Source organism: Asaia siamensis, assembly GCF_014635085.1.
GTDB lineage: Bacteria > Pseudomonadota > Alphaproteobacteria > Acetobacterales > Acetobacteraceae > Asaia > Asaia siamensis.
This window is the reverse complement of sequence record NZ_BMCH01000006.1, coordinates 114,656-171,096: the sequence shown is the minus strand read 5'-3', so window position 1 is coordinate 171,096 and position 56,441 is coordinate 114,656. Positions and strand designations below refer to the sequence as shown.

Below are 56,441 nucleotides of genomic sequence, written 5' to 3'. Positions count from 1 at the left end.
GCCATCAGGAAGACGCGTCGTTTGGTGCGCTTGTACCAGAAGACCTGGATCACGACCGACAGCGTTTCGACGACAAAAAGCCCGCCCACGATGCACAGAACCAGCTCATGCTTGACCGCAACGGCCACGGCACCCAACGCGCCGCCAAGCGAAAGCGAGCCTGTATCGCCCATGAAGACATCGGCAGGCGTTGCGTTGAACCAGAGAAACCCGAGCCCGGCGCCGATCAAGGCGGCGCAGAAAACCGCCAGTTCGCCCGTGCCCGGCACCAGATGCAGTTGCAGGTAATCAGCAAAGACGCGATTGCCCACGAGATAGGCAATCAGGGCAAAAACCAGAGCGGCAATCACCACAGGCACGATGGCAAGGCCATCGAGACCATCAGTGAAATTCACGGCATTGCCAAAGCCGGTCATGGTGAGCATGGCGAAAAGCGGAAAGGCAAAGCCCAGCGGTAGCAGGAAATCCTTCACGAAGGGGAAGGCCACCATGTTGCGCAGTTCCGGCGGCATCAGGCTTTCCATCCAGTATCCGGCGATCAGCGAGGCAGCGAATTCGCTGCCCAGACGGGCGCGTTTGGACACACCCGCCGTGTTGCGTCTGGAGAGCTTGAGATAGTCATCCGCAAAGCCGACCGCGCCGAAAGCAGCGGTTACGAACATGACAGCCCAGACAAAACCGTTGGTCAGATCGGCCCAGAGCAGGGTGGAGACGAAAAGCGCAATCAGGATCAGCATCCCGCCCATGGTGGGCGTCCCGGCTTTTTCGAGAATATGCCGCTCGGGGCCGAGCGTGCGTATGGGCTGACCCTCGCGCTGGATACGCTTGAGCTGGGCGATGAACGGACGACCGAAAACCAGCGAAATGACGAAGGCCGTCAGACAGGCCCCGCCGGAGCGGAAGGTCAGATAATGGAAGAGATTGAAAAAGCCGCCATGAGTCGTGTCGTGAATGGCGATGAGATTATACAGCATCAGGCTTTTGCGCCCCCGGCAAGAAGAGGGGCGACAATGTCGCGCATGCGACTGCCAAGACTGCCTTTTACGAGAACCACGTCACCGGCTTTCAGATGAGATTGGACGATTGGGGCGAGAGATGCCGCGTCTGCCTGCCAGACGCCACGCTTTTCTTCTGCAAGAGCGTCAAAAACATGGCGCATATGCGGGCAGCAGCAAAACACCAGGTCGGCATGGGCCATCAGGTCCGGCACCAGCGAGAGATGCTCGCTATCGGCAAACTCACCGAGTTCGCGGATATCGCCCAGAACCGCGATTCGACGCGTAGCCGGTACGAGAGCAAGCGTTTGCAGTGCTGCGCGTATAGAAAGCACCGACGCATTATAGCTCTCATCCAGCAGTGAGGCGGTGCCATTCAGTATGGGCTGTATCTCGCCCCGACCAGCCCCCGGGCGCCAGGCGGCGAGGGCCGCAATGGCCTTGTCGATCGGCAGGTCGAAAGCGCGCAGGGTGGCGAGTGCCAGAGCGGCGTTACGCGCCAGATGCGCACCAGGCGCGTTCAGGGTGACACGCTGCCCGTCAAAGTCGAAACGTGATCCATCTGCCGAAATGGCAAGATCGGTCAGCCTGTAATCGGCGCGATCGGAGAGCCCGACGCGAGAGAGGCGCGCACTGGAATGCGCCGCAGCGCGCTCGAAAATGCTGTCGACACCGGTATCATCCGGCACCACAGCCACACCGCCTTCGGGCAGGGCGGCAATCAGATCGGATTTTTCTTCGGCAATGGCTTCGATGCTGCCCATATAGCCGAGATGCGCGCTGCCAATGGTCGTGACGACCGCCACATCGGGTCGCACCATGGCGGCGAGCGGTGCAATCTCGCCACGATGATTCATGCCGATTTCTGCCACGCAATAGGCCGTCTCACGCGGCATTCTGGCCAGTGTCAGCGGTACGCCCCAATGGTTGTTGTAGGACGCAATGGCTGCATGGGTGGGGCCGAGCGCCGAAAAGGCGCAATGCAGCATGTTCTTGGTGGTGGTCTTGCCAACCGACCCCGTCACCCCGACCATTTTTCCCGTAAACCGGGCGCGTGCGGCGTGGCCCAGAGCCTGCAACCCGGTCAGGGTGTCGGCCACATGCAGCAGGCGTGGATCGTTGCCGGCTTCGGAATCATGAACCATGACGCAGGCGGCGCCCTTGTCGAGGGCGGTTGCGATATGGGCATGGCCATCGCTGTTTTCGCCGACAAGTGCGATAAAGAGATCGCCTGGCTCGAGGCTGCGCGTGTCGATTGAAATGCCGCTCACCACAAGCTCGCCGTCAAGGATTCCGCCTGTTGCCTCACGCAGCTCGGCGCTGGTCCAGAGCGCGCTCATGCCGATACTCCCGCCAGTTCGCGGATAACGGCGCGATCGTCAAACGGGGTGGTGACACCTGCAATTGTCTGGCCGCTTTCATGGCCCTTGCCCGCCACAACCACGACATCGCCTGCACCTGCCTCGGCAAGAGCGGCGGCGATGGCGGCGCGACGATCGCCGATTTCGAGCGCATCGGGGCAGGCGGCGCGAATGGCGGCACGTATCGTTGCCGGATCTTCACTGCGTGGATTGTCATCGGTCACGATGGCGCTATCGGCCAGTCTGGCGGCGATCTGCCCCATGAGCGGACGCTTGCCGCGATCGCGGTCACCGCCTGCGCCAAAGACGACAATCAGGCGGTTCTGTGCATGAGGGCGCAGGCTATGCAGCAGATGCTCGAGGGCATCGGGAGTATGGGCGTAGTCGACATAGACACCAGCCCCGTTATCGAGTGTCACGGCCAGTTCGGCTCGGCCGCGCACACCACCCAGACGGGGAATGAGGTCGAGAACAGCGCGGGCCTCGGCATCGTCATTCCATGCAAGGGCGGCGGCCAGCAACACGTTATCGACCTGAAAACGCCCGGTCAGGCCAAGCTCGTAATCAGGCAGGGTTTCGCCGAAGAGGGAGAGTGACACGATCTGGCCATGGGGCAGGGGCGTTGCACGCAGAAGCCTGATGGTTTCGCCCTGTTCACCCACGCTGCGCAGGCGCAGTTTGCGGGCCTGCGCCACGTCTCGCAGCGCAGCAACCGTCTCGGCATCCATATCGGCGTTGAGAGCGGCAATGGCACCCTCAGGGAGCAGATCGGCAAACAGCCTTATCTTGGCGGTACGATAGGCCTCAATCGTGCCGTGATAATCGAGATGGTCGCGTGTGAGATTGCTGAACCCGCCTGCGCAGAGTGAAACACCGTCGAGACGGTGCTGATCGAGCCCGTGTGAAGAGGCCTCGAGCGCTACGTGATCGATACCTGCCGCCTTGAGGCGGGCAAGGCTCTGCACCAGAGAGACGGCATCCGGTGTCGTGAGGGGTGGCGGGGCCTCGACCGGGATATCGCTGATAAGACCAAGCGTCCCGATACTGGCCGTGGGCATGCCACCCAGAGACCAGAGCTGACGAAGAAAATCGGCCGTGCTGCTCTTGCCATTCGTCCCGGTTATGGCCGCGATGCATCGTGGCTGCGGACCAGCCAGAACCTGCGCGATGACAGCCAGATCATGACGCGGTGACGCGGTCTGAATACAGGGAATGGAGAGATCAGCCGGGATTCTCGCCGCTGATGGCAGAAGCAGCGTAGCCGCGCCCTGCGCCACAGCCTGCGGAATGAAGCGGGCGCCATCTTGGGCGACACCAGGCAGGGCCGCAAATATCATGCCGGGCCCGACGGCCCGACTATCGGCGGTGATGCCGCTGATGTCAGGGTCAATAGCCGCAGCCGGGGCGGTCAGACCGGCCCGATGCAAAATCTCTGAAAGGCGCATGGCTCAGCCTCTTTCGGGGGAATGGTGCGCGCTGCGCTCGGAAGCCTTGGCCGCAAGCTTTGCTGCTTTTTCTGCAGCTTTGGCGGCGACCTTTTCTTCTTTTTCTTTCTGGGCGGCGATACGCGGATCGCCAGGGTCGTTGCCCGGGCCGAGTGCTCGCTTGCCTGGTGGAATGCCGGGTTCGAGCGGAATTGCCATGTCGGCGTCTATCTTTGCCGCATTTTTCGTGTCGGGGAACATGCCGAGCATCGGTCCGATACGAGCGATCAGCTTGCCGGTGGTCGGCGCAGCGTTCCAGCCCGATGTCACAAAACCATGGGTCTTGGGTGTCGGGTGCGGTGAATCGAGCATGACATAAACGGCATAACGCGGCGCATTCATCGGGAAGATCGAGGTGAAGGCCGAGATATTGACGTGTTTGAGATAGCGGCCATTGGGGCCGACTTTTTCTGCCGTACCCGTTTTGCCACCCACGAAATAGCCCGGCACTTCGGCGCTGCGGGCTGTACCCTGCGTAACGTCAAGGCGCAGCATCTTGCGGATGAGTCGCGAGTTCTCCTCCGACACCACGCGCAACCCTTCGGGGGTCAGGGGCGGAGATGGGGCATCGCCTGTCGCATCCGCAGACGCGTCAGGCTTGAACGCTGCAGGCACAACCGGCGCACCTGCAGGAGCCGCCCCGGCAGGCGCCGCCGGAGGCGACGTCGAGGGGCCGGGCGCTGGCAGAGTGCCATCATTGGGTTTGCTGTCGTCGCCCTGATCGCGGGCGACGAGCGTCGGCTTGATCAGGATACCGCCATTCACGGTCGCTGCTGTGCCGCGTACGATCGCCAGCGGCGGCTCTGCCACACCGTGACCGAAGCCGACGGTCATGACGGTTGAAACACCCCAGTTCTTCGATGACGGCACGATGGGGCGACCCGCTTCGGGCAGCTCGATCGGCACGCGGTTGAAGAACCCCATGGTGCGGAGCCATTCCTGCTGCTTCTTGGCGCCGACATCGAGCGCGATATGCGCGGCTGCCGGGTTGGATGATTTGGCCAGCACGTCTGGCAAGGCCAGCCAGGGGGCAAAATGGTCGGTTTTGATGTCTGAAATCGTGAAGCGCCCGATATGGATCGGGATGGTCGAGAAACGGTCCCAAATATGGGCCACGCCATATTCGATCGCCATCGCGGCCGTTTGCAGCTTGAAGGTCGACCCTGGCTCATACATGCCGGTCACGGCCCTGTTGAAGCGGGAATCAGCAGGCGCATGGCCGAAATCATTGGCATCATAATCCGGCAGGCTGACCATCGAGATGATCTCGCCCGTATTCACATCCATCACGATGGCCGCAGCGCCGATCGCCTGGAACTCGTCCATGGCGGCCTGGGTCACTTCACGGGCGACGGCCTGGATGCGCACGTCGAGCGACAGGCGCAGCGGGGTGCGATCCTTGTTCAGACGCTCATTGAAAAACCGTTCGACACCAGCCACGCCGTGATCGTCGATATCCACGCCGCCGAGAATCTGTGCGGCCGTACGGCCGAGCGGATAGTGGCGGCGCTCACTTGCCTCGAAATAGATACCGGGGATGCCAAGGTTATTGATGGCAATTTCCTGCACCGGCGAAATATCGCGCGCGATATAGACGAACTGCTTTTTGAGCGAGAGGCGCCGCGTCGTCTCGGCCTCGTCGAGCTGAGGCAGAACGCTCTTGAGCTTCTTCGCCGCATCGGGCGCGTCGATAAGCTCCATCGGATTGGCGTAGACCTGCGCCACAGGGAGCGACAAGGCCAGCGTCTGGCCGTTGCGATCGACAATACTGGCGCGATGCACGTCAGGCAGGGCAAAATCGCCCGCAATCTGCCCTTTGGGGTCGCTCTTGGGAATTTCAGGAACCTGAGAGGCAATCTGACGCTTCTCAGGAGCCATGGGCATGAAAACGGTTGCGAGGCTCAGCTTGCCTGCGACCAGACCGAACAGAAACAGAAAACCGAGGCCGACACCGATTAGCCTCGTATGCATCTGGTCAAGCGACGCCTTGAACCGCTTGGGACTCCTGCCTTCAGGGCGCGAAGGCGCGCCGTCGGGATAGCCCGACCGTTTGGGGGGAGGTGTCCTGCCAGCCATGCTCAGGCGCTTTCATATCCGCTCAGTTGGCGAGAGGCGTTGGCGGTGGCAGCGCATCACCATAGCCTGCGAGAGACGAAGACGATCCGGAATCGCTCTGCACATGATGAGGCTTGGCGGGCTGAATGGCAACGTCCACATTCTGGCGTGCAGCGTGGGCCGGCGCGGCCACGCGCGGATTGCGCCATGTCGTGGCGGCAGTGGCCTGCGGCCGGTTGCCACGGAATGTGGCCAGACGGACGGCCAGATCATCGCTGCTGCTCTGGGCCGTTGTGCTGCGTGTGGTGGCATGAACGACAGCGTCGTAACGATGGCTGTGATGTGCGGCCTGACCGAGTTCGTCAGACACGACATGGGGGTGACTGCTCTGTTGGGCCAGCTCGATGGTCGGGCGCGGCGCCGGGGGCATCAGGCGTGTCGAATGGGGCGTTGCGGCCGTGCGTGCGACAGGTGCCACGTGGGGCGTGGCCGAAGCGAGCGCTAGGCGCGGCGCTGCGGGAGCATCCGCAGCCGGGATGACCGCGCCCGGATTGCCCGCAGGGGCAGGGCGATGATGCGGCATCTCGGCACTGGCAATGAGCGCAGACGTGTTGTCATGCGACGCAGGCGCGACCGAAGCCTTGGGTTCGGGCGCTCTCTGCTCAGGCGCCCTGGGTGCCGCAACGGTAGCGGGTGCCGCTGCCGGGGCGTTGGACACGGCAACACTCAGGCTCTCGCGCGGATCGCGGAAGGCAGGCTTGGTACTGGGCGCGGGCAGGGAGTCGATCATGCTGGCCAGACGCACATACTGCGTCGGGGCCATGGGATGCAGCTGGCCAAGGAAACGTGTCGAGAGGGCGCTCAGTCGATCCGGCTGGTTCAGCAAGGCCCATTGCGTGCGCAGCATTGCCGTCTGCTGACGCACACGCTCCGTTTTCTGCACGACCGTCGTGATATGCTGATCCAGAACGGTCGTCTCATGCTTCTTGGTATAGAGAAACATGCCCGAACCGCCGGCAAGGAGTGCGCAGAAAATCGTAAATGGCCGGATCATGAATGAGACCCCCTAACAGAGGCTGAAGGTACGGTGCGGAGCAGGCTGCGCAGCTTGGCGCTGCGGGAACGGGGATTACGGCGGATCTCGTCTTCCGAGGCGAGAACCGGGCGCGTATGGGGCAGAATGAAGTCGGGTTTCACGAAACGCTCTGCCATGGGTTCATGGCGAGAGGGACGGCTGACACGACCAGCCGCCTGGGCGAGGGCACGCTTGACCAGACGATCTTCGAGAGAATGGAACGTCACCACGACCAGCTTGCCGCCATCGGCCAGAAGGCCTGGGGCCGTGTCCAGCGCACGCTGCAATTCGCCGAGCTCGTCATTCACGGCGATGCGAAGCGCCTGAAACGTGCGTGTCGCGGGATGAATGCCCGATTTGTCAGGGCGTACAACGCTGCGCACGATATCCGCAAGGCGCGCCGTCGTATGGATGGGCTCTTCGGCACGTGCGCGGATGATGGCAGCGGCAATACGGCGTGACATCCGGTCTTCGCCGTAATGATAGATGATATCGGCCAGTTCGTCGGCATCCGCCTTGTTGACCAGATCGGCTGCCGAGCGCCCCGACTGCGACATACGCATATCGAGCGGCCCGTCATGGCGGAACGAGAAACCACGCTCTGCTTCGTCGATCTGATAGGACGACACGCCGATATCGAGCACGATACCATCGAAGGGGGCTTCGTCAGCCAGCAGATCGGCCATGGCACCGAACGTGCCTGGCACGGCGACGAGCTTGTGCGATGGCGCGCTGGTGGCCAGCTCGGCCGCAAGAGCTTCGGCACGGGCAATCGCCGTCGGGTCGCGGTCAATGCCCCAGACAGTGCAGGCTGCGCGCGACAGAATGCCGCGGGTATAACCACCGCCGCCGAATGTGCCATCGACATAGCGGCCTCCGTCATGCGGGGCCATGGCGTCGAGCACTTCGGGCAGCATCACAGGCACATGGCCGGGGTCGTGCTGGGTCAGCAGGGCGAGGGGGGCGATCGCGTTCATGATGCCAGCTCGCTGGTGTTTGTCGTGGGGCGGCTGGTCATGCGTCTTGCGCGGGTGCGGGCTTCCTCACGACGCCTTGCGCCTGCCTCAGGCTCCCAGATCTGGAAGACACGGCCGAGCCCCATGAAGGAAATCTCATCGACGAGATTGGCATGACGCTTGAGCACATCCGGCAGGATGATGCGCCCTTCCTTGTCTGCATCGATCGGATAGGCATCGGCATAGAGGCTGGCAGCGAGATCGTCGTGATCGTCCGAGAAAATATCCAGCGACTCAACCGGCCCGGCAAGGGTGGCAAAAGCGGCGCTGGGCCAGGCTTCGATGCAGGGGTGAAGATGCGAGGGGCGCAGAATGACGAGGCTTTCCTCAGGCTGGGCCTGAGCACGAAGAGCGGCGCGAAAGGATGCCGGAATGGACACGCGGCCCTTGGCGTCAAAACGGTTCTGATGCGTGCCAAGAAACACACTCACGCCGTTCGATGCCTCCTCGCCGTTCAAGAGTGACTGCCAATGACTTTTCTCGTTCGGAGCAGGACATGGCCGCTTGCTGCATGTCTCTGGGGCCGTCCGGGATAGTTTTGGGATATCATGGGATTTTATGGGACGTCAAACAATTCGCACCGAAAAATGGCGGAATTCCTAGATTTTTTCGAGGTCTCCAAATATTATGTTCTTATAATGTTCTCATTTTTGATGCGTGGTCGCAATCATGACTGCGCCGTGACGAATTTTATCTTGATCTTATTCACAAAGAACAAAAGGTGATTAAGGCGCGATTATGTCGGGGAAGGGCATTTTTTGCTGTTATTTCCGTAAAAAGCGCGAAATCTTGGGTCTGGATTGCACGATGTTATGGCGGCGAGATGGAAATGATCAGCCCCTCGGGTGCGCTCGAAAACCGACGCATCAGGCTATCAGATTTTTGCGAAGAATAATGTCAGACGGTCTGTAAGCCGGGTTCTGTCCGCCAATGGCGGGGCGATCATTCCTCTGGGACCGGTCTTGCAACCGGCCTCACGCAACCAACCCGAATGACAAGGCGGGAGAGCCTCTGATCCCATCTCGTGAGAGACGGATCCGCCATTCCTATTCGGTCTTGCTCCCGATGGGGTTTGCCCTGCCTCCCGCGTTACCGAAGGAGCGGTGCGCTCTTACCGCACCGTTTCACCCTTGCCTGCAGCTCGAGAGCCGGGCAGGCGGTTTGTTTTCTGTGGCACTTTCCCTAGGGTCGCCCCCGCCGGCCGTTAGCCGGCATCGTTCTCCCGTGGAGCCCGGACTTTCCTCCATCACGCCGGTTCGCACCGACGCAGCAGCGATCGCCCGACCGTCTGACGGGCGCAACCTGACCGATGCCTGATGCGGGGTCAAGCGGCTGGCACGGAATTTATGTCATGCTGGTGGCTCTCGGGCTTTCAATGGTCTGCGAAGAAGGCTGTCTGGCGGGGCGTATTGCGGCCGGCCACTTTCCGTGGGCCTGTCGCCTGTCGTAAGCCGGAAAAGAAGTGGAGCGCGGTTAGGTGGCTTTCTTCAACCGGTTGTTGCTCTTGTCTGCGCCTGCATTTGATTTGGAATAATAATTCCAAATATTTCCTGATTATCTCCAGATATTCGCCAGTTCGCTATGATGAAAGTCGGTGCCCAGAGATATTGAGGGGAATATTCCCATTAGTGCTCTGTGGAAGGTTCTCCGCAGGGGTCGTTCCGACAGGGAGGCGAGCGGTACGACGAAGATTCTGAGACCGGCGCGCCTAGGCAAGGTCCTAAAATGCACCAGGTGGAGCTGCACCAGAGAGAAAGGCAGAGTGAGGCCTGCGATCTCAGAGAATTACTTCCTCGATCGGGAAGGGCGTCTTGCTTTCACCCGGACGTATATTTCTCTGGCCAAATTCCTGCAGGCGGCCCTAGCTTCGGCACATGACAGATTTGCCCGTTTCGCGTCCCGGATGGCTCTATCGCCTTTTTCTGCACTGGCTAAAAAAAGCGGCCAAAGGTCGTGACGGATTGCCGCTTCCTGCCAGCCTGACGCCTGAATCTCTGGCGGCCCTGCGTCGCATGACGGGCATGCCGAGTTTTCCGCAGGCGCTGTCATCGTTGCAGATCAGGGAATGGCGCGAAATCAGCGTACCCTGTGGCAGCGAGACGCGCCTTGCCCGGCTCTATCGCCCGAGAGGCGAGGTTATCGGGCTTGTGCTTTTCATGCATGGCGGCGGGTTTGTGCATTGCGATCTTGTCTCGCACCACGGGATCTGTTGCCGTCTGGCGCGTCATTCCGGCGCGATGGTGCTGTCGCTCGATTATCGTCTTGCCCCAGAGGCGCCGTTTCCGGCGGCGGTCGATGACGGGTGGGGGGCGCTGCTCTGGCTGCATGAGCAGGCCGAGGCCCTGGGCCTGCCTGTTGCGGTTTGCGGCGACAGCGCGGGGGGTAATCTTGCGGCCGTGCTGGCGTATCGGGCCAGAGAGCACAAGCTGGGGCGCATGGCGGCGCAGCTGCTCTACTACCCGACCGTCAGCGGGCTGCTCTCGCCGCCAAGTCGCGAGATTTACGGGCAGGGCTATATGCTGACGGCACGCCTGCTGGAATGGTACGGTCGGCAATATAGTCGATCCGATCAGGATATGCTCAACCCGGATCTGGCGCCGGTCTTCGCTGATGATTTCGCCGGTCTTGCCCCGGCGATGATTGTCACGGCGGGCTTTGACCCGTTGCGGGGCGAGGCCGAGCTTTATACGCGCCTGCTGAGAGACGCTGGTGTGAGCGTGCGTCTGATCTGCTTCCCACGCGCGATTCATGGTTTTCTGAATTTCTACGCGGCGCTGGTCGATGGCAGAAGGGCACTGCGTCGGGGCGGACGCTTCCTGCGCCAGCGTTTTGACGATGCACGTCGAGGGCGCCGGGTCTCGACATGAAAAAGCCGGGCTGAGAGCCCGGCTTTCCCTGATTATTGCTGCGCCATCGCGTGGAAGCGGCCAGGCGAGCCCTGATCGGTGGCAAGAAGGCGATCGGCCCTGTTCACCTTGATGGTAAACAGACGATCGAAGGTACCCGCCTTGCCCGGGCAGCCATCATTGCTGCGCTGCATGAAATCGACGCGCGTTGCCTCTGGCGGATCATTGCCGTTGATGATCGGCACGAGGCATTTCGCGGGCACGGTGGTCATGCCGTTATGCGTGACCATGACGCGCAGATGCTCGACGAGCTTCGTATTATCGAACCAGGCGAGACGATCGAACTGGATCTTGTCTGCTGCCTGATCGAGCCAGCCCATTTTCATGACCACAATGGCCAGAAGGGAGACAGGCACAAGCACGACCAGACGGCGCAGGAGATGCTGCTTGAGCGTGCGCGGCTTGCGACGCCCCGAGCCGAGCTTGGGGGCGTCGGTTCGGGAGGTGTTTTTGGGATCTGAGGCCAAGGGAGCGCCTTATTCCACGTCTTCGTGCCAGACCTGCCCGTCGCGGGCGAGCATCTGACGGGCTTCTTCGGGGCCCCAGCTTCCGGCGGCATAATGAGCCATTGGGACTTCATTTTTCGCCCAGGCTTCCATGACCGGCGCAACCCATTTCCATGCCGCCTCGACTTCGTCACGACGGATGAACAGGACAGGGTAACCGCGCACGGCGTCGAGCAGCAGGCGCTCATAGGCATCGGGATAACGCACGGAGAAGGCGCGCTCGAAATGCACGTCGAGATTGGTTTCCCACAGGCCGAAATCATCATCCAGCGGGTTCTTGACGTTGAACTGCCACGACACGCCCTCATCCGGCTGGATGCGGATGACGAGCACGTTCTTTTCCGGCTGAGACGGGAAGAGCTTTGTGGCCGAGGGCTTGAAGGTAACGACGATCTCGCTGACCTTGGCCTTCAGACGCTTTGCCGAGCGGATGTAGAACGGCACGTTCTTCCAGCGTGGGGTGTCGATTTCGGCACGCAGGGCGACATAGGTCTCGGTGTTGCTCTCATGGCCGAGCTCTTCGAGATAGCCTTCAACCGTGGCGCCCTTGCTGTGGCCCTTGGTGTATTGCGCGCGCACCGTGCTGGTGGGCAGGGTCTTCGCATCGAGAGGCACGAGCGATTTCAGCACCGACACCTTGGCGTCACGCACGTCATCGGCCTCAAGCGAGGCAGGCTTTTCCATCGCGACGAGGCAGAGCACCTGCAGCAGATGGTTCTGCACCATGTCACGCAGCGCACCCGAATTGTCGTAATAGGCGGCGCGCCCTTCGACACCGACGAGCTCGCCAGCAGTGATCTGCACGGACTCGATATGCTCACCCGACCAGACCGCTTCGAAAAGCGGGTTGGCAAAGCGCAGCGCGATCACGTTCTGGACGGTTTCCTTGCCCAGATAGTGGTCGATGCGGAAAACATTGCTTTCCTTGAAATATTGACCGACGCCTTCGTTGATCTCTTCGGCCGTCTTCAGATCGATGCCGATCGGCTTTTCCAGCACAACGCGGCTGTCATCGGTGACGAGGCCTTCGTTATGCAGGTTCTTCGAGATGGCGCCGTACAGATCGGGAGCGGTGGCGTAATAGAACACGCGCACATGCTCTTCTGCCTTGTGGCTCAGAACCTCGCGCAGGCCTTCCCAGTTGCTATCCGGCTTGGAGCCGTCAAGGCTCACGTAATGGATCATGTCCAGAAAGCGATCGACCGTGTCTTCGTCGAAATCGTCAGCCTTCACAAAGCGCTTCAGTGCGTCGCGGGCACGGGTCTGATACTCGTTGCGCTTGAGCGGTGAGCGCGCCGTGCCAATGATACGGGCCGTATCCGGCACCTGTCCCATGGTCAGGCGATAATACAGGGCGGGCAGCAATTTGCGCATGGTCAAATCGCCGGTGGCGCCAAAAATGACGTAATCGAAAGGGGCGACCTGGTGGCAATGGGTCATCGGCCTGGCTCTCCGGTTCTCGATGGGGCAGTGCGGTCTTATGACATGCGGGCCCGGATGGGGTAAAGGTAGCAAAGAGAACGCGCCCCAAAGCAGGGCGTTCGGGCGCAATATGCGTTGACCCGCCCTGTCGAGCCGCGATAAGCCGCCTCTCTTCGCAAGCGTCTGCCCGGGCGCTTGTGGCTCTCTGGCCCCAGAAGGGCCGCGTGCAACCCCCGCTTTCGAGGTCACCATGTCTGACATGCCTTTTGATATTGACGAAGCCGCCGCCAGCCGTGCGCGTCAGGCTGCTGATCCTGACTCGAATGTCGGTGGTATTGCCGTCGATCGTCTGCGGAGCGTCATCGAGCGCGTTGAGCGTCTCGAAGAAGAGCGCAAGGCGCTTGCAGGCGATATCAAGGACATCTTCAGCGAAGCCAAATCGGCCGGTTTCGATGTTGCCACCATCAAGAACATCATCAAGCTGCGCAAGAAAGAGCCCAACGAGATCGAAGAGCAGGAGACGCTTCTCGACATCTATCGCCGCGCACTCGGCATGTAAGGGCCACGGCCGCGCCTCTTTGCATTCAGGCAACAGGGCGCGGTTTCTGTGAAGATTTGAAGACAGCGCACCTCTCGCGCTGACAAGCTGACCTGCCATTGATATGAACCGCGCATTCCCGGTTTCTCATTTCTGGCAGGTAACAAATGTCAGCGGCAGAATGGTGCCTAAGACAGTCCGTATGGACGTCTCTGTATGAGCGTATCCGGCGACAGAACCGCAGGTCGGATAGCGATGATCTGCTCCAGACCGCCCTCATGCATCTTTTCGAGCGCGGCGTGGAAGGTATCGATCATCCTGAAGCCTATGTGCTGCGCACGGCGCGCAATCTGGCCATCGATCGGGCCAGGCGCGAGAAGCGTGTGGGTTTCTCCTCATTCGATGCGCAGGAAGGTATCGAGCCTGTCTGCCTCCAGCCTGGCCCCGAACGCGTGTTGCTTGGACGCGAGCAGCTTGAGCGCGTGCGCGTCGCTTTTGCGGCGCTCGATGCCCGGACGTCGCGCATCTTCCTGATGCACCGGCTCGATGGGCTGACCTATGGCCGCATCGCGAAGACTCTCGAACTGAGCGTCAGTACCATCGAGAAATCTATTGCCCGTGCGCTGGCCCATCTGGCCCTTGCCCTGATGCATGACGGGCTTTCATGACCCCGCACCAGGTCGAACAGGCAGCAAGCTGGCAGGCTAGGCTGCTTTCCGAGCACTGCTCCGATCATGATCGTGCCCGGTTTGCCGATTGGCTGGGCGAGAGCGAGGCCCATCATCAGGCTTATGGGCTGGTCTCGCAGATCTGGAAGTCGGGCAGTTTTGCCGAGCAGAAACCGTCGCGGAAGATATCGCGCCGTGCGGCCCTGTCATGCGGTGCGCTTTTCGGGGCACTGACGCTTTTCGGTCCTTCCGGCGCCGATGCGCGCGAATTCCGTACTGGCAGGCATGAGCGGCGCCACCTCGCGCTCGACACAATGGATATCGACATGGATGCCTGTAGCGCCGTGATCTGCGGGCCATCGCGCCACCAGATGACAATTGGCAATGGGCGCTACGCGCTCGCCTTCAGAGAAGATCAGGCCGGGTTTCGCTGCTGCGGTTGGTCGGTATCGGGGGGCAGGGGGCGCTATGCGCTCGAGATCAGCGACCGGGCCATGCAGCTTGCCGTTCTCGAGGGGGGACTGAGCCTGAGCGGTCACGGCCAGAGGCGTCTGGCTCTGGGCGAGGGGCAGGCGCTGAGTTTTGATCGCCTCACACAGCACAGCGTTGTCGCGGCAGCCCGGCCTGATGAGATCATGGCCTGGCGCGAAGGCCGCGCCCTGTTCCGCAATACGCCGCTCGATCAGGCCGTGGCGGAGATGGCGCGCTACAGCGACAGGCCCGTGATGATCCTCTCCCCCTCTCTGGCGTGTCTGCGTATCAGCGGTGTGTTTCATACGCAGGACCCAGCACGGTTTTTCAAGGCGCTCGCCCATCTCCTGCCATTGCGTGTGAGGTTCGGGCCGACGCAGATCGAGATTGTTAAGCTTTGATGAAACGAGATCGAAACGGGTGAGGGATCGCATTCCTGCGTCGTCCCTCAGGGGAACGGCCACTCCGGCCGCAGCCTGATGGAATTTGCCCCGATGATCCGTGTCCCGTCTGCCGCACCATGCCAGCGCAGAAATCTTGCCGTCGTCCTTCTTTCCCTCACCGCTCTGCCTGGCATGGCCTTTGCCCAGGCAGAGCGAACGCAGGCCGTTCTGAACCAGGGTGACGCGCAAAAGACGCTCAGCCTGAGCCAGCCTGCCGGATCGCTCGAAGAAGTGCTGACCGGGCTTGCTCGCCAGTCTGGCCGCGACATCCTGTTCTCCAGCGATCAGGTGCGCGGGCGCAAGGCGCCAGCGGTCAAGGGCAGGCTGACGCTCGACAAGGCGCTTGAACGCGCGCTGGGCGGATCAGGTCTGAGTGCGCATGTGCAGGCCGATGGGGTGGTGGTGATCGCGTCGGCTGCGCGGGGCAGCAATTTCAGGCATGACGCCCGTGATGACCGGACGGGGCAGGAACATATCACGGTTATCGGGCGTGCCGAGCGTCTGGCCCCCTCGACAGTGCCGCTGACCATCACCGAGCCGACTTCCGTCATTCAGAAGCGCTTCATCACCAATAATATCGTGCCACTGGCAAGTGTGGACGACATCATCAAGTTCCAGCCCAGCATCTGGACGCAGAACCCGAACGGCCCCGGCATGGGCAAGGCCGAAACCATGAGCCTGCGCGGCTTTCAGGATGGTCAGTACAATATGCTCTTCGACGGCATCCCGTTCGGTAATGCCAGCGATCTGCATCACACGACCTCGTCGCTGTTCATCTCGCATTTTCTTGGCGAGGTGCAGGTCAATCGCGGGCCAGGAACAGCCTCAACCATTGGTAACGCCACCTTTGGCGGGACAATCGGGTTTCAGTCCCGCACGCCGGCGCAGCATTTTGGCGTCACGCCTTATGGCACCTATGGCAGCTTCAACACGCGCGCCGGTGGCGTCGAGGTGGATTCAGGCAAGACACGCTTCGGCTCCATGGTGCTCGATCTGCAGCATGAGGAAACCGATGGCTATCTGACAGGCTCGGGCGAGCGTCGTAATAACCTGCTGTTCAAGGATGTGGCGAAGCTGGGCGAAGACACGACCCTGACCCTTCTGACCACCTATAACTGGGAAAACCAGAACACGACCCAAGGGGCGACCCTTCAGCAATATAAAAAATACGGCAAGAATTACGGACTTTGCGATAACCCGACACTGCAATGCTATTCCGGCTATCAACCCAGCACCTACACGGCAGATTTCGATTACATCGACATCAAGAGCCGGGTGCTGAGCTGGCTGACTATAGAAAACCGTCTCTACACCAATGGCTTCGAGCATGATTATACGGAGTCGACCGATGCCAGCTCTGACGATCCAGGTGCCAATGGCGTGACGCTCTATTCTGCCAGTGGCAAAAAGCTTGCGACCTACAAGAACGACGTGCCCGGCAAATATGCCGATGCGAAGTTTCGCGATTACGGCGATACGCTCACCTTCAAGGCGCATACGTCGCAGGGCGATGTGCTGCTGGGAGCCTGGGCCGATCTGCAGGATGACCGCCGCTATACCTATGCCGTGGATCTGAGCAAGAACAGCATGATCGTGCCCGGCAAGAATGGTTCAGCGTACAGCTATGACATTTCAGACTTCAACACGACGGTTCAGCCTTATCTTGAATTCGACTGGAAGCCCTTCAAAAATACTGTCATCAAGCCGGGAATCAAATATTCCTATTTCCGTCGTGACTACGACGCCGCGATCAATAAATCGACCAAGGTACCGCTGAACGCGACACAGAAATTCAGCTCATGGCAGCCGTCGATCTCGGCAAACCAGATCATCCTGCCGGGCTGGAGCGCCTATGGCCAGATCGCCCGGGGTTTTCTTGCCCCGCCGATGAGCGTGTTCCAGACGCAGAATGTCGGCAATGTCAGCCCCGAGACCACGCTGAATTACCAGATCGGCACAGTTGTGCAGCAGAAGCGCTGGACCCTGTCTTTTGATGCCTATTACATCAATTTCTCGAATTTCATTGCGTCTGCGCAGATCAAGGTGCCGGGTTTCGGCACGCAGAGCACCTCGGTCAATAGTGGTGGTGCCATCTACAAGGGGCTTGAAGTCGAGGGGCAGTATGCGCTCGGCCATGGCGTATCGCTCTACGGCAATTACAGCGTGAACGATGCCCAGTACAAGCACAGCTCGGTGCGTGTGGCGGCCACACCCAATGTGCTGGCGTCGTTCGGTATTCTCTATGACGACAACAAGGGGCCGTATGCGTCACTGATCGGGAAATTCGTCGGCAATCATTATGGGCTCGACAGCACGACCGACAGCGCGGGCAATACGGTATTTGCCAATCAGTATCGCATCGGCAGCACGACAACGGCCGATCTCGCACTTGGCTGGCATTTCAAGAAGCTGGGCGGGTTCATGCGCGACGTGACGCCGAGCCTCAAGATTGCCAATCTGTTCAATAATCGCGCCATCAGCGATTTTGCAGGCAACCAGTCGGCAGCGAGTGCGGGCTATCCCGATGGCGCACCGCTCTACTGGCGGCTGGCAGGGCGCAGCGTGTTCTTCAACCTGACCGTGACGCTGCCCTGAGGAAGAGTCATGACAAAGACGCTTTTATTTGCTGCCTGTCTTGCCTCGCTGGGTCTCGGTTTTGCGGACCCTGCCTCAGCAGGGACGGTTGGTTTCTCGTCACTACCACTCCCTGATCATGCTGTTCTTGAACGTGTCGTGCTTGTCGCGCGGCATGGCATTCGAAGCCCGACGCATGGGCCAGAGGCGCTTGAGAAGGAAACAGGTGTTGTCTGGCCTGCCTGGCCTGTTGCACCGGGGCAGCTGACCGAACATGGCCGGGTAACGCTTGGGCGTATGATGCAGGATATCGCCCTCCATTACGATCTGGCCTGCGCCAGGCATCAGGGCCCGTGCCTGAGCAAGGCAGCGCCCGTGATATGGGCAGATTCCGCCGATGATCGCACGCGTCAGAGCGGGCAGATCATGGCTGAAACTCTCGTTCCGGCGCAGCATCTCATGGCACGGTCTCTGTCTCCGGCCATGCATGATCCGCTGTTTGACGCGGTCACGCCAGAATTCATCTTCAGAAACCGGACAATCCTTGCTGCCGAAGCCGCGTCTTTTCAGCGTGATGACGTTAAAGCACGCCCTCAATCTGTCGATCAGGGCCTGAGGGTTCTTCAGGACTTGATTGCCCCCGAGGGATGCAGCGGCGGAACCTCACCGTGTTTTTCGACACCTTTGACGATTGGCGAGAAAAAGGGCAGGGCGGTTCTGGAAGGTGGCCCGACACTGGCAGCGTCTGTGGCCGAGAATATCCTGCTCGTTTATGTGCAGGGCCTGGAAAATGCGGGCCCGCGCTGGGCACAGGCTCTTGCACCGGAGCTTCTGAAACGTGCCCTGCCAGTGCATGACTATCTTTCCGATCTGACGCGCCGACGGGGCACGCTGGTGAAGGAAAAATCGCGGCTCATGGCTGACGTAATCGACCGGTTTCTGAGCGGAGAGAGCGTGACGCTTTCCGATGGGTCGATCGTGCCGCGGGAAACGCGGTTTCTGGCCTTTGCCGGGCATGACACCACACTCGATGCGCTGGCTGCGCGTTATGGGCTCGGCTGGTCCTTTGCCGATCAGCCGGATCGCACCGCACCGGATACGACCCTTGCCTTCGAGCGCTGGCGCGATCACGCTGGCCACGCGCTCTATCGGGTCGTCATATTTCACCAGTCGCTGGCTGCCTTGCGCAATGGCGGCGGCCTTGATGAGGCCCATGGAGGCGCCATGATGGTGTCGGTAAAGCCTGCGCCTATGCCTGTGGAGTAAAAGAGAACGTCTCAGGTACAACTCTCCACTTGGCGGAGTCGCTGAAATTCGCATAGATCGCAGATTATGACGACAGCGCTTCTCTCCCTTCCGCTCTGGATGCAGTTTCTGGCAGGTTTTATCCTGCTGGGGCTGGGGCTTATGTTCATCCTCATGCCGTTTTCCATCTTTGGCGTGAAACCAAGGCTGGAAGAGGTCGAGTTGCAGCTCAACGAGGTACGCGCCGAATTGCGAATCATCGCGATGCGTCTCGCGCAGGGTGGCAGCGAGACGGGGCCGTCGGGCGAGCCTGTCTATGCCCCGCCCCGAAGAAGCTCTGCCCCCATCGAGCCGGCAGCGCCTGTCGTGACGCCGGTTTCCCGCGCGCCGGAGCCGTCACGCATGGCTGAACCCATGCCCTGGTCCTCTGAGGCCAGCCGTCAGGCGGCCCAGCGAACGATGCATGACAGCGTTCCGACGCCACGCCCTGAACCCGTCGCGAAAGAGGTCCCTCCCATGCGTGAGGCACCGCGCGATGGCGGGTTTGAGGAACGCCGGGAGCGTCCGGCGCCCTTGCCCGAGGCGCGTGACGATTACAGCTATGCGGAGTCCGGGGCTCAGGAGAGCGTGCACCGCATTCTGAGGCCGACCCATTTCGATCCGCCGCCACAGCGCGAGGCACCTCGCCCCCCAAGGCCGCCAGTGGCGCAGGATCAGGGAAATACCGGCCCATCGCGAAATGAGGTGCAGGATCAGGACGATGCCTGGCGCCTGAGGGTGCAGCGTCAGGAGATGGCCTCGCGCAGTGCCGCCGCAGAGGCAGAGCGTCTCAGGCAGGCAGAAGAGGCTGGCGCGCGTCGCGTGCGCTCGGAGCCGACCTTGAGATGGCCGCCGCGCCCCTGAAGGCAGCCGTATCCGCGGGTGCCATCCTTCAGGATAACGGCGCGGCAGGTCACCTTAACGTGCGGAATTGAAACCATTTTTTAAATCGGGCTGGCGATAGCCGGAAAATTCCCGTCCAGTCTGGGCCTCGTACCATCGGCTGGTCACGAGAGATTGCGCGGCAGAAACAAGCTGGGACGCGGTCCCTCTCCCCTGGATTTGTGTCATAGTATATCGACACCCATCCCAGTGGTGAGGTGAAGGAGTCACAACAACATGACCCGCAAATTGGACCAGCAAACCTGCCTTAAAGAGGTGCATGAAGCCGACCACGTGCGACCGAGACGATCATTGCTCGTCGGTGGCGCGGCCCTCATGACAGCGGGCACCATCAGAAGTGCCGTCGCGGCAGTCGGTCAGAAAAAACCTGCCATAGGCCCTCTGGGGCCACTCCCCGAACCGCCACCGGCTTTCACCGCGGGTCCCATCAAGCAGGGGCGCGGCTCGCAGCTTGCCGGGCGCGTTGCTGTGGTGACTGGCGCCGCTCGTGGCATCGGGCGCGCCATTGCCGTCGAATATGCGGCCAATGGTGCTGACGTGGTGGCTCTCGATATTGCTGGCCCGGTCAGTCCTGTAGCCGATGCGGTGCCCGCCAGTGGTGACGAGCTTGAGGAGACCGTGCGTCAGATCAGGGCATTCGGTCGCAATGCCATGGCGATCAAGGCCGATATCCGGCAGATCGCGGCACTTCGTGCGGCAGCGGAACAGGTTATCGCACATTTTGGCAGGATCGATATTCTGGTCGCCAATGCGGCCATCCAGGGCTGGAAGCCGCTTCTGGAAATGGACGATGCCGACTGGGACGACCAGATCGAGAATAATCTCAATGGCACGTCGCGTACGTTGCGCGCCTTCGTACCGCATATGATCGACCGCCATGGGGGCAGGGTACTGATCGTCTCTTCCATGCAGGGGCGGCACGGAACCAGGAACGGTGCCAGCTATTCGGCCTCGAAATGGGGGCTGATCGGTCTCATGAAGTCTGCGGCGATGGAATTCGCGCCATATGGCATGACGGTGAACGCCATCATCCCCGGGCTTGTCGGCACGGCACTCACGCTTAATCCGCAGCGTCTCGTCGCCGTCGAGCAGCAGGCCCATCACAAGGTCAAGGGCGACGTAACAGCGGCCCAGGCCTGGCGTGACCGTGCCAGAAGTGAGGTTCAGCCTGTCGGCTGGCTGCGTCCCGAGGATATCTCGCCAATCGCCGTTTTTCTGGCATCGGACGCATCTGCCCTGACGACGGGAGCCGAATTCGAGGTGAATGGCGGCGACAGCGCGCTCATGACCTGAGGGCAGGGAGCGTTTGCGCTCCCTTTGCCTTCTTTTCTAAGGCTGTCTGATCTCTCGCGTAGGAGATTTCAGCGGATCAGAACCAGATCGTCGCGATGGATCAGTTCATCGCGGCCGCTATGGCCGAGGCAGCGCGTGATATCCTCGGAGCGATGCCCCGCGATCTTGCGGGAATCTTCGGCATCATAGGCCGTCAGCCCACGCCCGATCTCATGGCCTTCCTCGTCGAGGATGACCACCAGTTCGCCTTGAGCGAAGACGCCTTCGATGGCCTTGACGCCTGCAGGCAGCAGCGAACTGCCATTGAGCAGGGCGCGCGCGGCACCCTGATCGACCGTGACACGCCCCTTGGTCTGCAAAGCGCCGGCAAGCCAGCGTTTGCGGGCGGAGCCAGCATCTTCAGACGCAAGAAACCAGGTGCAGCGGCCGTCATCCAGAAGGGTGCTGATAGGATGGGGCGAAAGGCCCGAGGCGATGGCCATGCGGGCGCCTGCCCGGGTTGCGATCTGGGCCGCCAGCAATTTGGTATGCATGCCGCCGGAGGAGTAGCCCGGTGGCGGCGCACCGCCCATGGCCATGATCGTTTCCGTCAGCGCGTCGACGACCGGCAGATGTTCGGCTGTCGGGTCGAGGCGCGGGTCGGCTGTATAGAGACCGTCGATATCCGAAAGCAGAACCAGCGTATCAGCGCCGATCATCTGTGCCACACGTGCCGCCAGACGGTCATTATCGCCGAAGCGTATTTCTGTCGTGGCAATGGCGTCATTTTCGTTGATGACAGGCACGCAGCCGAGATCGAGCAATGTGCGCAACGTCGCACGCGCGTTCAGATGACGTTCACGGTCTTCCGTATCGCCGGGTGTGAGCAGCAATTGCCCTGCCGTGAGATTCTGTAGGGCAAGGGCTGCGCTCCAGGCCTGAGCGAGCTGGATCTGACCGACGCTGGCTGCCGCCTGCTTTTCGTCCAGACGTAGCCTGCGCCCGATGAGACCCAGACGCACCCTGGCAAGGGCGATGGCGCCGGAGGACACCACAACAACGTCGGTCCCCTGAGCGCGCAGCCTCGCAATATCTTCGCAGACTGTGCTCAACCAGTGATGGCGAAGCTCGGCGTTCTTGGCATCGACAAGAAGGGCAGAGCCGATCTTGATGACAACGCAGCGTGCTTCAGCCAGTCGATTGGTCACAGAGAGGTCTCGCGTTCTTCCAGACGGTATTGGGTGACGCGATCCTGCACCAGACGCAGCAGCTCTGCCAGCCCCTCATGCGTTGCTGCCGACAAGGTGAACACTTCAGCGTCAGACGCCTTGGCGAGCGCCTTTTTCTTGGCGGTAATCTGGGTCTTTGTCAGGGCATCGCATTTGTTGAGCACGATGATCTCCGGCTTTTCGGCCAGGGTTTCATCATAGGCGGCAAGCTCGTTTCTGATCATGCGGTAGTTCTTGACCAGCTGGCTCTCGGTGCCATCCAGAAGATGGATGAGCATCGCGCAGCGTTCGACATGGCCCAGAAAGCGGTCGCCCAGGCCAGCGCCTTCACTCGCGCCCTCGATAAGGCCCGGAATATCGGCAATGACAAATTCCTCGGTCGCCGAAAGACGCACGACACCGAGCTGGGGATGCAGCGTCGTGAACGGGTAATCGGCAATCTTGGGCTTGGCGCGCGAGCAGACCGAGAGCAGGGTGGATTTGCCTGCATTCGGCAGACCTACGAGCCCGACATCGGCAATCAGTTTCAGGCGCAGCCACACCCAGCGTTCCTCGCCCGGCCAGCCCTTGTCTGCGCGGCGAGGGGCACGATTGGTGCTGGTCTTGAAGTTCGCATTGCCGAACCCGCCATCGCCACCCTTGCAGAGCAGCACTTCCTTGCCGTCCTCGTCGAGATCGGCCAGCATGGTCTCGCGGTCATCGTCGAAAATCTGGGTGCCGATCGGCACATTGATGATGACGGTCTCAGCCTTGGCGCCGGTTCGGTCGGAGCCCGCCCCATTGCCGCCCTTGCGGGCACGAAAATGCTGCGTGTAGCGGAAATCGATCAATGTGTTCAGATTGGGTACGGCGCGGAAAATGATGTCGCCGCCGCGGCCGCCATTACCGCCGTCAGGGCCGCCGAACTCGACATATTTTTCACGACGAAACGCGACGACACCATCCCCGCCATCGCCGGAGCGTACATAGATCTTGGCCTGGTCGAGGAATTTCATCGTCTGTCTCGTCTTCGTCCAAAAATAACGGTCTAAACAAGAAAGGCCGGCCCAAGTGGACCGGCCTCTCCCGTCAACTGGTTGTGGCCAGTCTTTACTCTGCGGCTTCTGCCAGCGTCACGGAAACGTGGACGCGGCCTTCGGCGCGGCGCGTGAACTTCACGGCGCCATCGGCGAGAGCGAACAGGGTGTGGTCACGACCAACGCCAACGTTCGAACCGGCCATCATCTTCGTGCCGCGCTGGCGAACGATGATGTTGCCAGCGATGACGGCTTCGCCACCGAACTTCTTGACGCCGAGACGGCGACCAGCACTGTCGCGTCCGTTACGGCTCGAACCGCCTGCCTTTTTTTGTGCCATGGAGGTCTCTCCTTCTCTCTAGCGTCAGTTACGCTGCGTTGATCGCGTCGATGCGCAGGACGGTCACGTGCTGACGGTGACCGTTCTTGCGACGGCTGTTCTGCCGGCGGCGCTTCTTGAAGATGATGACCGTGTCCAGGCGGTCCTGGGCGATCACGGTTGCCGTGACGGTGGCGCCAGGGACCAGCGGAGCGCCGATCTTGATGCCGGCGTCAGAGCCAACGGCCAGAACGTCGGAGAAGGTGATGGTCGTGCCGGCTTCGGCTTCGAGCTTTTCAACCTTCAGCGTGACCTGCGGGGTGACGCGATACTGCTTTCCGCCGGTGCGGATGACTGCGAACATATGTAAACTCTCTCAAGTCCGATCTCTTGGCAATTTTGCCGGGGTTTTCCCCCAGTCGGCATTGCCCAGTCGCTTTTTATTATTGGCCGGCGCGCAAGCACGCCCGCGAGGGGGGCTCACTACAGGAGGCGGCACGGCGACGTCAATCTTTATCGCGCTGCCACGGCAGGAAAATAAGGGGATCGCAAAAAGAATCGTCACGCCCCCTCTTGCGCGTGGCGCGATCTGCCCCTTATAAGCCGCCCACGACCAGGTGATCCTGCTACGGAGAGGTGCCAGAGTGGTCGATTGGGACGGTCTCGAAAACCGTTGTGCCTTCACGGGCACCGTGGGTTCGAATCCCACCCTCTCCGCCAGACCCGTCTAACGGTGTCTTCAGGTCACCGGTCATTTTCCCCCCCGCTCAAATCAATTGCTGGTCAGTCGATCAGAACAGACATCGTTATCGGTGGGCGATTTCTGATTTGTGCCTGTCACGGGGCTGAATGCTTTTCACTGCCTGCGAGAAACTCTAGAAGGGCTCATCCGGAAGGCAGTTGATGCCTTTGAACTGATGACAAGTCGGGTGCCGTCATGAAAGCGGTTTTGCTTCATGGACGCATCGCAAGAAAAACAGGACGATCAGACTCGTGAAAAGCGATATTTGCCCGCAATGCGGCTGTGAACACATCTATCAGGATGGCGGGCTCTGGGTCTGTCCCGAATGTGCCCTCGAATGGAGCATTTCGGAAGGTGCCGCCCCCGCTCAGGATGATGCTGTGGTGCGCGATGCCAATGGAAATCCTCTTGAAGACGGTGATACCGTCACCATCATCAAGGATCTGAAGGTCAAGGGATCGTCCTCAGTCATCAAGGGCGGCACCAAGATCAAGGGGGTTCGTCTTACCGATGGCCATGACGGGCATAATCTGTCCTGCAAGATACCGGGCATCGGTGCCATGAACCTCAAGTCGGAATTCGTCCGCAAGGCCTAGGTGCCGCAGGAAAGAGGAGGCAGCATGACGCGTGATCATTTTGGCGCCACCAGGATGGATCGTCGCACCTTGCTCACGGCCTCTTTCGCCGGATCGCTTTCCCTGCTTGGTGGCTGTCACGGGCCATCGCGTTCGCAATCACCCGATCAGATTGCCCTCTGGCCCGATACGCCACCCGGTGGGGGCGGGCCAGGAGGAATCGAGCAATCCACGGCAACAGGGGCGCTCTATAATATACGTGAGCCAAGGCTGGAGATATTCCGGCCGGAGCGCCCCAATGGCAGTGCCGTTCTCGTGGCGGCTGGCGGTGGCTATCAGCGGATCGGCATGCGTCGAGAAGCCTATCCAGCGGCACGATGGCTGACGGCACGGGGCATCACGGCATTCGTGCTTGTCTATCGCCTTCCGGGTGAGGGCTGGGCCGAGGGGCCGCTCGCCCCGCTTCAGGATGCGCGACGCGCTCTGGCACTAATCCGGCATCGCGCGTCTGCCGAAAATCTCGATCTAGACCGGGTTTCGCTGCTGGGGTTTTCGGCTGGTGGCCATCTTATGGGGATGACCGCCACGCATTGGGCCGGGGCAGGGCCGTTCTCCGCCGGGCCGGTCGGGGGCAGGCTGGCTCCTCTCGCCGGTGCCGCCCTGATCTATCCGGTCATCACGCTGGAAAAGCCGTACGACCACACGGCGACGCATCGCGACCTTGTCGGCACGAATTCTGACCCCGCTTTGGCGCGGTTGTGGTCCGTGCAAAGCCATGTGACATCAGGCTATCCGCCGGTCTTTCTGGCCCAGGCGGATAATGATCGCATCGCCAGCCCCTATAATGCGGCGCTCATGGCGCGCACCTGTGAGGCGATTGGCACCGAGGTCGATTATCACCGCCTGCCCACGGGCGGGCATGGCTTCGGCATGGGAGAGCCCGATCATGTCACATCCGAATGGCCCAACTGGTATCACGCCTGGCTGACCGAGCGCGGCATGGCCTGAGAGGGCCATTTTTCAGCGCGAGGGCGGACTGTGGCGTCGGCCCATCACGTAGGTTGCCTCGATGGCCCGATCGTCACCCAGCATCGACAAGGCGAAAAGCAGATCCGGCACGGTTTCGGCCCGCTCGGCCCGTTGCGCCATGAGAGTGGTAGCCATGGGATTCAGCACGCAGATATCGGCCTCGGCCCCCGGTTCGATCTGGCCGATCTGGGGGGCAAGGCCGAGCGCCTGAGCCGCCCCGGCTGTGGCCAGCCAGTAGGATTGCACAGGGTGCAGGCTCGTGCCGTGTGATTGGGCCGCTGTATAGGCATCGTTCATCACGCGCAGCATCGAAAGACTGTTGCCGCCACCTATATCGGTGCCAAGGGCGACCGCGACGCGGCGGTCCGGGCGCAAGGCATCGAAAAGGCGGAACGCCCCGCTGCCCAGAAAGGCGTTCGATGTCGGACAATGGGCGAGGGTACAGCCCGCATGAGAGCAGCGTGTGAGATCCTGCTCTGTGACATGCACGGCATGGCCGAAGATGCTGCGGGGCCGCACAAGCCCGGCACGATCATAGACATCGAGATAACCGGAGCGATGCGGAAACAGCGCTTCGACCCAGCGTGCTTCCTGCACGGTTTCGAGCAGATGGGTCTGCATGAACAGGCCCGGTGCCGTATCGAGCAACGCACCGGCAAGGTTCAGCTGCTCTTCCGTGCTTGTTGGCGCAAAGCGTGGTGTGACGGCGTAAAGCTGCCGACCCGTGCCATGCCAGGTGTCGATAAGGCGTCGCGACTCGTCATAGCCGCTTTGTGCCGTATCGCGCAGATAATCGGGCGCATTGCGATCCATCAGCACCTTGCCCGCAATCATGCGGGTGTTGCGCTTTTGCGAGGCCGTGAAAAATGCCTCCACTGATTCAGGGTGAACCGTACAATAGACCGCCGCTGTCGTGGTGCCATGATCGAGCAGGCTGTCGAGAAAGCTCTCGGCAATCTGACCGGCATAGACGCGATCGGCAAAGCGGCGTTCTTCCGGAAAAACATAGCGTTCGAGCCATGAAAGAAGCTGCTCGCCATAGGAGGCAATGACGCCGAATTGCGGGTAATGCACATGGGCGTCGATGAAGCCGGGCCCGATCAGACATCCACGATGATCTGTAACCGGCATGCCCGGCGGCAAGTCGCGAGCGAGATCGGCGTAGTTGCCAATGGCGGTGATACGACCGGACTCGATGACCACGAGGCCGTCAGTGTCAGTCAGCAGGGCATCCTGTGGGGGCATGTCGAACGGGTTGCCGGCAAAGCGCAGGGTCGTGCCGCGCAAGGCGAGGCTTGGTAGTTCGGGCGTCATCGCGACTCCTCCAGAATGTAGCGGCTCGTGAAGCTCTGGGTCTCGTCGAGAAACGCCGCATTGGCCACCAGCTCATCCCTGATGACCACGAGATAGGAAATGCCCCTGATCAGTTCGAGCCGTGTCACCAGATCGCGCTCGGTGCGATCAAGCGCGCGCAGGCGGCGTACAGCGGCAGCGGCAACGCGTGCGGGCCGGTCATGGCGGTCGCGCGTGTATTCCATCCGGTCGAGAAGCAACTCGATGGCACGTCGTGCAGTAACAGGCAGATGCTCGCGATCAAGAAGGGTACGCAATCTGATCGCATTGAGACCGATCGTCATGACCGCAAGCGTCCCTTGCAGATAGCTCTCGACAATCGGCAGAGGCGAGGGGCCGGCATGGCGGATAAGCCGGGCAAAGCGATCGATGTTGCGGCCGATCCAGAGGCGGGTTTCGGGTGCCTTGCGCAAATGGCAGAGCGCGCGCAATTCGCCCAGCATCTGCTTGCGCAGGCGTAGACGCTCCGATTGCGGGTTGAAAGGCAGGAATGTGTGAAAGACCAAAACGGCGGCGCAGGCTGCCATGACGGTTGAGGTTGCTCCGTTGAAGAAGGCAATTTCATCAAGCCGGTGGTGGTTCTGCACATTCACCATACTTGGCATCAGAAGCCCGTAAGCTGCCGCAGCTCCAGCTGTCGGCACATTGACCCGGGCAAGACCGCCGATGAACATCGCAGGCCCGAAGGCCATGATGAACATTTCGTACGTGTCGAATTTCGGCACGAAAATGAAGGTGAGAATCCCTCCCGCAATAACCGACCAGATCGTTCCCTTGAGAAAGGTGGTGGTGCCAAGAACCGGATTTTCCTGAGTGGCAAACAAGCCGCAGATCAGGGAGGTCATTGAAATGAAGGCGGTGCCATTCGGCCAGGCAGTGACCTCCCAGACCAGCGCCGTGAACAGGATGGCTGCCATCACGCGCAGGCCGTTATTGATTGCGTTGCGCGGATCGTGATGGGATTGCAGGCGGAACTGGAAGCGATCGCCACGAATGAGATGCGTGCTGGCATCATATTCGATGATGGCGATCTCGAGATCGTTCAGCAGCTCGCCCAGTGCAACATGCAGCACGCGTTCATCGACCGGGGCGAGCAGAACGGGTTCTTCCTGATCCGATCGTATGAAAGGGGCTGCGTGAACGCGGCAATCTTCAATAAGGATATGCAGATCGGCGAGGATGGATTGTACAGGCTCCTGCGCTTTCAGCCGCGCCTCAAGCCCACGCAGAAAGATCTGGGCGTCATGCGACGTTTCTCGAAAACTGCCATGGCTGTGCGAGAGCGCTGCCAGACGGGCGGCCATGCCGAAGCCTCGTGAGAGCAGGATGGAAACGGCAGCAAGGGCAGCGCGGGCATGGTCGCCCTCATGCCCATGCGGCCCCATCTCGATTTCTGCAAACTCGATTTCGCTGTTGAGACGCAGGATAGTGGCGAAAAGCTCGCGCGCCTTGCGCTGGGTCGTCGCCGCATCAGAGAGAATATCGGCGATCGAGAGTGACACCAGAGACAGGGCTGATTGCAGCTTGGTACGCACGGCCTGCCGTGCCTGACGCTCCTGACTGGTGGCGAAGATGAGGCCCATCGCCGCCTCGCAGATCACGCCGAGCGCAATATAGGTGGAGCGCGAGACCGCGATCATGAAGACGTTTTCAGGGTCGTAGACCGCGCCCATTGCGATGATGGCGCAGGTATAGCCCGACAAGACGAGGGCATAAGCGCGAAAATTGCTGACAAAGGTCGCAATGCCCGCACAAAGCCCCATCCAGAGCGCCAGTGTCAGAAAGAACAGGAGCGGTTGCTGGGGGAACACTGTGAAAAGACCGACTGCCGCAATGGCACCGATAACGGTTCCAACGATACGCCATCTGGCCTTTGAGAGACTTTCGCCACGCGTGCCCTGTGCGACGGCCCAGACGGTCATTGTTGCCCAGATCGGGCTGTCGAGCTCCATCCACATGGCAATGCCCAAAGCCAGGAGGGCGGCGATGGTATTGCGCAAGGCAAACTCGACCGCCTGCGAGGAGGGAGCAAAAAGCCACGCCCATCGATTGCGGCGCAGCGACAGGGAGACGCTTCCGAAGGAATTGGGGTTCAGGGAAAAACGGGAAAAGAAGCGCAAGACTGGCAAGACCGGGATTCACACGGTTGAAAAAGGCCGATGCGGCACAGAAGTGTCCATGATGACAGTCTGCGGGAATGAAGAAAAGCGCGGGGCGGCCCCCACGATCTAAACATTCATTAATTCGATTCGGGTATAGCCGCAGAATAGCGCGAGCCCTGACATCCGCCTCGCAAAGAATGCGCAGCGCTCTAGTCACACCTCCGGTTTCGCTCTTGAGAATGGGCGCGCATGGCAGAAAAGTTTGTTAACGACCGTTATTCTGCGCGTGTGAAACTCGGGCTTTGTGCCTCTGGGCTATGGAACGCGAGGCGCGCCTCGATGTTAGACACGAGGCCTTACTTCATTACCGACCTGTTGCGTCAGTATCAATTTGATGCAGTGCAGTCGAGCGGTGACTCCTGAAGGTATGGCAAAGGAAGCTTCTATTGTGGGTGGGCCATTGTCACGAACCGACGTCAGTCAACCGACTCGTTTTCAAGAAAACGGGGAAAGAGGGGGAGTTCCGGCTGTTGCCATATCTCGCCTCATAGAAAACGGCGACTCAGAATGACGAGAAGGCGGGTATGGTGAGCCAATGGGGAAAGAATAGAATGCGTTAATTATTCAGTAATTGACCTAATTTTTGACACATTCCTTTGTGGATAAAAAAAATAATCCCGTTTATCCTTGATTTATCAAAAAGTTTACAAACGTGTTCTATTGTATTTTGACGGGCATTGACGGAATGGTCAGAAAAAATCGTTTTGGTCTGTTGCGAATAGGGTTTATTTTCTTGATAAAGCAGAGGGAACATTGTGAATTCTAGGGGTCTTTAACAGGAAACTCCGAAAAGAATAAAAACCAAAGAAGAAATCGTTAAACCTATTTACCTCACAAAGGTGATGGTATAAAAGATCCAGTTAAAAGAGTTAAACTTTAACAAAGAGAAAATAAATGTCAGAGTCTGAAAACAACGTCGCCCTGCTTGAGCTGACCGCTCAGATTGTTTCATCTCATGTTGCAAATAATCCCATGGCTGGCGAAGAGCTCCCGGGGATGATCAAGCAAGTATACAACGCGCTGCAGGGTGCTGGTCAGGCAGATCCCGAGCCGGAGCGTCCGCAGCCTGCCGTGCCGATCAAGCGCTCGGTTTTCCCGGATTACATCGTCTGCCTTGAAGACGGTAAGAAGCTGAAGATGCTCAAGCGTCACCTGCAGAGCGCCTATGGCATGACGCCTGAGCAGTATCGTGAGCGTTGGGGCCTGCCGAGCGACTACCCGCTGGTGGCACCGAACTACGCCGAGCGTCGTTCGCATCTGGCTCGTGAAATCGGCCTTGGTCGCAAGATCAATGCTGGTGGCGATGCCGCTGCCCGCGCTTCGGCTGCTGAAGGCACTGAGGGTGAAGAGCGTCCGGCTCGTCGTGGACGCGCCAAAAAGGCCTGATTCCACTTTTACCCAGTAGACTCGACCTTAAAGGCAACTCATCCTGTGATGAGTTGCCTTTTTTATTGCCGCACGAGGAAACGGGTCATGACGAACGAGACGATACCGGGTGATGACGCCAGTAACGTGAACCAATACCAGCGTCGTCGTCTCGTGCTCTGGCGAGGGGTGGCCCTCGCTGCGCTCGTTGTTGCGGGTGCGGCACTCTTCCTGCCCGCGCGCCATCATGCGCCTGCCAATGCGATTGCGCGTTTCGAGATCAAGGGAGTCATTTCCGATCAGGTTCGTCCTCAGGTCGAGGCGATCGAGCGCGCTGAGCGCGATCCGCATATCCGAGGCCTGTTGCTTGTGATCGATAGTCCCGGCGGCGGCGTTACAGGGGGTGTCGCCTTGCATGATGCTGTGGCGTCCTTTGCGGCGCACAAGCCTGTTGCGGTCTCCATGCAGGGCACGGCTGCCTCTGCGGGCTACATGATTGCGGTTTCGGCCCAGCGCATCTTTGCCTACCCCTCGACGATTACAGGATCGATCGGTGTGATCATGATCAGGCCCGACGCCTCGGGCCTGCTTGGTCGAATCGGATTGACGACCGACACAATCGTTTCGGGGGCCATGAAGGATCAGTCGCAGCCCTTCGTGCCGCTCAAGCCGGAAGGGCGGGTCATGCTGCAGGGAATTGTCGACGATCTTTTCGACCAGTTTGTGACCATGGTCTCCAAGGGGCGTCATCGGCCGGTCGAAGATATTCGCGCTCTGGCCGACGGTCGTCCCTATACGGGTCGTCAGGCAGTGCCCCTGCATCTGATCGATCAGCTGGGTGATGAAGACCAGGCGCTGGTGTGGCTGCATGGCCAGATACATGACGGCAAAGACCTGCCCTTGAGGACAATCGAGGCCAAAAAGCCTGCTCATTCGTTTTTCGGTCGTCTGCAGCGTAAACTGGGGGGCGACTGGTTTGGCATCGGCCAGGCCGTCGAGGCCCTGACCGCCTATCAGAAGCTTGACGGTGCGGTAGCGATTTTGCCACGGTAGCCGTGATCACAGTCCCCGGATTGCCCTCAGGGGCCATCCAATCGATTTCGAGAGCGCATAGTTTTCTTCATGACGAAATCAGAACTCATTGCTGAACTCTCAGCGGTGCATCCTCACCTGAATGCTCGCGACATCGAACTGATCGTCCAGACGATCCTGTCGGAGATTTCGTCTGCGCTCTCTCGCGGCGACAGGGTCGAGATACGTGGCTTTGGCGCTTTTGTCGTGAAGAAGCGTGAGGCGCGTCAGGGACGTAATCCACGCACCGGGTCGAGTGTGGCTGTCGGCGAGAAGACGATTCCGTTCTTCAAGGCAGGCAAGGAGCTGCGTGAACGGGTCAATCGTCTCCATACCCGGAAAACTTGACTTCCAAAGGGCGGCCGACCGCTTCTTCAAGCCTTGATGCCGCGCCTGGCAAAGAGGCGCGTGACGAAAGGGGCCGTTAAAGCTTTGCGCTCTGGATTTCGCTCAGCAGGAAATCGCGCAGAACGGTGATGCGTTTCGACATCTTGAGTTCTTCAGGATAGACGAAAAAGGCTTCCACGGTCGGTATCGGCTCGTGGGGCAGGATACGAACCAGTTCGGGATGCGCCTGAGCCAGATAGGTAGGCAGCGAGCCGATGCCGGCGCCATTGGCGATTGCGCTGGCAATTGCCGGAAAGCTGTTGATTTCGAGCTTGTTGCGCACCGATCCGTGGCTCTGACGACGCACAAGATCAAGCAGCCAGAAGGCGTCGGGCAGTGGCGGCGATAGCCCGGCAAAACCAACCAGATGATGTTGGGACAGTTCGGCGATGCTCGTCGGCATGCCATGCTGATCGATATAGGCCTGACTGGAATAGATCGGCATCAGGAAATTTGCGAGATGACGCTGGATCAGATCGGCCTGACGAGGGGGATGCATGCGTATGGCCACATCCGCCTCTCTCATGCCCAGATCGAGATCCGTGTCCTCCATGATGAGGCTGACTTCGATATCGGGATGAAGCGCCAGAAAACGCTGAAGCCTCGGTGCGAGCCAGCCCAGCCCGAAGCCTGAGGTGGTCGTGATCTTGAGCTCACCCTTTGCCTTGACCTTGCTCTCGCTCAGATAGGCCTGGGTCAGGGAGAGTTTCGAGAACACTTCCCTGACTGTGTGGTTCAACGTTTCGCCCTGTTCGGTCAGGATGAGCCCGCGCGCATGCCGATGAAACAGCGGCACGTTGAGAGTCTCTTCCAGAGCAGAGATCTGGCGTGACACGGCAGACTGGCTGAGATTGAGCCTGTCTCCGGCATGAGTGAAAGACCCAGCTTCAGCGACAGCATGGAAGATACGCAGTTTGTCCCAGTCCATGCCGGCTTTCCTAGAGCTCGTCTCCGACCGCGGGACAGAAAAAGGCCTGACAGGCTCGGTCGCCTGTCAGTGTCCCATGCGGTCATGAAATGTTGATTTCATTGACTTGGCAGCATTCTTTGACGCTGCCAAGTCATTTTATGCAGCAGATCTTACGCAAGAATAACGATCTGGCTCTTACGACAATCCAGCAAGAAGATGCTCGGCTTCAAGTGCGGCCATGCACCCGGTACCGGCCGCAGTAATGGCCTGGCGGAATTTCTTGTCCTGCACGTCACCTGCCGCGAATACGCCGGGAACCGAGGTCCTGGTGCTGCCTGGTGTGGTCACGATATAGCCTTCGGAGTCGCAGTCGAGGGTCTCGCGGAACGGCCCGGTATTGGGGCTATGTCCGATGGCAACGAAAACCCCGTCTACGGCAAGACTCTGTTCGCTGCTGTCCTGCGTATTGCGCAGCCTGACGCCGCAAACGACCTCCGGCTTGCCTTCACCCAGAATTTCCTCGACTTCATGGTTCCAGAGCACCGTGATCTTGGGATGGGCAAAAAGACGGTCCTGCAGAATGCGCTCGGCGCGCAGCGTGTCGCGGCGATGGATCAGCGTCACATGATCGGCATGATGGGTAAGATACAGCGCTTCCTCGACTGCCGTGTTGCCGCCCCCGATCACGGCCACTTTCTTGCCGCGATAGAAGAAGCCGTCACAGGTGGCGCAGGCCGAAACGCCGCCGCTTTGCAGGCGTGCCTCAGAGGGAAGGCCGAGCCATTTGGCCTGGGCGCCGGTCGCAATCACGACAGTGCGGGCCAGATAGATAGCGCCTGAATCGGCGATGAGCGTGAAATAACCGTCTTCGGTCTTCTGGTCGAAATGCGCCTCTGTGATCAGGTCATAATGGATCTGCGTGCCTACATGCTCGGCCTGCAGACGCATCTGCTCGACCAGCCACGGCCCCTGAACCGGCTCGGCAAAGCCGGGGTAGTTTTCGACTTCGGTGGTGATGGTCAACTGACCACCGGGCTGAAGCCCTGCCACGAGAATCGGCTTGAGATTGGCGCGGGCGGCATAGATGGCTGCGGTATAACCCGCCGGCCCGGCGCCGATAACGAGCAGGTCGGTCTTGAAGCTCTGGCTCACAGATGGGGTCCTCGGTCTGGGGCCGGCGAACGCTGCGCCGAGCCAATGTGAAGAGACATGTATCAAGAGACATGGCTCTTGGGTCATGATGCAGATATAGGTGATGCGGCGTGCCTGCCAACCGACTAGTTTTGACCGACCCTCACGGTGACGATGACTGACAACGACTCAGAAGACCCCCATTTCCATCCCGGTTCGTCGCGGGGTGATACGCCTGCGGGGGGAATCGCTCCGGGGCCTTCCGCCTCCGGGATTGTCGATCTCGACCCGATCGATCGTCAGATCGTGGCGGAGCTCCAACGTGATGGTCGCATGACCAATGTGGAACTGGCGCGTCGTACCGGCATCTCGGCCCCACCTTGCCTGCGACGCGTAAGACGGCTGGAAGAGGTGGGCGTCATCGAGGGCTATCATGCTGATGTCGACGCTTCGAAGCTCGGCTGGTCTCTCACCTTTTTTGCGCTGATCGGGCTCGAGAGCCAGAAAGGTAGCGTACTTGAGGCTTTCGAGGCCGAGATTGCCGGCTGGGCTGAGGTGCGGGAGTGCCACATGATCCGTGGCGGTGGCGATTTTCTCGTGAGGCTCGTGGCCCGTGATGCGGCCCATCAGAACTATCTGACCAAGAGACTGACAGATCTCGATCATGTGGTGCGTGTGCAGACCCTGCAGACAATCCGCACCAGCCTCAGCAGAGCCGGTGTGCCGGTATGATCGAGCCGCTTCCTGCGGATCTGACACTCGTCATTCCCTGTTATAATGAGGCCCCCAATGTTGTGCCGCTTATCGAGGGCGTGAAACGCGCTCTTGAAGGCATGAAATGGGAAATCGTTTTCGTTGACGATAATTCTCCCGACGGCACGGCACGCGCGGTGGAGCAGGCCGCGCAGACGGATCCGCGCGTACGGCTCATCCGCCGGGTCGGGCGTCGTGGTCTCTCTTCTGCCGTGATCGAGGGGGCGTTGTCGTCCACCGCGCCGGTCATTGCCGTCATGGATGGCGATCTCCAGCATGATGAGGGCATCTTGCGTGACCTCGTGACGCCGCTGCTCGAAAACCGCGCTGATATCGCGGTTGCGAGCCGCCATGCAGAAGGGGGCGATAGCAGCGGTCTGGCCAATCGCTGGCGGCATATGCTGTCGCAGGCGGGCATCAGGCTGGCGCAAAGCATCTTGCCGATGACGCTGACCGACCCGATGAGCGGTTTTTTTGCGATGAGGCGGCCGCTCTTCGAGCGGGCTGTGCCGAAGCTCACAGGGACCGGGTTCAAGATCCTGCTGGAAATCGTGCTTTCCGTGCCCGATACAGCGCGGCTGATCGAGGTGCCGTTCGTTTTTCGTCCGCGCGTCGCCGGTGAGAGCAAGCTCAGCCCTCTGGTCATGGTGCAGTTTCTGGGCATGCTGATCGAGCGTGCTTTTGGCGGCTGGCTGCCCACACGGTTCATCATTTTTGCAACGGTTGGGTTGATCGGGATTGCGGTCAATCTCGTGGTTTCTGAGCTGTCGCGTTTTGGCGGTGCCGATTTTCAGCTCAGCCAGGTGATCGGCACGGCTTGCGCCATACTGGTCAATTTTCAGCTCAATAACCGGATCACCTATCTCGATCGCCCGCTGAGGGGGAAACGCTGGCTGCCCGGTCTGTGCATTTTTGTCATCGGCGCCACGATCGGTGCTGTCGGCAATATCGGCGTGGCGCAGCTTCTTTATGATACACACTGGCACTGGAGCGGCGCGAGCGCGGCCGGTGCCGTAATCGGCGTGGTCTGGAATTATGCGATTGCCTCAACCCTCGTCTGGCGCTGACGGGTTCAGCGTTTTCGGTCTCGATAACAAGCGCGCCGTCACGTTCTTCTGGGTTCTGCTGGTTGGTCTGACATTACTGCGTCTTGCTCTGGCAGCCCGGTTGGGCGTCACGCCCGACGAAGCCTATTACTGGCTTTGGTCACAGCATTTGCAATCCGGCTATCTCGATCATCCACCTATGGTGGCGCTCTGGATCAGGCTGGGCACGATGCTTTTCGGCAATGGGCCGCTTGGCATCCGGTTCCTGGGGCCGGTCTCGGCTCTGCTCGGGTCACTGGCACTCTACCGGGCCGGTCGCGACCTTCTTGGCTCTCCAGCCGCTGGATATCGCGCCGCATTGCTGCTCAATTCGACGCTCATGCTCGGCCTGGGGGCAGCCACAGCCACGCCTGACACGCCTCTCGTGTTTTTTCTTGCCCTTGTGCTCTGGTCGCTCGGGCGCCTGATCAGGACCGGTCAGCCCATCTGGTGGCTTGCCATTGGCGTGTTTCTGGGTCTCGCCTTCGACAGTAAATACACAGCCGTGCTTCCCGGTCTGGGGTGCGGTCTCTGGGCATTGGCAACGCCTTCCATACGTCGCCACTGGGGCTGGATTCTGGGTGGGATCCTGTCCGGATTGTTGACGATTGCTCCGGTTCTGCTCTGGAATGCGGCGCATCACTGGGCGAGTTTCGCCAAGCAGGGCGGCCGGGCAGGGGACTGGCATCCCTTGCGCGCCCTGAATTTTCTGGCTGAGCTGGCCGGAGGGCAGATCGGTCTTGCCACGCCGATCATCTTCATCCTGTTCTGCCTCGGGCTGGTCTGGTGTCTGAGGCGCGCGGGCGATGATAGTGTCGCACGTCTGCTGGCCTGCCTTTGCGTGGTGCCGGTCGCTGTGTTCGTGCAGCATGCCTTTGGCGGACGCGTGCAGGCCAACTGGCCGGTCGTGCTCTATCCCGCAGCCTCTCTTGCTGCTGCTGCAACGGGGCGACGCATTGGTCTGGCTTGCGCTTTGGGGCTGATCCTGACCGGGCTTGTCACGATACAGGGCATCTTTTCTCCGCTCAGGCTCTCTGCGCATCATGATGTCATTGCGCGCCAGACGGCGGACTGGTCCGGTCTGACGCATCGTCTGCGCGAAGCACTTCCTGACGACGTATCGCTTGTGGCCGGCGACTACGCATTGGCGACCATCATCGCCTATCATGATCCGGCTCATGCCCTGTTCAGCTATGACAAGCGCTGGGCGTATCTTGGTCGCGCGCTTCAGCATCCTGAGCGCGCCATGCTCGTTCTGCGCGATACCGAGCAGCCCGACCTCCCGGCGTCCTGGCTGGGGGCACAGGACCAGCGTCGCTTCTGCCGCATGCTGCGTAATGCGCCCATGGTCTGCTACAAGCTGATTCCGCTGACACTTCCTGCCGATATGCAGATGTACAGACTGCCCTGACGTGATCGGAAACAGGTGCAGAACGCCTGTTTCCCTCATCGAATGGCTGCTCTAGGCTCTTCGGGATTTCCACGAGGAGAGAGTCATGAGGCGCATTCTGTTGGCGATGACATCGCTTGTCTGCACATCCCTGATCGGATTGGTGCCGCTTCAGGCCAAGGCCGACCCTGCTGCAGTGCCATCGCGCACCGTGCTGGAACAGGTCGAGGGAAAAGAGGCTCTGGACTGGGTGCGCGCCCAGAACAGCCGCAGCGCTTCCGTTCTGCAGTCTGATCCGCGTTATCAACGTTTTTACGATGCGGTGCTCAAGGTCGAGCAGGCGCCGGGGCGTCTGCCTCTGCCTGATCTGCAGGGCGGGCAGATCTGGAATTTCTGGCAGGACGCCGCCCATCCCAAGGGAGTGTGGCGTGTTGCCAGCGAGGCCTCCTACGCGCAGCCTTCACCTGTCTGGAAAACGGCAATCGATCTCGATGCCCTCTCGAGGCAAGAGCAAAAGGACTGGGTTTTCCAGGGTGCCGATTGCCTCGAGCCTGAGGCCAGGCGTTGCCTGATAGCCTTGTCCCTCTCGGGCGAAGACGCGGCGGTCTATCGAGAATTCGACACGACGACCAACAGCTTTGTTGCAGACGGGTTTGATCTGCCTCGCTCGAAGCAGCGTGTGACCTGGCTTGATCGCGATACGCTTCTTGTATCGCGTGACTGGGGCGCAGGAAGCATGACGCGCTCGGGTTACCCCTTCAGCGTGCGCCTTGTGAAGCGAGGCCAGCCCCTGGAAGCCGCGAAGGAAATCTATCGTGGTGATGAGGGTGACATGATTGTCGAACCTCAGGTGATGCATGACCAGACCGGTCGTCAGATCGCCATCATCCAGCGCAACCTCGATTTCTTCAGAAGCGAATACCGTGTCTATGATCCTGCGACGGGCAGCCTGACCCAGATCGCCCTGCCGCAGAAAATCGGCTATCTCGGCTTTTACGATGGCAAGCTGATCCTGCGTCTCGATCAGGACTGGGTCTCGGGCGCGCATTTCGCGCGGGGCAGCATCGTGGCAGTCGATCCAGCTGCGCCCGGCAAGGCGCCTGTCCTTGTCTTCGCCCCTGACAAAAGCGAGACGACAGCCGATATCGGCGTTACGTCAAAGGGGGTGATCGCTGTCGTTTACAGGGATGTGCAACCTTCGGTTAGGCTCTACAGCCCGACGGGAAAAAACGGCAGCTGGCAGGAGAAATATTTCATCCTCCCGCGCATGAGTTCGGCGACGCTGCAATCCTCGTCGCCCTCGGTCAGCCACGCCTATCTGCGCGTCGAAGGCTATATCATTCCGCCAGAGCTCTGGAGCTTCGACTCTGCCGATGGCTCGTCCAGAAAGATCAAGACGACTCCCGCCCTGTTCGACGCCAAGGGGCTGAAAACCGAGCAGTTCTGGGTGAAATCGAGCGATGGGGTCGAGATCCCGTATTTCGTAACCCATCGTCGCGACTGGAAGATGGATGACCACAACCCGGTGCTGTTCACAGCCTATGGCGGGTTCGATCTCTCTTACCTGCCAACCTATTACGCCGATATCGGCAAGACCTGGCTTGAGCATGGTGGCGTTTACGTTGTCGGCAATATCCGTGGCGGTGGGGAGTTTGGCCCTGCCTGGCACGAGGCGGCCATGAAGTCAGGGCGTCAGCACGCCTATGATGATTTTGCTGCAATCGGGCGCGATCTCGCCACCCGTCATATCGCAGACAAAGACCATCTGGGCATTCGCGGCCGCTCCAATGGCGGTCTGCTGATGGGGGTGGAATTCACCCAGCATCCTGAACTGTGGAAAGCCGTGATTATCGGTGTTCCGCTGCTCGACATGGAGAATTTCGAGACCATGGCCGCAGGGGCCTCCTGGGCGGCGGAATACGGGCATATGGCCGATCCGGCTGAAAGCCCCTTCCTGAAGCGTATCTCGCCCCTGCAACAGCTGAAGAAGGACGTCGCCTATCCGGTGCCCTTCATCTTTACCTCGACCAAGGATGATCGCGTCGGACCGGTTCATGCGCGGCTCTTTGCCGCGCGTCTCGCCGAGCTGGGCAAGCCCTTCTTCTATTATGAGGATACCGAGGGCGGCCATGCCGGGACGGTCAATGCACGGGAGATTGCCCATGAGCGCGCTCTTGAGGCGGTCTATCTCTTCCGGAGCCTGATCGATCAGGATGCCGCATCCAAACACTGAAGCAGGGATTGGCCTGATAACAGGAAACGGGGCAGGGAGCTGCAGGCTCACTGCCCCGTTCGGTCTATGGATCTTGCAGACGTTTATGACCGAGAGATGAAGGGAATCATCCGGGCACAAAAAAACCGCCGTGAAAACGGCGGTTGATCTGTTTGCCGTGGAGGCAAGCTGATTAGAAGCCTTCACGCTCCAGGCGCTTGCGCTCCATCTTGCGGGCGCGGCGAACCGCTTCTGCCGCTTCACGAGCGCGACGCTCGGAGGGCTTCTCGAAGTGGCGACGCAGCTTCATCTCGCGGAAAACGCCTTCGCGCTGCATCTTCTTCTTTAGCGCCTTGAGCGCCTGATCAACATTGTTGTCACGAACCAGAACCTGCACGGGTCTGCCATCTCCTGTCCGACCATGGGATCATGGTCTTGTTTGTAAATGCGATGCCAGGAACGCGATACCGATGGCAGTGCGTTCCAAAGAGGCCGCCGCCTTAGCACAGGTTTTGAAGAGGACACAAACGGTTTGAGCAGTATCGTCCGAAAATTATTCATGTCACGATGCAGTTCTGGACCGAAACTTTTTCAGTCGGTGAAGGACAAGGTGATTAAATGGCGTTGCTGAAAATCGCGCGAATGGGGCACCCGGTATTGCTCCAGACAGCGCAACCGGTTGAAGATGTTCATTCTTTATCCGTAAGGCAACTTGTTTCCGACATGATCGAAACGATGCTTGATTCCCGTGGGGCCGGGCTCGCCGCGCCGCAGGTTCACAAATCCTTGCGTCTTTTTGTTTATCATGTTCCCGAGCAGCGCTGTGCCGAGGTTGAGATGCCGATTCCGCCTCGCGTGCTCATCAACCCCGAAATCACGCCGGTCGGCGATGCCATCATGCAGTGCACCGAGGGGTGCCTCTCACTGCCGCTGCTGCGAGGGGTGGTGCCGCGCCATGCCGTCGTCGCTTATAAGGGGCTCGATCTCGACGGCTCGTTGATCAGCGGCGAGGCGCGCGGCTTTCACGCCAATGTGCTGCAGCATGAATTCGATCATCTCAATGGTGTTCTCTACACCATGCGCATCAGGGATTTCGGCAGTTTCGGCTATGCCGATGAGCTGACAGCCCCACGCGACAGCGAGGATTGAGTCATGTCCGGCTTGCGAGGCACACGTGATGCGCCGGGGCAGGCGCATCTCTATCTGCGTGAAGAGCAGATACGCCTGACTTATGAGGCGATGCTGCTGGCCTGGCGCGAACTGAGTGCGACATGCGACCCTTTCCAGCGCGATCACCAGCTTGGTTCGGCACATCACAGGGTAATGTTCCTGGTCTCTACCCATCAGGGACTGACCATGAGCGCCCTGCTGCGGCGTCTGAACATTACGAAGCAGAGCCTGAACCGCGTGCTTCAGGACCTTGTGGCGCGCGGGCTGCTGGAGCAGCGACCGGATGAGCGCGACAAGCGCGTGAAGCGCCTGCATCTCACCGCACAGGGCAGCGCGATCGAAGAGGAAATCTTTGCGGCCCTGCGTGATCGTATGACACTTGCCTACAGGGCGTCGGGGGGACAGGCGGTGGAAGGTTTCCGCCGTGTGCTCGCGACCCTGCAGGGTGAGGGAGGCATGACATGAACGAATCGCATGTTCTCGTCGTCGATGACGACGCACGCCTGCTGCGGCTGTTGCAGCGGTTTCTGTCTGAAAACGGTTTTCGCATCACCACGGCGATGGATGCCGAGGCGGCGCGCAAGATACTGGCTGTCACCCAGCCAGATGCGATGGTGGCGGATATCACGATGCCCGGCGAAGACGGGCTCAGCCTGACACGGTCGCTGCGAGAGAAGGGGCAGGTGTTTCCGATCATTCTCCTGACAGCCCGGGGCGAACCCGCAGACCGGATCATCGGGCTGGAATCGGGTGCCGATGATTATCTGGGCAAGCCCTTCGAACCCAGAGAGCTTCTGCTGCGTCTGCAGGCCCATCTGCGCCGCCATGTGCCACGGCCCAGCAGCGCGCCGCGTCTGCTGCGTCTGGGCAAGCTTGAATTCGATACGGGGCGCAATCTTTTGAGTGGGCCGGAGGGTATCGTGCATCTCACCAGCGGTGAAGCCGCCCTTCTGGGGGTTCTGACACGCACACCCGGTGAAATCATGTCGCGAGAGGTCATTGCCGAGGCGCTGGGCATGGACGAGATCGGCGAGCGTGCGGTCGATGTGCAGGTGACGCGTCTACGTCGACGCATCGAGCCCGATCAGAAAGAGCCTCGCTTTCTCCAGACTGTCAGGGGCAAAGGCTACGTGCTGAAGCCCGGTAGCTGAGAGGGACATCATGCGGGTCGCCCGTCTAACGGAGCGTGTGATCAGACGGCTGCTGCCGCGTTCCTTTCAGGGGCGCTCGCTGCTGATCGTGCTGATGCCGCTCCTGATCACGCAGATTGTGGCCCTGCAGCTCTTTTACGGCAATTATCTGAATGTCGTGTCGCGTCGGCTGGCCGATGGCGTGGTGTCGGATCTCTCCTTCATCGTGGATTCGGTCGAACACATGCCTGCCCAGCGCGACTGGCTGGTCACGCAGGCACGCTGGCGTACCCAGCTCGAAATCGATTTCCATCCCGGCGAGACGCTCACGACCAAAAATGCGCCTTTCGTGCTTGGGCCAATGGATGAGGATCTGACCAACGCCGTCAGGCGGGTCTTTGACGCGCCCTGCTATATCGACTGGAAAGCGACGAAACAGGGCGTCAGGCTCGAAATCCCACTGCGTGATGGCGTGCTCGATGTGATTGTGCCGCGCAAGCGCCTTGATGTTGGGCCGATCTGGCTTTTCGTTGCGTGGGAGGTCGGGAGTGCCATCCTGCTTTTCATCGTCGCTGGTCTTTTCGTTGGAAAGCAGGTGCGTGCCGTCCGTCGTCTGGCCAAGGCAGCCGAAAATTTCGGCCTTGGGCGCGATGACGGCCCGATCCGCCCTCAGGGCGCGCTGGAGGTGCGTAAGGCCGCCCTGGCTTTCAATCGCATGCAGGCGCGGGTTAATCGCTTTGTCGCCCAACGTACGGCGGTGCTGGCCGGTGTGTCGCATGATCTGCGCACACCCCTGACAAGGCTGCGCCTGACGCTGGCCATGATGCCGGTCGAGGGCAGTGTCGAGGCTCAGGAACTGCGTCCTGATATTGACGACATGGTGGCTGATATTGCCGAGATGGAGCGGTTGATCGGCAGCTATCTCTCCTTCGCGCGCGGAGAGGGGGAGGAAGAGCCTGTGCCCACCGATCTGGCGACCCTGATACGCGACGTGGCCGCCGATACCGTGAGGGCAGGTGGCGAGGTGCTGGCTATTCATGCCGAGCAGAATTTGGTCGTGCCGGTGAGGCCTGACGCTATACGTCGTGTGCTGATCAATCTCGCTGAAAATGCGCGTCGTCATGGTGGGCGCATGAGCTTTTCGCTGCGTCAGGCGGGCAGGATGATCGAGATCACCCTTGATGATGACGGGCCAGGAATTGCCCAGTCGCGGCGCAAGGACGTTTTCAGAGCGTTCAACAGCACGTCCGGCCCGGAAGGGGGGAGCGGGCTAGGGCTGACAATAGCCCGTGACATCATGGCGGCGCATGGCGGCAGCGTGGTGCTGCGTAACAGCCCGCTGGGCGGCCTGCGCGTGGTGCTCAAGCTGCCTCGCTGATAACAGGCATCAGGCTCGGGCTGATGTCATCAGAGCCGGCAAAAAAAGACCCGGCGGGGAGAGGCTCCCAGCCGGGTCGACAGGAGAGGGGGGATATCCCTCCGCCAGAAAATCAGGGGATCGAGTTGCCAGTGCCGCCATGGCCTGTGCCGACGCCTGCGCCCAGCGGGCCCTGCGTGCCGCCGAAGGTGCTGCCCATGTTGCTCATGGGGTTATAGCGTCCGACATTGCCCAGCAGCTGCTGGAGCACATTGACCTTGGTGCCTGGCGTGGGAGTGGTTTCACCGACCATGCCCACATCGTAGCCGTTCTTGCGATGCAGCGTATCCATGCGGCGCAAAACGCCACCATTATCGAATGCCAGCACAAGAACATTCTGTTTGGTCACACGCGGAAAGCCGAGAGGCTGCGGTACCGTCACCATGGAGACATAGATCCAGGTGTTGTCGTCGAAAGTCGCATGTGCCGTCGGTGAGCCGAGAATATCGGTCACGTCGTTGCGTGTGCTGGTGCCGGGAACGAGCTGGGCATAGTCGTCCTTTTCAATCAGCGATCCGCGATTTTGCGGAATCGGACTGAAAACGGAACAACCCGCCAGCGCGAGGGGAGCGATGCAGAGCAGGGCGCGCGCAAAACCCGCATGCGATTTCTGCCGCGGGGAGGTCTTCTGGGAGGCGCTCTTCATGGCGGGTTATGATGTCCTGCACTGATCGAGAAAAAGTCGAGAGATCGTTTCACCACGACCGAAACAGCGTTTCGACGCCATGGCAAGATGATCGAACTCTTCTATATTGCGGAGAGCGACGGTAAGGCAATTCGGAAAAGAAAGCCCGTCTGCGGGTTTTTCATCGTCAGTATCAGGAATTCAGTCATGAGCGACAGTCAGGGGACCTCCCATTCCCACTCCCCCCAGCCGGAATTCTCACGCCGTCTGCTGCTCAACCGTATCGGTCACGACGGGCTGACAGAGACGATCAAGGCCAGCGACGCCGAGTGCCGGGCTCTGGCAAAGCGTCTGGAAATCCCGACCGTGCACGCGCTCACTTGCCGCTTCAATGTCATTTCCGAGCCTTCCGATCATTTTGTGCTCGAAGGCGTACTGACAGCGCATGTGGCCCTCGAATGTGTCATCACAGGCGAGGTTTTCGAAGACGCGCTGAACGAATCCTTTGCCGTGCGCCTCGTGCCGAGCCGACGTTTTTCCGAAGAGACGGCGTCCGATCTCGAGGCGATTGACGAGATTCCCTATGAGGGGAATGCGCTCGATCTGGGTGAGATTGCTGCAGAGCAACTGGCCCTGATGCTGCCTGCCTATCCACGCAAGCCGGGCGCTGCCCTTGAAAATGCGGTTGACGAAGCCCCCCGTGAGACGGCAGAGGAAGCCGAAGATGAAGCAGGTGGCCGACCAAACCCGTTCGGTGCCCTGGCCGGTCTGTCTCTCCCCAAAAAAAAGACGGATCTGAGCTAGAAATGCACAGGATGCTTGCGACCCGGCTGCGGGTCTGCTAGAGCCGCCCGCCTGATCATAGTGAACAGTATCGTTTCCTGCTGCGGTCGAATGGCGACCAAAAGCGGGAGCGATCTAAGAAGAAAGAGGCTCCTGCCATGGCCGTCCCCAAAAGAAAGACCACGCCGTCCCGCATGGGCATGCGTCGCAGCCACCACGCCCTGACCGTTCAGGCTCATGCTGAATGCAGCAACTGCGGTGAGCTGAAGCGTCCGCACCACGTCTGCGCGCATTGCGGTCATTACGACGGTCGGGAAGTCGTTGCTTCCGGCAAGACGCTCAAGACGACCGTTCGCGTTTGAGGCTCGATGGAGCCGGTCTCTTTCAGGCTGGCTCCTCTTGTTTGAAATGAGACGCGGGGCGGAGCATGACTGACCTGAATGCGACGGCCAGCCAGGCTGCGCCTTATTGTTTGGCTATCGATGCGATGGGCGGGGATCATGCCCCGGAAATCGTTCTGGCCGGTTTGGATCGCGCAGCCGATCGACATCCCTCGGCAAAAATTCTGCTGGTTGGTGACGAGGCCGTTCTGCGTCCGCAGCTTGCGCGCTTCCCCAAGGCGCAGCGCATCTGCGAGATCCGCCACGCTCCATCATCCATCTCTATGGAAATGAAGCCGACTGCGGCGCTGCGTCTGCGTGACTCGTCGCTGCGTATGGCCATCGACGCCGTTGCGTCAGGTGAGGCTGGCGGCGTGGTGTCTGCCGGTAATAGCGGCGCCATGCTCGCCCTGGCCAAGATCGTTCTCAAAACCCTGCCCGGCATCACGCGCCCGGCCATGGCTGCGGTCAATCCGTCGGCTCGTGGCGATGTGGTCATGCTCGATCTCGGGGCGAATATCGCCTGTGACACCCGCAATCTCGTCGAGTTTGCCGTCATGGGTGAGGCCTTTGCCAAGGCGGTTCTGGGGCTTCCTGCTCCGAGCATCGGCCTTCTGAATGTCGGTGCCGAAGAACTCAAGGGCGATGAGCGTCTGCGCGCCGCAGCAGAGATCCTGCGCGAATCGCCTCTCTCGTCCCAGTTCCATGGTTTTGTTGAGGGTCACGACATTACGGCGGGCACAACCGACGTTGTGGTGACTGACGGTTTTTCGGGCAATATCGCCCTCAAGACCGGTGAAGGCGCGCTCAAGCTCGTTTCGATGCTGCTTCAGCGCGTGTTCAAGACCAATCTTCTGACCCGTATCGGCTATCTTCTCGTGCGCCCCGGACTGGAACGCATGAAGGAATGGATCGACCCGCGCCGCTATAATGGCGCTGTTTTCGTCGGGTTGAACGGTATCGTGGTCAAGTCGCATGGTGGCGCCGATGCCGAAGGCTTTGCCGCGGCGATTGATGTCGCAATGGATGCGGTGACCCATTCGATCAACGAGAAAATTCGCGAGCGTCTTCGCCAGGTTGAGGCTCTGATGGCTTCTTCCGATTCTGAAGGCGAGCTAGCTTCGTCCGTCACGGCAGCCTGACAGGCGTGGTGAGGGAGTGGCTGGCTGTGGCCTCGGCCCTGCTGGCACCAGTTCAAGAGGAAGAGATATGTCCCTGCGCGCGCGTCTGACCGGATTTGGCAGCTATCTGCCGAAGCGTGTCGTCACGAATGCCGAGCTCGCCGAGCGCATCGACACCTCCGATGAGTGGATCAGAACCCGCACTGGCATTGCGCAACGGCATATTGCAGGTGAGGGCGAGACGGCGGTCAGCATGGCAAGTGCCGCCGCACAGGCCGCTCTGGCCTATGCCGGTGTGTCAGCCGAATCGGTCGATGCGGTGATTGTCGCAACCGCGACGCCCGACCAGGGCTTTCCGGCCACGGCTGTGCGCGTTCAGGCCGCTCTCGGCATGAACCGGGGCTTTGCTTTCGATATGACTGCGGCCTGTTCGGGTTTCGTTTTTGCGCTGTCGACGGCTGAAGCCTTCATTCGCAGCAACCAGGCAAAAAAAGTTCTGGTGATCGGCACCGAGATCTATTCACGCATCGTGAACTGGGAAGACCGTACGACCTGTGTGCTGTTCGGTGATGGCGCCGGTGCGGTGCTTGTCGAGGCCAGTGACGATACGGACGCGGGTATTCTCTCGACCCACCTGCATAGTGACGGCGCTCATGGCGACCTTCTTTATGTCGATGGCCCGACCACCGAGAAGCCCGTTCTGCACATGCAGGGGCGGGATGTGTTCCGTCATGCAGTGGCCAAGCTTTCTGCAGTCGTGGATGAGGCCCTTACGGCAAATGGACTGGCGGCTGAAGATATTGCCTGGCTGGTGCCGCATCAGGCCAACCTTCGCATCATCGAAGGCATGGCGAAAAAGCTCGATTTGCCGCTGGACCGCGTTGTGGTGACAGTTGATCGTCATGCCAATACCTCGGCGGCGTCCATTCCGCTGGCGCTTGATGAAGCCGTGCGTGATGGTCGTATCAAGAAGGGTGATCTGGTGCTGCTCGAGGCGCTGGGTGGTGGCCTGACCTGGGGCTCGGCTCTCGTTCGTCTGTAGGCGCGCTCAGAGGGAAAACCTCTGCAGAAGCGCCCCGCTTCATTGATTTGATTGACCTTCATTACTGTCATGATACGGTGGCTTCATGACCACCTTGACCCGCGCGCAAATTTCAGAGCATATTTACAGCCAGGTTGGACTGTCCCGGCACGAATCCGCCGATCTGCTCGAGACGGTTCTCGAGCTGATTGCTGCGCGGCTCGAAAAGGGAGAGACAGTCAAGCTGAGTGGCTTCGGCACGTTCTCCGTTCGCCAGAAGGGCCGCAGGGTGGGCCGCAACCCTAAAACCGGCATTGAAGTGCCGATTTTGCCGCGTTCTGTGCTGGTCTTCCGACCGAGCCAAATTCTCAGAGCTGAAGTAAACGGCGAATCGACCGAAGGCCTCGCCAGCGAAAGCGATGATTCATGACCACGACCCACGCCTCTCCTGAACTCTCCAGAGTGACGGAGGAACGGGCGGATCTGGAGCGTCTGGTCAAAGGCCCCAATGCCTATCGTACCATCAGTGAAGTCGCCGACGAATTGCATGTGCCTCAGCATGTGCTTCGCTTCTGGGAGACCCGTTTCCCTGAGGTAAAGCCTCTTAAGCGCGGGGGCGGGCGCCGTTATTACAGCCCGGAAGATGTCGACCTGCTGCGTCACATCACCGATCTGCTCTATGTGCAGGGCTACACGATCAAGGGCGTGCAGCGCGTCCTGAAAGAGGCGCTGCCCGGTAGCGGCGTCACGGCGCCCCCGGCCTCACCCGAGCGCGAGAGCATTCATCCGGTCCTGGCCGGGAATGGTGCCGAGATCCACGAGACTGAGCCGGTGGTGGAGGCACTCCCGGCGGGTCAGAACGATGAGTCGTCAGCTGCCGATACCCGCTCTTCTTTCGAGATCCCCGAATTTAACGCCTCGGCCGAGCAGGACGAGGTCGTCCTGTCTTCCGGTGGCGGTGATATCGAGCCTGTGATCGATCCGGGTGAAGAGACGGTCGCGCCAGCGGTTACCGAGCCGTCAGACGAAACGCCTGCCGAACCGTACGACGGGGTATCCGGTGAGGAAGCCCCGATGGCAAGCAGCGAGTCGGTCATCGCGGCCGTGCTGTATGATGAGCTGCTCGATCTGCGCATCCGGCAGGACCGGTGGAAGCAGGAGAAGAGGGCACTCCGTCTGGCGCTGGAAGATGTGCTTGGCGAGCTCGATAATCTGCGACAGCTGGTGCCGGAGCAGAATTGAGAGTGATTGAAAAAACCTTCGCGGAGGCGCTTGCGGGATCTGCTTTCCACTGCTAAATGGCCTCTACCGCAGGACTGACGGGCAGTAGCGCAGCCTGGTAGCGCATCAGTCTGGGGGACTGGGGGTCGTGGGTTCGAATCCCGCCTGCCCGATATCTTCGTCCTGCGGTAATTTTCTCTTTCGAGATCGAGAAGCAATGATCCCGCCTCGGCATCCAGCCGTGGCGGGTTTTTTGTGTGGTTTTTCTGTCTCAAGAGCCGCCTGGCCTTATTCAGATATCCCGGCAGATATGAAAAAGCCCCCGGGAAGGGGGCTGGATAAGCCTGGTCCCGCTAAAGGGGCACGATATCTGGTGCCAGCGTCTTTTCAGCCGCCTTCTTCAAGCAGTTCCTGCTCTGAGTCAGCGCTCCAGATGCGCCAGAGCAGATGCACTGCCGCCATGATTGCCGGGCCGAGGAACAGGCCAAGAAGCCCCCATGTCTCGACGCCCGCCAGAATGCCCAGAAGCACCCAGAGGAAGGGCATTTGCGTACTGCCGCCGATGAGGGCAGGGCGGATGAAGTGATCGGCGACGAAAATGACAATCGCGCCCAGAACGACGACGACAATGGCTGAGATCATCTTGCCCTGGATCAGGATTAGCAGAGCCGCAAGAACGACCGTAGGAAGTCCCAGAAAAGGGATCATGGCCGCAACGCCGGTCAGCATGGCAAAGAGCAGCGGCTGGGGGGTGTCGGTCAGCACATAGGCCACGCCCATGACGAGACCCTCGCCGAGACCGACCAGAACAAGCCCTGCCACTGTGCCGTGAACCGAGGAAATCATCTGGCGGGCCAGCTTCTCGCCACGCTTGCCGAAGGTACGGTTGGAGACGACCAGCACCCGATGGATGATGTCAGCACCGTCGCGCAGCAGGAAAAAGAGGGTGAGGATGGAGAAAAGAAACAGCGTGGCGCGCTTGGCAACCTGGGTCGTGACCTGACGCGTCACAGCCATGCCATGGCCTGCATCGAAGGAGTGAAACAGCCGGTTGAGATGTTCCGGGTTGACCAGATTATTCTGCCACCAGCGGGCCACCTGGGCGCGTTCGAAAGGAAGGTCGTTCAGCCAGTCGGGCATGGGGATGCCGGTGTGGCGCACCTCGTCAATCCAGTGCAGCGCACTCTGGGCTTCCTCTGCTGCCTTGAAGCCCACAAGGCTGAGCGGAATGAGAAAGATGAGGGCGATACCGGCCGTGAAAAGCATGGGCAGCCACTCTGTACGACCGAATTTCTTTTCGGTGCGCTGGTAAAGCGGCCAGGATGCAATGGCGAAAACGCAGCCCCAGAGCAGAGCGGGCAGGAAATTCTTGAGCGTAAAGAGGGCGAGCGCGATGAAGAAAAAGCCAAGCAACCCCCGCGATCGCCGCTGGGCACGCCCGACCGGAGAACCGGGTAGCGTACTTTCATCCGGGAATTCGTCTTCCACGTCCCGTTCCTGGCCCTTTCCGGAAATCTTGCCTAGGCCCTTGGGAGGGGTGGGGGTCTGGTCCGTCATCATGTTCCTCGGGCACTGTGTCACGCGCCAGAAGCTCGTGGGGCGTCGACATGGCCGCTATTGCTGGTGAACCCCGATCTTCTCAGGGCGGTTTGACTCATTTCTTACACGTTACGGCGATGCGACACTATCGCAACGTCCGGGCTGCAAAGTCCATAGATCAGAAAGAGGCGCAGCCCTGCTGCGTGAACGCGGCGACCGAAACTTGGTTGAACTGTTTCTTGTAGGCGTCGCGAATAGCATCGAGTTTTGAGTCAGGCTCGCGCGATTCTGGTGCAGCGATCCAGACCAGTCGTGACTTCTCCCGAATGACAGGCGCAGCCGTGCCGTTCTGCCATTGGCCCTGCGCCTCGATAACCGAGAAACCGGCGGGAAAACGCGGGGTGACGACACGAGCAAGGAAATCGGCCCACTGCTCTGCAGAGACAGCTCCTCCACCCGGTATAGAGAGGCCGAAGGCAAGCGTGATGAACGTGGCTGGATGCCCGCGAGTGCCGGTGCAGAAATCTGACGCCGTCATCATTACCCCCGGGGGATGCGGAACCTCGGCACAGCCTGACATTCCGGCAAGCAACGTACCGCCAAGCGCGAGCAAGGCTAGAGAGCGTAATGCGGGGGCGCCCGCAGTTCTGGATGATCTCATGCCCCGTCGAGCGCCTGACGCAGGCGCGCGCTGTCTGCAGCCGAAAAAAGGCCACGACGCAGGAACAGATCGATCAACACCAGATTTACGTTGAATTTGACGTCGTTCGTGTCGCGCACAATTTCCAATACTTTTTCGATCGGCATGAGCTCGAAAAAAGCGACCTCGCCATCGACAGGCTGAGGCTCGAAATCCGGAGGGAGGGTCAGATCGTAGCAGAACAACGTGTCCTGACGCAGGCCCTCCGGCCGTGTCATGGCATAGCGCAGTGTGGCGACCGGCTGGGCCTGTGCCGCGAGGTCAGGAGGAATGGCGGCTTCCTCGCCGGCTTCCTTGATGAGGGCCTGCAGCGGTGAAAGCCCGGTGCAGATACCCCCGGCAGCCAGATGGTCGAGCTTGCCAGGGTCGAGTCTCTTGTTGTTCGCCCGGTGACCCATCCACAGGAAGACCCCTTCAGGCCTCTCGACCAGCCCGTTGAGATGCACACCTGCCGCAGTGCAGCCCAGGAGTGGCAGGGCGCCGCGATCGATCTGGCCTATGACGATGCCGCTCTTGTCGAAAACATCGAATAATTCGTTATGGGGGCGATAGAGCCTCTGTGCAGCCAGAGCCTCACCAAGCGGTTGCAGAGCGGCTCCGTCCGGCAGGCGGAACACGGGGCCATCAGCATAGCCGAGCGCCGTCAGTGCCTCGAAAAGACGTGGGTCAGCGAGACCGAAAGAGTCATCGCCAGCCAGAACTTCACGGCGAGGGCCGGGCAGGATGGCGGTCTTGCAGTTCCGTATATGGGCGAGAAACGGGGCGAGGCTGTCGTCATGCATGAAAAGCGTTACTCTCCTGTCAGGGACACGACGATATCGCGCATCGCGTCGCGATTGCAAAACGCCCTCTGCCGCCTCAGGTTGAGGTCATGATCTTCCCCCGCACTCTGCCTTTTGCCGTAACCAGCCTTGCGCGTGCCTGGCGACTGGTTCTGTCTCATGACATCCGTTATTTCCGGCTCGGCATCGGGGCAACGCTCGTGCTCCTTCTTGCAGAGCGTCTTTGTCTTCTTGGGACACCCTATCTTTTCAGTCGGCTTGTCGCGCATTTCTCATCGCCCGACCTCAGAATTGTCGTGCCGGTTGCGCTCATTCTCTCCTATGCGGGGCTGATCTTCTTTCGCAGCGCATTCTCCGCCTTGCAGGAGCTGGTTTATCAGCCCGTAGGCCAGAGGCTCCAGGCGCTGACGGCGCAGGAGGCTTTTCGTCACCTGCTTGACCTGCCCTACCGTTTTCATCGCGACCGTCAGACAGGATCGCTGACCCGTGCCATTGAGCGCGGATCAGAGGCGGCCGATACGCTGCTGCGTCTTGCTCTTTTCAATATCCTGCCAGCGATTCTCGATACGGGGCTGACAATTGCGGTCGTCTTCTCCTTTCTCGGTGGGCGCTATGCCTGCGTCATTGTGATTGCGCTGCTTTCTTATATCGCTCTGGCGCAATGGTTCGTCCGCCAGCGGGTCCGGGCACGCCGACAACGCAATGACGCCAATGGCAAGGCCCAGCATTTCCTGCTCGACTCCCTGCTGAATTTTGAGGCGGTTCGACATTTCGCCAACGAACAGCATGAATTCTCGCGTTACGAAACGGCTCGTCTCGCGCAGGAGAAGGCCAGTCTGCGCATGACATTCGTGGCGGGACTCTCTTCCGTCAGTCAGAACGCCATGATCGCTGTGGCAACGCTCATCATCTTCTTTATGGCTGCGCACGATCTGGCGGCCGGAAAGCTTGACGTCGCCGCATTCGTCATGATCGGCACCTATCTGCGCACGCTCTATCAGGCGATCATTTCGCTCAATATCGTCTATGCTGGCTGGCGCAACGCTTGTGTCGATCTGGAAAATCTGACCGAACTGATGGATGAGCCACCGCGCGCGGGTCATCTCAAGCCGCAGACGCCAACCGGGGTGCCGGAGATCTCAACGCCAGCCGCGCTCGATTTCGACGGGGTGAGCTTCGACTATGACGGGCGTGAGATCCTACATCATCTGTCTTTCAGCGTGGCTCCCGGTGAGACGATCGCGCTTGTCGGTCCGACCGGGGCGGGTAAATCGACCATCGCGAGACTGACTCTTGGCGCCTATGCGCCGGCCTCGGGGCGTATTCTGCTGGATGGAAGAGACCTTTCCACCATTTCACCTGCAGAGCTGCACAGGCTGATCGGTGTCGTGCCGCAGGATACGCAGCTCTTCAACGACACGATTGGCTATAACATCGCTTACGGCCGTCTCGACGCGACACAGGACGAGATCGAAGAGGCAGCGCGTCTCGCACAGATCGACGGTTTCATTGAGGGGCTGAAGAAGGGCTACGACACGCTGGTGGGAGAACGCGGGTTGAAGCTGTCCGGGGGGGAGCGCCAGCGTATCGCCCTGGCGCGCATCATCCTGCGCAAGCCTCGCCTATTGCTGCTTGATGAAGCGACGAGTGCGCTTGATACCGGGACGGAGCAACGTCTGATGGAGGCCTTGCGTCAGGTCACCGCCCGCCAGACCACGATAGCCATAGCGCATCGTCTGTCTACCATCCGTCATGCCGATCTGATTCTGGTGATTGAGGCAGGGCGTATCGTCGAGCAGGGAAAACATGAGACCCTCATGGCCGCGAGGGGCATGTATTTCGCAATGGTGACCAATCAATCCGACCCGGTATCTGGTTTTCCTGATGAGGGCGTCCTACGTGTTGGGCCATGACATTCCGTCACGACAGGAGAGAGACCATGACGAAACAGGCTGAAGAAATCGCTCGCGATTTTCATCCCGACCAGGCCGTCGAAGCGGAAATTCGTGAACAGGCCGCGCATGAGCTCTCGAACGAACCCGATGCCGTCGAAATCCCGGAAGAGCTGCTCAAATGCGGCGTGGTGATCGACAAGGCAATCAGCTATCTGGTCGAACAGAATCTGCCCTCTGAACTCATCGCCTCTGCACTGCTGGGCGGCTCACTGGGTGTGCTGGCACGGACAACCGATGCCGAGACCATGGTGCGCATGCTCCAGACGGCCATAGACAGCGTGAGATCGGGTGAACTGATCTGCGCGGATGCGTTTTCCGACGGCGAATGACAGTTTGCGACGCTTTCGGCTTGACGGGAGCGGGGGGCTCCGTCATAAGCCGCGCCTTAACGCATCGTCGTATGCCGGGACTGGTCTCGGCGAACATATTACTACCGAGGATCAAGTCCATGTCACGCCGCTGCCAAATCACGGGCAAGGGTGTGCTGACGGGCAACAACGTCAGCCACGCCAACAACAAGACCCGTCGTCGCTTCCTGCCGAACCTGCAGGAAATCACCCTGCTCTCCGACATTCTCGGCACGGGCGTTCGTCTGCGTCTGTCCACCCAGGGCATCCGCACGGTTGAGCACAACGGTGGTCTGGACTCGTTCCTGATCAGCACGCCGAACCGTAAGCTCCCGGTCGAAGCTCAGGTTATCAAGCGTCGCATTCTGCGCGCTCAGGAAAGCAAGGCTGTTCAGACCGCCTGAGTCTGATGGCGCCTGCCTCCGGCTTATGGCCCTAAAAGGCAGGCAACAACAAAATTGGCCTTGAAAACGTGATCGGGTTGTTTCATTCAGCCACTCGATCACAAGGTCCGACTTGGTCGATCCGGCTTCGACGTCTTTACCGGACTATTCCGAAAATTGCGTCGATCTGTGACGGCCACGGCAAAAGGTGTTTCGGGGCGGCCTGAAGCACCTTTAATCGCATTCTGGAGGTATCCCGTGTCCGAAAGCAGCGTCGCAGAAGCCAAATCGGCTCTCTCGAAGATCCGCAATATCGGTATTACCGCGCATATCGATGCCGGCAAGACCACGACGACCGAGCGTATTCTGTACTACACCGGCGTGTCGCATCGCATCGGCGAAGTGCATGATGGCAATACGACCACCGACTACATGGCGCAGGAACGTGAGCGTGGCATCACGATTACCTCGGCAGCCGTGACCTGCGAGTGGGAAAACCACCGCATCAACATCATCGACACCCCGGGCCATATCGACTTCAACATTGAAGTGAACCGCTCGCTGCGCGTGCTCGACGGCGCCATCTTCATCATCGAAGGCGTTGCCGGTGTTCAGCCGCAGTCAGAAACCAACTGGCGTCTTGCTGACCGCTACAACGTGCCGCGCGTCATCTTCATCAACAAGCTCGATCGTACCGGCGCCGATTTCTATCGCGCGTTCGACACGCTGAAGGAAAAGCTCGACATCGTCGCTATTCCGCTTCAGCTGCCGATCGGCATTGAAGAAAATTTCGTTGGCGTGGTCGACCTGGTCGAAATGCGCGCCATCATCTGGGAAGGCGGCGAGCTGGGCGCGAAGTTCCACTATGCCGAGATCCCCGATGACCTGAAGGAAAAGGCAGCTGAAGCCCGCCAGAACCTTCTGGACACCGCGCTGAGCGTTGATGAAGCCGCTATCGAAGAATACTTCGAGAAGGGCGATGTCGATGTTGCAACGCTCAAGAAGTGCATCAAGAAGGGCGCCATCTCCGGCGTGTTCCGCCCCGTCCTGTGCGGCACGGCCTTCAAGAACAAGGGCGTTCAGCCGCTCCTCGATGCCGTTATCGATTACCTGCCGGCTCCTGACGAAGTCGAAGGCATCCGTATCGCGCCGCCGGAAGGCGAAGAGGTTGACGAGAACTTCCTGCCGATCGTGCCGGTCGATCCCGATGGCAAGTTCGCCGGTCTCGCGTTCAAGATCATTTCGGACAAGTACGGCACCCTGACCTTCGTGCGCGTCTATCGCGGCGTTCTGAAGTCGGGCGACACCGTGCTGAACACGACCAAGGGCCACAAGGAACGCGTTGGCCGCATGTTCCAGATGCACGCTGACAAGCGTGAGGAAGTCAAGCAGGTCGGTGCTGGCGATATCGCGGCTTTCGTGGGTCTGAAGGACACCCAGACGGGTGACACCCTGGCCGACGCTGCTGATCCGGTTGTTCTGGAGCGCATGCAGTTCCCGGTTCCGGTGATTGACATCTCGGTCGAGCCGAAGACCAAGGATGCCGTCGAGAAGATGACGCTGGCCCTGCAGAAGCTGGCCGCTGAAGATCCCTCGCTGCAGCTCAAGACCGACCAGGAAACGGGTCAGACCATCCTGTCCGGCATGGGCGAGCTGCATCTGGACATCATCGTGGACCGTCTGCGTCGTGAATACGGCGTGGAAGCCAATGTCGGTGCGCCTCAGGTTGCTTATCGTGAGACGATCTCGCGTCCGCATATCGAGACCTACACCCACAAGAAGCAGTCTGGTGGTTCGGGTCAGTACGCTGAAGTCAAGATCGAGTTCACCCCGGTCGAGCGTAACGAAGGCATCAGCTTCGAGAACAAGGTCGTCGGCGGTACGGTTCCGAAGGAATACATCCCGGCTGTCGAAAAGGGCATCCGCATGCAGTCCTCGACGGGCGTGCTGGCTGGCTTCCCGACGGTGGACTTCAAGTTCACGCTGCTCGACGGCAAGTACCATGACGTCGACTCGTCGGCTCTCGCCTTCGAAATCGCCGCCAAGGCCTGCTTCCGTGAAGGCATGAAAAATGCCGGCCCCGTGATCCTTGAGCCGATCATGGACGTCGAAATCACGACCCCGAACGACCACGTCGGTGACGTGGTGGGCGACCTTAACCGTCG

Annotated in this window: 53 protein-coding genes, 2 tRNA genes and 1 other RNA gene (2 of these 56 running past the window's edge); 33 read left to right on the top strand and 23 right to left on the bottom strand. The window is 60.1% G+C overall.

All coding sequences use genetic code 11. From position 1 onward, the window contains the following. The 8 genes from mraY to rnpB form a co-directional block, all read right to left on the bottom strand. On the bottom strand, window positions 1-974 hold the 5' portion of the coding sequence (gene mraY, locus IEV53_RS11805; protein WP_188427029.1) for a phospho-N-acetylmuramoyl-pentapeptide-transferase. It extends 118 nt beyond the left edge of the window; the window shows 974 of its 1,092 coding nt (coding positions 1-974); its start codon is at window positions 972-974; its stop codon lies off the left edge, out of view. Then, window positions 974-2,335, bottom strand: a complete 1,362-nt coding sequence (locus tag IEV53_RS11800; protein ID WP_188427028.1) for a UDP-N-acetylmuramoyl-tripeptide--D-alanyl-D-alanine ligase — start codon at window positions 2,333-2,335, stop codon at window positions 974-976. The genes mraY and IEV53_RS11800 overlap by 1 nt, the downstream gene beginning before the upstream one ends. Further along, on the bottom strand, window positions 2,332-3,801 hold the full coding sequence (locus IEV53_RS11795) for a UDP-N-acetylmuramoyl-L-alanyl-D-glutamate--2,6-diaminopimelate ligase (protein WP_188427027.1): 1,470 nt from the start codon (window positions 3,799-3,801) through the stop codon (window positions 2,332-2,334). Before IEV53_RS11795 ends, IEV53_RS11800 begins: the two co-directional genes overlap by 4 nt. A 3-nt stretch (window positions 3,802-3,804) precedes the next feature. After that, entirely contained in the window at window positions 3,805-5,811 is a 2,007-nt protein-coding gene (locus tag IEV53_RS11790) for a peptidoglycan D,D-transpeptidase FtsI family protein (protein WP_188427107.1), read from the bottom strand. Window positions 5,812-5,938: 127 nt separating this feature from the next. After that, on the bottom strand, window positions 5,939-6,949 hold the full coding sequence (gene ftsL, locus IEV53_RS11785; RefSeq protein ID WP_188427026.1) for a cell division protein FtsL: 1,011 nt from the start codon (window positions 6,947-6,949) through the stop codon (window positions 5,939-5,941). Beyond that, window positions 6,946-7,947, bottom strand: a complete 1,002-nt coding sequence (gene rsmH / locus IEV53_RS11780; protein ID WP_188427025.1) for a 16S rRNA (cytosine(1402)-N(4))-methyltransferase RsmH — start codon at window positions 7,945-7,947, stop codon at window positions 6,946-6,948. The genes ftsL and rsmH overlap by 4 nt, the downstream gene beginning before the upstream one ends. Continuing rightward, window positions 7,944-8,417, bottom strand: a complete 474-nt coding sequence (mraZ, locus tag IEV53_RS11775) for a division/cell wall cluster transcriptional repressor MraZ (RefSeq protein ID WP_188427024.1) — start codon at window positions 8,415-8,417, stop codon at window positions 7,944-7,946. Before mraZ ends, rsmH begins: the two co-directional genes overlap by 4 nt. A gap of 462 nt (window positions 8,418-8,879) precedes the next feature. Beyond that, window positions 8,880-9,278: RNase P RNA component class A (gene rnpB, locus IEV53_RS11770), an RNA gene on the bottom strand. 582 nt (window positions 9,279-9,860) lie between these two features. Between rnpB and IEV53_RS11765 the strand changes: the two genes are divergently transcribed. Further along, entirely contained in the window at window positions 9,861-10,853 is a 993-nt protein-coding gene (locus IEV53_RS11765; protein WP_188427023.1) for an alpha/beta hydrolase, read from the top strand. 32 nt (window positions 10,854-10,885) lie between these two features. Here the strand turns inward: IEV53_RS11765 and IEV53_RS11760 are convergent, their stop codons facing one another. Continuing rightward, complete coding sequence (locus tag IEV53_RS11760) at window positions 10,886-11,359, bottom strand: hypothetical protein (RefSeq protein WP_188427022.1); 474 nt, start codon at window positions 11,357-11,359, stop codon at window positions 10,886-10,888. A 9-nt stretch (window positions 11,360-11,368) separates the two neighbouring features. Continuing rightward, on the bottom strand, window positions 11,369-12,838 hold the full coding sequence (gene zwf / locus IEV53_RS11755; RefSeq protein ID WP_188427021.1) for a glucose-6-phosphate dehydrogenase: 1,470 nt from the start codon (window positions 12,836-12,838) through the stop codon (window positions 11,369-11,371). A 241-nt stretch (window positions 12,839-13,079) separates the two neighbouring features. On the opposite strand from zwf, the gene IEV53_RS11750 reads away from it, so the two are divergent. The 7 genes from IEV53_RS11750 (at window position 13,080) to IEV53_RS11720 (ending at window position 20,994) form a co-directional block, all read left to right on the top strand. Next, window positions 13,080-13,379: a DUF2312 domain-containing protein gene (locus IEV53_RS11750; protein WP_051395789.1), complete on the top strand. Its 300-nt coding sequence runs from the start codon at window positions 13,080-13,082 to the stop codon at window positions 13,377-13,379. 146 nt (window positions 13,380-13,525) lie between these two features. Continuing rightward, complete coding sequence (locus IEV53_RS11745; RefSeq protein ID WP_188427020.1) at window positions 13,526-14,026, top strand: RNA polymerase sigma factor; 501 nt, start codon at window positions 13,526-13,528, stop codon at window positions 14,024-14,026. Further along, window positions 14,023-14,898 (top strand): FecR family protein, encoded by an 876-nt coding sequence (locus IEV53_RS11740; protein ID WP_188427018.1) that lies wholly within the window; start codon window positions 14,023-14,025, stop codon window positions 14,896-14,898. The genes IEV53_RS11745 and IEV53_RS11740 overlap by 4 nt, the downstream gene beginning before the upstream one ends. A 93-nt stretch (window positions 14,899-14,991) precedes the next feature. Next, complete coding sequence (locus IEV53_RS11735) at window positions 14,992-17,535, top strand: TonB-dependent receptor domain-containing protein (RefSeq protein WP_229719855.1); 2,544 nt, start codon at window positions 14,992-14,994, stop codon at window positions 17,533-17,535. Between the two features lie 9 nt (window positions 17,536-17,544). After that, window positions 17,545-18,780: a histidine-type phosphatase gene (locus IEV53_RS11730; RefSeq protein WP_188427016.1), complete on the top strand. Its 1,236-nt coding sequence runs from the start codon at window positions 17,545-17,547 to the stop codon at window positions 18,778-18,780. A gap of 66 nt (window positions 18,781-18,846) precedes the next feature. Further along, window positions 18,847-19,662 (top strand): hypothetical protein, encoded by an 816-nt coding sequence (locus IEV53_RS11725; protein ID WP_188427014.1) that lies wholly within the window; start codon window positions 18,847-18,849, stop codon window positions 19,660-19,662. A 255-nt stretch (window positions 19,663-19,917) separates the two neighbouring features. Next, window positions 19,918-20,994 carry an SDR family NAD(P)-dependent oxidoreductase gene (locus tag IEV53_RS11720; protein WP_229719854.1) on the top strand — a complete coding sequence of 359 codons (1,077 nt, stop codon included), beginning with the start codon at window positions 19,918-19,920 and terminating at the stop codon, window positions 20,992-20,994. Window positions 20,995-21,062: 68 nt separating this feature from the next. On the opposite strand, the gene proB is transcribed toward IEV53_RS11720, so the two are convergent. The 4 genes from proB to rplU all read right to left on the bottom strand — a co-directional run bounded on the left by proB (window position 21,063) and on the right by rplU (window position 23,901). Then, window positions 21,063-22,181: a glutamate 5-kinase gene (gene proB, locus IEV53_RS11715; protein ID WP_188427012.1), complete on the bottom strand. Its 1,119-nt coding sequence runs from the start codon at window positions 22,179-22,181 to the stop codon at window positions 21,063-21,065. Next, window positions 22,178-23,197, bottom strand: a complete 1,020-nt coding sequence (gene obgE, locus IEV53_RS11710) for a GTPase ObgE (RefSeq protein WP_188427010.1) — start codon at window positions 23,195-23,197, stop codon at window positions 22,178-22,180. Before obgE ends, proB begins: the two co-directional genes overlap by 4 nt. Window positions 23,198-23,291: 94 nt before the next feature. Beyond that, entirely contained in the window at window positions 23,292-23,558 is a 267-nt protein-coding gene (gene rpmA / locus IEV53_RS11705) for a 50S ribosomal protein L27 (RefSeq protein WP_025840841.1), read from the bottom strand. Between the two features lie 28 nt (window positions 23,559-23,586). Further along, window positions 23,587-23,901, bottom strand: a complete 315-nt coding sequence (gene rplU, locus IEV53_RS11700) for a 50S ribosomal protein L21 (RefSeq protein ID WP_188427008.1) — start codon at window positions 23,899-23,901, stop codon at window positions 23,587-23,589. 266 nt (window positions 23,902-24,167) lie between these two features. Between rplU and IEV53_RS11695 the strand changes: the two genes are divergently transcribed. The 3 genes from IEV53_RS11695 to IEV53_RS11685 all read left to right on the top strand — a co-directional run bounded on the left by IEV53_RS11695 (window position 24,168) and on the right by IEV53_RS11685 (window position 25,862). Then, a tRNA-Ser gene (locus IEV53_RS11695) sits at window positions 24,168-24,257 on the top strand. A 273-nt stretch (window positions 24,258-24,530) separates the two neighbouring features. Further along, window positions 24,531-24,875 (top strand): zinc ribbon domain-containing protein YjdM, encoded by a 345-nt coding sequence (locus IEV53_RS11690; RefSeq protein ID WP_188427006.1) that lies wholly within the window; start codon window positions 24,531-24,533, stop codon window positions 24,873-24,875. A gap of 24 nt (window positions 24,876-24,899) precedes the next feature. Then, window positions 24,900-25,862: an alpha/beta hydrolase gene (locus tag IEV53_RS11685; protein ID WP_229719853.1), complete on the top strand. Its 963-nt coding sequence runs from the start codon at window positions 24,900-24,902 to the stop codon at window positions 25,860-25,862. A gap of 12 nt (window positions 25,863-25,874) precedes the next feature. Here IEV53_RS11685 and guaD read toward each other — a convergent pair whose 3' ends face one another. Then, window positions 25,875-27,197: a guanine deaminase gene (gene guaD / locus IEV53_RS11680; protein ID WP_188427004.1), complete on the bottom strand. Its 1,323-nt coding sequence runs from the start codon at window positions 27,195-27,197 to the stop codon at window positions 25,875-25,877. Further along, window positions 27,194-29,356 (bottom strand): FUSC family protein, encoded by a 2,163-nt coding sequence (locus tag IEV53_RS11675; protein WP_229719852.1) that lies wholly within the window; start codon window positions 29,354-29,356, stop codon window positions 27,194-27,196. Before IEV53_RS11675 ends, guaD begins: the two co-directional genes overlap by 4 nt. Before the next feature lie 936 nt (window positions 29,357-30,292). Here IEV53_RS11675 and IEV53_RS11670 point away from each other — a divergent pair. The 3 genes from IEV53_RS11670 (at window position 30,293) to IEV53_RS11660 (ending at window position 32,182) form a co-directional block, all read left to right on the top strand. Further along, entirely contained in the window at window positions 30,293-30,784 is a 492-nt protein-coding gene (locus IEV53_RS11670; protein WP_188427002.1) for a MucR family transcriptional regulator, read from the top strand. A gap of 87 nt (window positions 30,785-30,871) precedes the next feature. Next, on the top strand, window positions 30,872-31,816 hold the full coding sequence (gene sppA / locus IEV53_RS11665) for a signal peptide peptidase SppA (protein ID WP_188427000.1): 945 nt from the start codon (window positions 30,872-30,874) through the stop codon (window positions 31,814-31,816). Window positions 31,817-31,885: 69 nt separating this feature from the next. Then, window positions 31,886-32,182 carry an integration host factor subunit beta gene (locus tag IEV53_RS11660; RefSeq protein ID WP_188426998.1) on the top strand — a complete coding sequence of 99 codons (297 nt, stop codon included), beginning with the start codon at window positions 31,886-31,888 and terminating at the stop codon, window positions 32,180-32,182. A 76-nt stretch (window positions 32,183-32,258) separates the two neighbouring features. On the opposite strand, the gene IEV53_RS11655 is transcribed toward IEV53_RS11660, so the two are convergent. Together IEV53_RS11655 and trxB are read right to left on the bottom strand one after the other, a co-directional pair. Next, window positions 32,259-33,149: a LysR family transcriptional regulator gene (locus tag IEV53_RS11655; RefSeq protein WP_188426996.1), complete on the bottom strand. Its 891-nt coding sequence runs from the start codon at window positions 33,147-33,149 to the stop codon at window positions 32,259-32,261. A 177-nt stretch (window positions 33,150-33,326) separates the two neighbouring features. Further along, window positions 33,327-34,283, bottom strand: a complete 957-nt coding sequence (trxB, locus tag IEV53_RS11650) for a thioredoxin-disulfide reductase (RefSeq protein WP_229719851.1) — start codon at window positions 34,281-34,283, stop codon at window positions 33,327-33,329. Between the two features lie 153 nt (window positions 34,284-34,436). Between trxB and IEV53_RS11645 the strand changes: the two genes are divergently transcribed. From IEV53_RS11645 to IEV53_RS11630, 4 genes are all read left to right on the top strand, one after another. Next, on the top strand, window positions 34,437-34,994 hold the full coding sequence (locus tag IEV53_RS11645; protein WP_188426991.1) for an Lrp/AsnC family transcriptional regulator: 558 nt from the start codon (window positions 34,437-34,439) through the stop codon (window positions 34,992-34,994). Then, a complete protein-coding gene (locus IEV53_RS11640) occupies window positions 34,991-36,082 on the top strand; it encodes a glycosyltransferase family 2 protein (RefSeq protein WP_188426989.1) in 1,092 nt (363 codons plus the stop codon). Before IEV53_RS11645 ends, IEV53_RS11640 begins: the two co-directional genes overlap by 4 nt. Then, window positions 36,057-37,511: an ArnT family glycosyltransferase gene (locus tag IEV53_RS11635; RefSeq protein ID WP_188426987.1), complete on the top strand. Its 1,455-nt coding sequence runs from the start codon at window positions 36,057-36,059 to the stop codon at window positions 37,509-37,511. Before IEV53_RS11640 ends, IEV53_RS11635 begins: the two co-directional genes overlap by 26 nt. Window positions 37,512-37,596: 85 nt before the next feature. Next, window positions 37,597-39,723: a prolyl oligopeptidase family serine peptidase gene (locus IEV53_RS11630; protein WP_229719850.1), complete on the top strand. Its 2,127-nt coding sequence runs from the start codon at window positions 37,597-37,599 to the stop codon at window positions 39,721-39,723. A 172-nt stretch (window positions 39,724-39,895) separates the two neighbouring features. On the opposite strand, the gene rpsU is transcribed toward IEV53_RS11630, so the two are convergent. After that, complete coding sequence (gene rpsU, locus IEV53_RS11625; protein WP_007283570.1) at window positions 39,896-40,099, bottom strand: 30S ribosomal protein S21; 204 nt, start codon at window positions 40,097-40,099, stop codon at window positions 39,896-39,898. Window positions 40,100-40,320: 221 nt separating this feature from the next. Here rpsU and def point away from each other — a divergent pair, with 221 nt between their 5' ends. Genes def through IEV53_RS11605 form a run of 4 tightly spaced genes read left to right on the top strand, consistent with a single transcriptional unit; the run spans window position 40,321 to window position 43,380 of the window. After that, window positions 40,321-40,851: a peptide deformylase gene (def, locus tag IEV53_RS11620; RefSeq protein WP_188426985.1), complete on the top strand. Its 531-nt coding sequence runs from the start codon at window positions 40,321-40,323 to the stop codon at window positions 40,849-40,851. Window positions 40,852-40,854: 3 nt separating this feature from the next. Beyond that, the gene (locus IEV53_RS11615; protein ID WP_188426983.1) at window positions 40,855-41,337 is read left to right on the top strand and encodes a MarR family winged helix-turn-helix transcriptional regulator; all 483 of its coding nucleotides are present in this window, start codon (window positions 40,855-40,857) and stop codon (window positions 41,335-41,337) included. Then, on the top strand, window positions 41,334-42,023 hold the full coding sequence (locus IEV53_RS11610; protein WP_188426981.1) for a response regulator: 690 nt from the start codon (window positions 41,334-41,336) through the stop codon (window positions 42,021-42,023). Before IEV53_RS11615 ends, IEV53_RS11610 begins: the two co-directional genes overlap by 4 nt. Before the next feature lie 10 nt (window positions 42,024-42,033). Next, complete coding sequence (locus IEV53_RS11605) at window positions 42,034-43,380, top strand: ATP-binding protein (protein WP_188426979.1); 1,347 nt, start codon at window positions 42,034-42,036, stop codon at window positions 43,378-43,380. A gap of 112 nt (window positions 43,381-43,492) precedes the next feature. Here IEV53_RS11605 and IEV53_RS11600 read toward each other — a convergent pair whose 3' ends face one another. Next, a complete protein-coding gene (locus tag IEV53_RS11600; RefSeq protein WP_188426977.1) occupies window positions 43,493-44,065 on the bottom strand; it encodes an outer membrane protein assembly factor BamE in 573 nt (190 codons plus the stop codon). A 186-nt stretch (window positions 44,066-44,251) separates the two neighbouring features. On the opposite strand from IEV53_RS11600, the gene IEV53_RS11595 reads away from it, so the two are divergent. The 7 genes from IEV53_RS11595 to IEV53_RS11565 all read left to right on the top strand — a co-directional run bounded on the left by IEV53_RS11595 (window position 44,252) and on the right by IEV53_RS11565 (window position 48,743). Then, window positions 44,252-44,848: a DUF177 domain-containing protein gene (locus IEV53_RS11595; protein WP_188426975.1), complete on the top strand. Its 597-nt coding sequence runs from the start codon at window positions 44,252-44,254 to the stop codon at window positions 44,846-44,848. A 137-nt stretch (window positions 44,849-44,985) separates the two neighbouring features. Further along, window positions 44,986-45,189: a 50S ribosomal protein L32 gene (gene rpmF / locus IEV53_RS11590; RefSeq protein ID WP_023977526.1), complete on the top strand. Its 204-nt coding sequence runs from the start codon at window positions 44,986-44,988 to the stop codon at window positions 45,187-45,189. A 65-nt stretch (window positions 45,190-45,254) separates the two neighbouring features. Beyond that, on the top strand, window positions 45,255-46,349 hold the full coding sequence (gene plsX, locus IEV53_RS11585; protein WP_188426974.1) for a phosphate acyltransferase PlsX: 1,095 nt from the start codon (window positions 45,255-45,257) through the stop codon (window positions 46,347-46,349). A 67-nt stretch (window positions 46,350-46,416) separates the two neighbouring features. Then, on the top strand, window positions 46,417-47,370 hold the full coding sequence (locus IEV53_RS11580) for a beta-ketoacyl-ACP synthase III (protein ID WP_188426972.1): 954 nt from the start codon (window positions 46,417-46,419) through the stop codon (window positions 47,368-47,370). Window positions 47,371-47,455: 85 nt separating this feature from the next. Then, on the top strand, window positions 47,456-47,779 hold the full coding sequence (locus IEV53_RS11575; protein WP_188426970.1) for an integration host factor subunit alpha: 324 nt from the start codon (window positions 47,456-47,458) through the stop codon (window positions 47,777-47,779). Beyond that, window positions 47,776-48,591 (top strand): MerR family transcriptional regulator, encoded by an 816-nt coding sequence (locus IEV53_RS14815; RefSeq protein ID WP_229719849.1) that lies wholly within the window; start codon window positions 47,776-47,778, stop codon window positions 48,589-48,591. The genes IEV53_RS11575 and IEV53_RS14815 overlap by 4 nt, the downstream gene beginning before the upstream one ends. A 78-nt stretch (window positions 48,592-48,669) precedes the next feature. After that, window positions 48,670-48,743: transfer RNA gene (locus IEV53_RS11565), tRNA-Pro, on the top strand. A 214-nt stretch (window positions 48,744-48,957) separates the two neighbouring features. Here the strand turns inward: IEV53_RS11565 and IEV53_RS11560 are convergent. The 3 genes from IEV53_RS11560 to IEV53_RS11550 all read right to left on the bottom strand — a co-directional run bounded on the left by IEV53_RS11560 (window position 48,958) and on the right by IEV53_RS11550 (window position 51,591). Continuing rightward, window positions 48,958-50,058, bottom strand: a complete 1,101-nt coding sequence (locus IEV53_RS11560; protein ID WP_229719848.1) for an AI-2E family transporter — start codon at window positions 50,056-50,058, stop codon at window positions 48,958-48,960. A 229-nt stretch (window positions 50,059-50,287) separates the two neighbouring features. Further along, window positions 50,288-50,770, bottom strand: a complete 483-nt coding sequence (locus IEV53_RS11555) for a DUF3574 domain-containing protein (RefSeq protein WP_188426968.1) — start codon at window positions 50,768-50,770, stop codon at window positions 50,288-50,290. Next, complete coding sequence (locus IEV53_RS11550) at window positions 50,767-51,591, bottom strand: NUDIX hydrolase (protein WP_188426966.1); 825 nt, start codon at window positions 51,589-51,591, stop codon at window positions 50,767-50,769. Before IEV53_RS11550 ends, IEV53_RS11555 begins: the two co-directional genes overlap by 4 nt. Before the next feature lie 89 nt (window positions 51,592-51,680). Between IEV53_RS11550 and IEV53_RS11545 the strand changes: the two genes are divergently transcribed. The 4 genes from IEV53_RS11545 to fusA all read left to right on the top strand — a co-directional run. Then, entirely contained in the window at window positions 51,681-53,504 is a 1,824-nt protein-coding gene (locus IEV53_RS11545) for an ABCB family ABC transporter ATP-binding protein/permease (protein ID WP_188426964.1), read from the top strand. Between the two features lie 26 nt (window positions 53,505-53,530). Further along, window positions 53,531-53,875 carry a hypothetical protein gene (locus IEV53_RS11540; RefSeq protein ID WP_229719847.1) on the top strand — a complete coding sequence of 115 codons (345 nt, stop codon included), beginning with the start codon at window positions 53,531-53,533 and terminating at the stop codon, window positions 53,873-53,875. Between the two features lie 119 nt (window positions 53,876-53,994). Beyond that, on the top strand, window positions 53,995-54,297 hold the full coding sequence (rpmB, locus tag IEV53_RS11535) for a 50S ribosomal protein L28 (RefSeq protein ID WP_188426962.1): 303 nt from the start codon (window positions 53,995-53,997) through the stop codon (window positions 54,295-54,297). Between the two features lie 237 nt (window positions 54,298-54,534). Further along, window positions 54,535-56,441, top strand: partial view of an elongation factor G gene (gene fusA, locus IEV53_RS11530; protein WP_188426960.1) — the 5' portion only. The gene runs 199 nt beyond the window's last position; only the first 1,907 of its 2,106 coding nucleotides appear in the window; it begins with the start codon at window positions 54,535-54,537; the stop codon falls past the right edge of the window.

Coding starts and splice junctions, on each gene's coding strand:
- IEV53_RS11800 (WP_188427028.1), bottom strand. CDS start 2,335: ATGAGCGCGCTCTGGACCAGCGCCGAGCTGCGTGAGGCAACAGGCGGA.
- IEV53_RS11795 (WP_188427027.1), bottom strand. CDS start 3,801: ATGCGCCTTTCAGAGATTTTGCATCGGGCCGGTCTGACCGCCCCGGCT.
- IEV53_RS11790 (WP_188427107.1), bottom strand. CDS start 5,811: ATGCATACGAGGCTAATCGGTGTCGGCCTCGGTTTTCTGTTTCTGTTC.
- ftsL (WP_188427026.1), bottom strand. CDS start 6,949: ATGATCCGGCCATTTACGATTTTCTGCGCACTCCTTGCCGGCGGTTCG.
- rsmH (WP_188427025.1), bottom strand. CDS start 7,947: ATGAACGCGATCGCCCCCCTCGCCCTGCTGACCCAGCACGACCCCGGC.
- IEV53_RS11765 (WP_188427023.1), top strand. CDS start 9,861: ATGACAGATTTGCCCGTTTCGCGTCCCGGATGGCTCTATCGCCTTTTT.
- zwf (WP_188427021.1), bottom strand. CDS start 12,838: ATGACCCATTGCCACCAGGTCGCCCCTTTCGATTACGTCATTTTTGGC.
- IEV53_RS11750 (WP_051395789.1), top strand. CDS start 13,080: ATGCCTTTTGATATTGACGAAGCCGCCGCCAGCCGTGCGCGTCAGGCT.
- IEV53_RS11745 (WP_188427020.1), top strand. CDS start 13,526: ATGTCAGCGGCAGAATGGTGCCTAAGACAGTCCGTATGGACGTCTCTG.
- IEV53_RS11740 (WP_188427018.1), top strand. CDS start 14,023: ATGACCCCGCACCAGGTCGAACAGGCAGCAAGCTGGCAGGCTAGGCTG.
- IEV53_RS11735 (WP_229719855.1), top strand. CDS start 14,992: ATGATCCGTGTCCCGTCTGCCGCACCATGCCAGCGCAGAAATCTTGCC.
- IEV53_RS11730 (WP_188427016.1), top strand. CDS start 17,545: ATGACAAAGACGCTTTTATTTGCTGCCTGTCTTGCCTCGCTGGGTCTC.
- IEV53_RS11725 (WP_188427014.1), top strand. CDS start 18,847: ATGACGACAGCGCTTCTCTCCCTTCCGCTCTGGATGCAGTTTCTGGCA.
- IEV53_RS11720 (WP_229719854.1), top strand. CDS start 19,918: ATGACCCGCAAATTGGACCAGCAAACCTGCCTTAAAGAGGTGCATGAA.
- obgE (WP_188427010.1), bottom strand. CDS start 23,197: ATGAAATTCCTCGACCAGGCCAAGATCTATGTACGCTCCGGCGATGGC.
- rpmA (WP_025840841.1), bottom strand. CDS start 23,558: ATGGCACAAAAAAAGGCAGGCGGTTCGAGCCGTAACGGACGCGACAGT.
- rplU (WP_188427008.1), bottom strand. CDS start 23,901: ATGTTCGCAGTCATCCGCACCGGCGGAAAGCAGTATCGCGTCACCCCG.
- IEV53_RS11685 (WP_229719853.1), top strand. CDS start 24,900: ATGACGCGTGATCATTTTGGCGCCACCAGGATGGATCGTCGCACCTTG.
- guaD (WP_188427004.1), bottom strand. CDS start 27,197: ATGACGCCCGAACTACCAAGCCTCGCCTTGCGCGGCACGACCCTGCGC.
- IEV53_RS11670 (WP_188427002.1), top strand. CDS start 30,293: ATGTCAGAGTCTGAAAACAACGTCGCCCTGCTTGAGCTGACCGCTCAG.
- sppA (WP_188427000.1), top strand. CDS start 30,872: ATGACGAACGAGACGATACCGGGTGATGACGCCAGTAACGTGAACCAA.
- IEV53_RS11660 (WP_188426998.1), top strand. CDS start 31,886: ATGACGAAATCAGAACTCATTGCTGAACTCTCAGCGGTGCATCCTCAC.
- IEV53_RS11655 (WP_188426996.1), bottom strand. CDS start 33,149: ATGGACTGGGACAAACTGCGTATCTTCCATGCTGTCGCTGAAGCTGGG.
- IEV53_RS11645 (WP_188426991.1), top strand. CDS start 34,437: ATGACTGACAACGACTCAGAAGACCCCCATTTCCATCCCGGTTCGTCG.
- IEV53_RS11640 (WP_188426989.1), top strand. CDS start 34,991: ATGATCGAGCCGCTTCCTGCGGATCTGACACTCGTCATTCCCTGTTAT.
- IEV53_RS11630 (WP_229719850.1), top strand. CDS start 37,597: ATGAGGCGCATTCTGTTGGCGATGACATCGCTTGTCTGCACATCCCTG.
- def (WP_188426985.1), top strand. CDS start 40,321: ATGGCGTTGCTGAAAATCGCGCGAATGGGGCACCCGGTATTGCTCCAG.
- IEV53_RS11615 (WP_188426983.1), top strand. CDS start 40,855: ATGTCCGGCTTGCGAGGCACACGTGATGCGCCGGGGCAGGCGCATCTC.
- IEV53_RS11610 (WP_188426981.1), top strand. CDS start 41,334: ATGAACGAATCGCATGTTCTCGTCGTCGATGACGACGCACGCCTGCTG.
- IEV53_RS11605 (WP_188426979.1), top strand. CDS start 42,034: ATGCGGGTCGCCCGTCTAACGGAGCGTGTGATCAGACGGCTGCTGCCG.
- IEV53_RS11600 (WP_188426977.1), bottom strand. CDS start 44,065: ATGAAGAGCGCCTCCCAGAAGACCTCCCCGCGGCAGAAATCGCATGCG.
- IEV53_RS11595 (WP_188426975.1), top strand. CDS start 44,252: ATGAGCGACAGTCAGGGGACCTCCCATTCCCACTCCCCCCAGCCGGAA.
- rpmF (WP_023977526.1), top strand. CDS start 44,986: ATGGCCGTCCCCAAAAGAAAGACCACGCCGTCCCGCATGGGCATGCGT.
- plsX (WP_188426974.1), top strand. CDS start 45,255: ATGACTGACCTGAATGCGACGGCCAGCCAGGCTGCGCCTTATTGTTTG.
- IEV53_RS11580 (WP_188426972.1), top strand. CDS start 46,417: ATGTCCCTGCGCGCGCGTCTGACCGGATTTGGCAGCTATCTGCCGAAG.
- IEV53_RS11575 (WP_188426970.1), top strand. CDS start 47,456: ATGACCACCTTGACCCGCGCGCAAATTTCAGAGCATATTTACAGCCAG.
- IEV53_RS14815 (WP_229719849.1), top strand. CDS start 47,776: ATGACCACGACCCACGCCTCTCCTGAACTCTCCAGAGTGACGGAGGAA.
- IEV53_RS11555 (WP_188426968.1), bottom strand. CDS start 50,770: ATGAGATCATCCAGAACTGCGGGCGCCCCCGCATTACGCTCTCTAGCC.
- IEV53_RS11550 (WP_188426966.1), bottom strand. CDS start 51,591: ATGCATGACGACAGCCTCGCCCCGTTTCTCGCCCATATACGGAACTGC.
- IEV53_RS11545 (WP_188426964.1), top strand. CDS start 51,681: ATGATCTTCCCCCGCACTCTGCCTTTTGCCGTAACCAGCCTTGCGCGT.
- IEV53_RS11540 (WP_229719847.1), top strand. CDS start 53,531: ATGACGAAACAGGCTGAAGAAATCGCTCGCGATTTTCATCCCGACCAG.
- rpmB (WP_188426962.1), top strand. CDS start 53,995: ATGTCACGCCGCTGCCAAATCACGGGCAAGGGTGTGCTGACGGGCAAC.